This window comes from Methylobacterium sp. UNC300MFChir4.1, assembly GCF_900110155.1.
Taxonomy (GTDB): Bacteria; Pseudomonadota; Alphaproteobacteria; order Rhizobiales; family Beijerinckiaceae; genus Methylobacterium.
The window spans coordinates 55,683-112,253 of record NZ_FOCS01000011.1; the positions used below are offsets into that span (position 1 = coordinate 55,683).

Annotated in this window: 52 protein-coding genes and 2 tRNA genes (2 of these 54 running past the window's edge); 21 read left to right on the forward strand and 33 right to left on the reverse strand. The window is 71.2% G+C overall.

The window, feature by feature from the left end; all coding sequences use genetic code 11:
- Positions 1-2,781, reverse strand: the 5' portion of a protein-coding gene (gene dnaE / locus BMY19_RS16135) for a DNA polymerase III subunit alpha (RefSeq protein WP_100252280.1). 738 nt of this gene lie to the left of the window's left edge; only the first 2,781 of its 3,519 coding nucleotides appear in the window; it begins with the start codon at positions 2,779-2,781; the stop codon falls past the left edge of the window.
- 539 nt (positions 2,782-3,320) lie between these two features.
- On the opposite strand from dnaE, the gene BMY19_RS16140 reads away from it, so the two are divergent.
- Positions 3,321-4,589 (forward strand): glycosyltransferase, encoded by a 1,269-nt coding sequence (locus BMY19_RS16140; RefSeq protein ID WP_100252281.1) that lies wholly within the window; start codon positions 3,321-3,323, stop codon positions 4,587-4,589.
- A 174-nt stretch (positions 4,590-4,763) separates the two neighbouring features.
- On the opposite strand, the gene BMY19_RS16145 is transcribed toward BMY19_RS16140, so the two are convergent.
- The 22 genes from BMY19_RS16145 to BMY19_RS16250 all read right to left on the reverse strand — a co-directional run bounded on the left by BMY19_RS16145 (position 4,764) and on the right by BMY19_RS16250 (position 28,450).
- On the reverse strand, positions 4,764-5,024 hold the full coding sequence (locus BMY19_RS16145) for a hypothetical protein (RefSeq protein WP_020092251.1): 261 nt from the start codon (positions 5,022-5,024) through the stop codon (positions 4,764-4,766).
- A gap of 299 nt (positions 5,025-5,323) precedes the next feature.
- Positions 5,324-6,037 carry an ABC transporter ATP-binding protein gene (locus BMY19_RS16150; RefSeq protein ID WP_020092250.1) on the reverse strand — a complete coding sequence of 238 codons (714 nt, stop codon included), beginning with the start codon at positions 6,035-6,037 and terminating at the stop codon, positions 5,324-5,326.
- A 13-nt stretch (positions 6,038-6,050) separates the two neighbouring features.
- The gene (locus BMY19_RS16155) at positions 6,051-7,361 is read right to left on the reverse strand and encodes a lipoprotein-releasing ABC transporter permease subunit (RefSeq protein WP_091925833.1); all 1,311 of its coding nucleotides are present in this window, start codon (positions 7,359-7,361) and stop codon (positions 6,051-6,053) included.
- A gap of 9 nt (positions 7,362-7,370) precedes the next feature.
- Complete coding sequence (proS, locus tag BMY19_RS16160) at positions 7,371-8,696, reverse strand: proline--tRNA ligase (RefSeq protein WP_100252282.1); 1,326 nt, start codon at positions 8,694-8,696, stop codon at positions 7,371-7,373.
- Positions 8,697-9,204: 508 nt separating this feature from the next.
- Positions 9,205-9,531 (reverse strand): DUF1467 family protein, encoded by a 327-nt coding sequence (locus BMY19_RS16165; protein ID WP_020092247.1) that lies wholly within the window; start codon positions 9,529-9,531, stop codon positions 9,205-9,207.
- A 5-nt stretch (positions 9,532-9,536) separates the two neighbouring features.
- The gene (gene mce / locus BMY19_RS16170; RefSeq protein ID WP_020092246.1) at positions 9,537-9,941 is read right to left on the reverse strand and encodes a methylmalonyl-CoA epimerase; all 405 of its coding nucleotides are present in this window, start codon (positions 9,939-9,941) and stop codon (positions 9,537-9,539) included.
- Positions 9,942-10,213: 272 nt separating this feature from the next.
- A complete protein-coding gene (locus BMY19_RS16175) occupies positions 10,214-11,887 on the reverse strand; it encodes a ribonuclease J (RefSeq protein ID WP_012319023.1) in 1,674 nt (557 codons plus the stop codon).
- A gap of 16 nt (positions 11,888-11,903) precedes the next feature.
- Positions 11,904-12,707 (reverse strand): biotin--[acetyl-CoA-carboxylase] ligase, encoded by an 804-nt coding sequence (locus BMY19_RS16180; RefSeq protein ID WP_091680288.1) that lies wholly within the window; start codon positions 12,705-12,707, stop codon positions 11,904-11,906.
- A 7-nt stretch (positions 12,708-12,714) separates the two neighbouring features.
- A complete protein-coding gene (nuoN, locus tag BMY19_RS16185) occupies positions 12,715-14,160 on the reverse strand; it encodes an NADH-quinone oxidoreductase subunit NuoN (RefSeq protein ID WP_020092244.1) in 1,446 nt (481 codons plus the stop codon).
- A gap of 10 nt (positions 14,161-14,170) precedes the next feature.
- A complete protein-coding gene (locus BMY19_RS16190) occupies positions 14,171-15,691 on the reverse strand; it encodes an NADH-quinone oxidoreductase subunit M (protein WP_100252283.1) in 1,521 nt (506 codons plus the stop codon).
- A gap of 1 nt (position 15,692) precedes the next feature.
- Entirely contained in the window at positions 15,693-17,816 is a 2,124-nt protein-coding gene (gene nuoL, locus BMY19_RS16195) for an NADH-quinone oxidoreductase subunit L (protein ID WP_100252284.1), read from the reverse strand.
- 82 nt (positions 17,817-17,898) lie between these two features.
- Positions 17,899-18,204, reverse strand: coding sequence for an NADH-quinone oxidoreductase subunit NuoK (nuoK, locus tag BMY19_RS16200; RefSeq protein ID WP_010686008.1), 306 nt, complete (start codon positions 18,202-18,204; stop codon positions 17,899-17,901).
- 34 nt (positions 18,205-18,238) lie between these two features.
- On the reverse strand, positions 18,239-18,859 hold the full coding sequence (locus tag BMY19_RS16205) for an NADH-quinone oxidoreductase subunit J (RefSeq protein WP_091977239.1): 621 nt from the start codon (positions 18,857-18,859) through the stop codon (positions 18,239-18,241).
- Between the two features lie 222 nt (positions 18,860-19,081).
- Entirely contained in the window at positions 19,082-19,570 is a 489-nt protein-coding gene (gene nuoI, locus BMY19_RS16210) for an NADH-quinone oxidoreductase subunit NuoI (protein WP_007560744.1), read from the reverse strand.
- A gap of 27 nt (positions 19,571-19,597) precedes the next feature.
- Entirely contained in the window at positions 19,598-20,620 is a 1,023-nt protein-coding gene (gene nuoH, locus BMY19_RS16215; RefSeq protein ID WP_100252285.1) for an NADH-quinone oxidoreductase subunit NuoH, read from the reverse strand.
- A 13-nt stretch (positions 20,621-20,633) separates the two neighbouring features.
- On the reverse strand, positions 20,634-22,715 hold the full coding sequence (nuoG, locus tag BMY19_RS16220) for an NADH-quinone oxidoreductase subunit NuoG (RefSeq protein ID WP_100252286.1): 2,082 nt from the start codon (positions 22,713-22,715) through the stop codon (positions 20,634-20,636).
- Between the two features lie 192 nt (positions 22,716-22,907).
- Positions 22,908-24,209, reverse strand: coding sequence for an NADH-quinone oxidoreductase subunit NuoF (gene nuoF, locus BMY19_RS16225; protein WP_100252287.1), 1,302 nt, complete (start codon positions 24,207-24,209; stop codon positions 22,908-22,910).
- Positions 24,210-24,218: 9 nt separating this feature from the next.
- A complete protein-coding gene (gene nuoE, locus BMY19_RS16230) occupies positions 24,219-25,580 on the reverse strand; it encodes an NADH-quinone oxidoreductase subunit NuoE (protein WP_100252288.1) in 1,362 nt (453 codons plus the stop codon).
- 10 nt (positions 25,581-25,590) lie between these two features.
- On the reverse strand, positions 25,591-26,781 hold the full coding sequence (locus BMY19_RS16235; protein WP_020092237.1) for an NADH-quinone oxidoreductase subunit D: 1,191 nt from the start codon (positions 26,779-26,781) through the stop codon (positions 25,591-25,593).
- A gap of 16 nt (positions 26,782-26,797) precedes the next feature.
- Positions 26,798-27,445 carry an NADH-quinone oxidoreductase subunit C gene (locus BMY19_RS16240; RefSeq protein ID WP_056532537.1) on the reverse strand — a complete coding sequence of 216 codons (648 nt, stop codon included), beginning with the start codon at positions 27,443-27,445 and terminating at the stop codon, positions 26,798-26,800.
- A 9-nt stretch (positions 27,446-27,454) separates the two neighbouring features.
- Positions 27,455-28,042, reverse strand: coding sequence for a NuoB/complex I 20 kDa subunit family protein (locus BMY19_RS16245; RefSeq protein ID WP_010686017.1), 588 nt, complete (start codon positions 28,040-28,042; stop codon positions 27,455-27,457).
- Positions 28,043-28,084: 42 nt separating this feature from the next.
- Positions 28,085-28,450, reverse strand: a complete 366-nt coding sequence (locus BMY19_RS16250; RefSeq protein WP_007560754.1) for an NADH-quinone oxidoreductase subunit A — start codon at positions 28,448-28,450, stop codon at positions 28,085-28,087.
- A 371-nt stretch (positions 28,451-28,821) separates the two neighbouring features.
- On the opposite strand from BMY19_RS16250, the gene BMY19_RS16255 reads away from it, so the two are divergent.
- Positions 28,822-28,898, forward strand: a tRNA-Asp gene (locus tag BMY19_RS16255).
- A gap of 101 nt (positions 28,899-28,999) precedes the next feature.
- On the opposite strand, the gene BMY19_RS16260 is transcribed toward BMY19_RS16255, so the two are convergent.
- Together BMY19_RS16260 and BMY19_RS16265 are read right to left on the reverse strand one after the other, a co-directional pair.
- Positions 29,000-29,902 (reverse strand): EamA family transporter, encoded by a 903-nt coding sequence (locus tag BMY19_RS16260; protein WP_100252289.1) that lies wholly within the window; start codon positions 29,900-29,902, stop codon positions 29,000-29,002.
- Between the two features lie 40 nt (positions 29,903-29,942).
- Positions 29,943-30,266, reverse strand: coding sequence for a DUF1127 domain-containing protein (locus tag BMY19_RS16265; protein ID WP_020092233.1), 324 nt, complete (start codon positions 30,264-30,266; stop codon positions 29,943-29,945).
- Positions 30,267-30,380: 114 nt separating this feature from the next.
- On the opposite strand from BMY19_RS16265, the gene BMY19_RS16270 reads away from it, so the two are divergent.
- Positions 30,381-31,772 (forward strand): aminotransferase-like domain-containing protein, encoded by a 1,392-nt coding sequence (locus BMY19_RS16270; RefSeq protein WP_020092232.1) that lies wholly within the window; start codon positions 30,381-30,383, stop codon positions 31,770-31,772.
- A 9-nt stretch (positions 31,773-31,781) separates the two neighbouring features.
- On the opposite strand, the gene BMY19_RS16275 is transcribed toward BMY19_RS16270, so the two are convergent.
- A complete protein-coding gene (locus tag BMY19_RS16275; RefSeq protein WP_091680301.1) occupies positions 31,782-33,107 on the reverse strand; it encodes a sensor histidine kinase in 1,326 nt (441 codons plus the stop codon).
- On the reverse strand, positions 33,107-33,772 hold the full coding sequence (locus tag BMY19_RS16280) for a response regulator transcription factor (RefSeq protein ID WP_100252290.1): 666 nt from the start codon (positions 33,770-33,772) through the stop codon (positions 33,107-33,109). The genes BMY19_RS16275 and BMY19_RS16280 overlap by 1 nt, the downstream gene beginning before the upstream one ends.
- Before the next feature lie 291 nt (positions 33,773-34,063).
- On the opposite strand from BMY19_RS16280, the gene BMY19_RS16285 reads away from it, so the two are divergent.
- The 5 genes from BMY19_RS16285 to BMY19_RS16305 all read left to right on the forward strand — a co-directional run bounded on the left by BMY19_RS16285 (position 34,064) and on the right by BMY19_RS16305 (position 38,638).
- Positions 34,064-34,750 carry a DNA-binding protein gene (locus tag BMY19_RS16285; protein WP_100252291.1) on the forward strand — a complete coding sequence of 229 codons (687 nt, stop codon included), beginning with the start codon at positions 34,064-34,066 and terminating at the stop codon, positions 34,748-34,750.
- Between the two features lie 25 nt (positions 34,751-34,775).
- Entirely contained in the window at positions 34,776-35,144 is a 369-nt protein-coding gene (locus BMY19_RS16290; RefSeq protein WP_244534934.1) for a hypothetical protein, read from the forward strand.
- Positions 35,145-35,223: 79 nt separating this feature from the next.
- A complete protein-coding gene (locus BMY19_RS16295; RefSeq protein ID WP_100252292.1) occupies positions 35,224-36,975 on the forward strand; it encodes an ABC transporter ATP-binding protein in 1,752 nt (583 codons plus the stop codon).
- Positions 36,976-37,051: 76 nt separating this feature from the next.
- Positions 37,052-37,927: an aldose 1-epimerase family protein gene (locus tag BMY19_RS16300; RefSeq protein WP_100252293.1), complete on the forward strand. Its 876-nt coding sequence runs from the start codon at positions 37,052-37,054 to the stop codon at positions 37,925-37,927.
- A 3-nt stretch (positions 37,928-37,930) separates the two neighbouring features.
- Positions 37,931-38,638 (forward strand): uroporphyrinogen-III synthase, encoded by a 708-nt coding sequence (locus BMY19_RS16305; protein WP_100252294.1) that lies wholly within the window; start codon positions 37,931-37,933, stop codon positions 38,636-38,638.
- Here BMY19_RS16305 and BMY19_RS31350 read toward each other — a convergent pair.
- Positions 38,635-39,213, reverse strand: coding sequence for a hypothetical protein (locus BMY19_RS31350; protein WP_244534935.1), 579 nt, complete (start codon positions 39,211-39,213; stop codon positions 38,635-38,637). The two genes, BMY19_RS16305 and BMY19_RS31350, sit on opposite strands and share 4 nt — an antisense overlap.
- 13 nt (positions 39,214-39,226) lie before the next feature.
- Here BMY19_RS31350 and BMY19_RS16310 point away from each other — a divergent pair, with 13 nt between their 5' ends.
- The 7 genes from BMY19_RS16310 to BMY19_RS16340 all read left to right on the forward strand — a co-directional run bounded on the left by BMY19_RS16310 (position 39,227) and on the right by BMY19_RS16340 (position 45,660).
- Positions 39,227-40,942 (forward strand): translation initiation factor 2, encoded by a 1,716-nt coding sequence (locus BMY19_RS16310; RefSeq protein WP_244534936.1) that lies wholly within the window; start codon positions 39,227-39,229, stop codon positions 40,940-40,942.
- Between the two features lie 125 nt (positions 40,943-41,067).
- Entirely contained in the window at positions 41,068-42,732 is a 1,665-nt protein-coding gene (locus BMY19_RS16315; protein WP_100252296.1) for a heme biosynthesis protein HemY, read from the forward strand.
- Positions 42,733-42,958: 226 nt separating this feature from the next.
- Positions 42,959-43,393 (forward strand): NUDIX hydrolase, encoded by a 435-nt coding sequence (locus tag BMY19_RS16320; RefSeq protein ID WP_020092221.1) that lies wholly within the window; start codon positions 42,959-42,961, stop codon positions 43,391-43,393.
- 102 nt (positions 43,394-43,495) lie between these two features.
- Positions 43,496-43,570: transfer RNA gene (locus BMY19_RS16325), tRNA-Thr, on the forward strand.
- A 123-nt stretch (positions 43,571-43,693) separates the two neighbouring features.
- The gene (locus tag BMY19_RS16330) at positions 43,694-43,975 is read left to right on the forward strand and encodes a hypothetical protein (RefSeq protein ID WP_020092220.1); all 282 of its coding nucleotides are present in this window, start codon (positions 43,694-43,696) and stop codon (positions 43,973-43,975) included.
- Positions 43,976-44,396: 421 nt separating this feature from the next.
- A complete protein-coding gene (locus BMY19_RS16335) occupies positions 44,397-45,254 on the forward strand; it encodes a manganese catalase family protein (protein ID WP_020092219.1) in 858 nt (285 codons plus the stop codon).
- A gap of 88 nt (positions 45,255-45,342) precedes the next feature.
- Complete coding sequence (locus tag BMY19_RS16340; protein ID WP_026604783.1) at positions 45,343-45,660, forward strand: metal-sensitive transcriptional regulator; 318 nt, start codon at positions 45,343-45,345, stop codon at positions 45,658-45,660.
- 37 nt (positions 45,661-45,697) lie between these two features.
- Here the strand turns inward: BMY19_RS16340 and BMY19_RS16345 are convergent, their stop codons facing one another.
- Positions 45,698-45,943, reverse strand: coding sequence for a hypothetical protein (locus tag BMY19_RS16345; RefSeq protein ID WP_100252297.1), 246 nt, complete (start codon positions 45,941-45,943; stop codon positions 45,698-45,700).
- A gap of 299 nt (positions 45,944-46,242) precedes the next feature.
- Between BMY19_RS16345 and BMY19_RS16350 the strand changes: the two genes are divergently transcribed.
- Positions 46,243-46,992, forward strand: a complete 750-nt coding sequence (locus tag BMY19_RS16350) for a sigma-70 family RNA polymerase sigma factor (protein ID WP_100252298.1) — start codon at positions 46,243-46,245, stop codon at positions 46,990-46,992.
- 87 nt (positions 46,993-47,079) lie between these two features.
- Positions 47,080-47,475 (forward strand): energy transducer TonB, encoded by a 396-nt coding sequence (locus BMY19_RS16355; protein ID WP_100252299.1) that lies wholly within the window; start codon positions 47,080-47,082, stop codon positions 47,473-47,475.
- A 60-nt stretch (positions 47,476-47,535) separates the two neighbouring features.
- Here BMY19_RS16355 and BMY19_RS16360 read toward each other — a convergent pair whose 3' ends face one another.
- A complete protein-coding gene (locus BMY19_RS16360) occupies positions 47,536-47,703 on the reverse strand; it encodes a hypothetical protein (RefSeq protein WP_020092214.1) in 168 nt (55 codons plus the stop codon).
- A gap of 455 nt (positions 47,704-48,158) precedes the next feature.
- On the opposite strand from BMY19_RS16360, the gene BMY19_RS16365 reads away from it, so the two are divergent.
- Positions 48,159-48,380 carry a hypothetical protein gene (locus tag BMY19_RS16365; protein ID WP_020092213.1) on the forward strand — a complete coding sequence of 74 codons (222 nt, stop codon included), beginning with the start codon at positions 48,159-48,161 and terminating at the stop codon, positions 48,378-48,380.
- A gap of 88 nt (positions 48,381-48,468) precedes the next feature.
- Here the strand turns inward: BMY19_RS16365 and BMY19_RS16370 are convergent, their stop codons facing one another.
- A complete protein-coding gene (locus tag BMY19_RS16370) occupies positions 48,469-49,056 on the reverse strand; it encodes a TadE/TadG family type IV pilus assembly protein (RefSeq protein WP_100252300.1) in 588 nt (195 codons plus the stop codon).
- Positions 49,050-49,661 carry a TadE/TadG family type IV pilus assembly protein gene (locus BMY19_RS16375; protein ID WP_100252301.1) on the reverse strand — a complete coding sequence of 204 codons (612 nt, stop codon included), beginning with the start codon at positions 49,659-49,661 and terminating at the stop codon, positions 49,050-49,052. Before BMY19_RS16375 ends, BMY19_RS16370 begins: the two co-directional genes overlap by 7 nt.
- Positions 49,662-50,089: 428 nt before the next feature.
- On the opposite strand from BMY19_RS16375, the gene BMY19_RS16380 reads away from it, so the two are divergent.
- From BMY19_RS16380 to BMY19_RS16390, 3 genes are all read left to right on the forward strand, one after another.
- Positions 50,090-51,481 (forward strand): TadE/TadG family type IV pilus assembly protein, encoded by a 1,392-nt coding sequence (locus BMY19_RS16380; RefSeq protein ID WP_100252302.1) that lies wholly within the window; start codon positions 50,090-50,092, stop codon positions 51,479-51,481.
- 53 nt (positions 51,482-51,534) lie between these two features.
- Positions 51,535-52,572: an HD-GYP domain-containing protein gene (locus BMY19_RS16385; protein ID WP_020092209.1), complete on the forward strand. Its 1,038-nt coding sequence runs from the start codon at positions 51,535-51,537 to the stop codon at positions 52,570-52,572.
- Between the two features lie 87 nt (positions 52,573-52,659).
- Positions 52,660-55,383, forward strand: coding sequence for a hybrid sensor histidine kinase/response regulator (locus tag BMY19_RS16390; protein WP_100252303.1), 2,724 nt, complete (start codon positions 52,660-52,662; stop codon positions 55,381-55,383).
- A gap of 261 nt (positions 55,384-55,644) precedes the next feature.
- On the opposite strand, the gene BMY19_RS16395 is transcribed toward BMY19_RS16390, so the two are convergent.
- Positions 55,645-56,571, reverse strand: partial view of a KpsE/RkpR family capsule polysaccharide export protein gene (locus BMY19_RS16395; protein ID WP_020092207.1) — the 3' portion only. Its footprint extends 318 nt past the window's final position; 927 of the gene's 1,245 nt are visible here — the last part of the coding sequence; the start codon falls outside the window, past its right edge — the gene reads right to left on this strand; the stop codon is at positions 55,645-55,647.

The following is a 56,571-nucleotide window of genomic DNA, read 5'->3' on the forward strand; positions in this document are numbered from 1 at the left end:
CATCGGCTCCACCGCCGCGAAGGCGCGCGCCCGGTCGGGCTCGATGCAGTCGAGCGCCCCGGCCTGGACGAGGCTCTCCAGGGTCCGCTTGTTGATCATCCGCGGGTTCAGCCGGCGGGCGAGGCAGGCGAGGTCCTTGAACGGCCGGTCGCCGCGGGCCTCCACCAGCGCCCGCACCGCCTCGCGGCCGACGCCCTTGATGGCGGCCAGCGCGTAGAAGATCTTGCCGTCGCGCACCGCGAACACCTCGCCGGAGGTGTTGATCGAGGGCGGCTCGACCGTGATCTTCAGGCGCTGCGCGTCCTGGCGGAATTCGGCCAGCTTGTCGGTGTTGTCGATGTCGAGGGTCATGGCGGCGGCCAGGAACTCGACCGGGAAGTTCGCCTTCAGGTAGGCGGTCTGGTAGGTCAGCAGCGCGTAGGCCGCCGCGTGGCTCTTGTTGAAGCCGTAATCGGCGAACTTGGCGAGCAGGTCGAAGATCTCGTTGGCCTTGGCCTTGGTCAGGCCGCGCTCGGTGCAGCCCTTGAGGAACCGGTCGCGCTGCGCGTCCATCTCGGCGCGGATCTTCTTGCCCATGGCGCGCCGGAGCATGTCGGCCTCGCCGAGCGAGTAGCCGGCGAGCACCTTGGCGATCTCCATCACCTGTTCCTGGTAGACGATGATGCCGAAGGTCTCCTTCAGCATCGGCTCCAGCTTCGGATCCGGGTACCAGGACGCCTCGTTGCCGGCGTCGCGGCCGAGCTTGCGCTCGCAGTAGACCGGGATGTTGGCCATCGGGCCCGGCCGGTAGAGCGCCACCAGGGCGATGATGTCCTCCAGCCGGTCGGCCTGCATCTCGCAGAGCGCCTTGCGCATGCCGGCCGATTCCACTTGGAACACGCCGACCGTCTCGCCCCGGCCCATCGGCCCGTAGGTGTTCGGGTCGTCGAGCGGCAGCGAGGCGAGGTCGATGTCGATGCCGCGCTGCTTCAGCAGATCGGTGCAGCACCGCAGCATCGTCAGGGTCTTGAGGCCCAGGAAGTCGAACTTCACCAGCCCCGCCTGCTCGACCCACTTCATGTTGAACTGGGTGACCCGCATGCCGGTCTTCGGGTCCCGGTAGAGCGGGACCAGCTCCTCGAGCGGCCGGTCGCCGATCACCACGCCGGCGGCGTGGGTCGAGGCGTGCCGGTGCAGGCCTTCGAGCTTCTTGGAGATGTCGATGAGGCGGCCGACGATCGGCTCCTCCTCCATGGCCTGCTGGAGCTTGGGCTCGCCCTCGATGGCCTGGGCGAGCGTCACCGGGTTGGCGGGGTTCTGCGGCACGAGCTTGGTCAGCTTGTCGACCTGCCCGTAGGGCATCTCCAGGACGCGGCCGACGTCGCGCAGCACGCCGCGGGCGAGCAGCGTGCCGAAGGTGATGATCTGCCCGACCTGCCCCTCGCCGTACCGCTGCTGCACGTAGCGGATCACCCGCTCGCGGCCTTCGACGCAGAAGTCGATGTCGAAATCCGGCATCGAGACGCGCTCGGGGTTGAGGAAGCGCTCGAACAGCAGGCCGAAGCGGAGCGGGTCGAGGTCGGTGATGAGCAGCGACCACGCCACCAGCGAGCCGGCGCCCGAGCCGCGGCCCGGACCGACCGGGATGTCGTGGTCCTTGGCCCACTTGATGAAGTCGGAGACGATCAGGAAGTAGCCCGGGAACTTCATCTTGACGATGACGTCGAGCTCGAACGCGAGGCGCTTGCGGTAATCCTCCTCGGAGAAGCCCGGCGCCGTGCCGTGCTGCTTCAGGCGCAGCTCCAGCCCGGCCTCGGCCTGCCGGCGCAGCTCGGTCGGCTCGTCGGCCGAGACCGCCCGCGCGCCCGCGTCGGACGCCTCCGCCAGGGCCTCCGCCATGGGCGGCGTCTCGCCGGCCGCCACGGCGCCGAAATTCGGCAGGATCGGCTTGCGGGTCCGCGCACGGACGGCGCAGCGCATGGCGATCTCGACCGTCGCCTGGAGCGCGTCCGGCAGGTCGCGGAACAGCTCGGCCATCTCGGCCCGAGTCTTGAAGGCGTGGCTCGGCGTCAGGCGGCGGCGGCGCTCGTCCGAGACGAGGCGGCCCTCCGCGATGGCGAGCAGCGCGTCGTGGGCGTCGTAGTCGTCGGGCTTGGCGAAGTAGGGCTCGTTCGTCGCCACGATCCCGAGCCCGTGGCGGCCGGCGAGGTCGAGGAGCGCGGTCTCGATCCGCGCCTCCTCGGACTGGCCGTGGCGCTGGAGCTCCACGTAGAGCCGGTCCTCGCCGAACGTCTCCTTCAGGCGCTTCAGGCGGTTGAGGGCAAGCTCCGGCCGGCCCGCCCGGAAGGCCGCGTCGAGGGGGCCCGCCATCCCGCCGGTGAGCGCGATCAGCCCCTCGGAGGCGCCCGCGAGCGCTCCGGCATCGAGGCGCGGCGCCTCGCCGAGGGCCGTGTCGAAATAGGCGCGGCTCGCCAGCCGCAGCAGGTTGGCGTAGCCGGTCTCGTCCTGGGCGAGGAGCACGATGCCGTGGCTGGTCGGCGCCTGACGCTGGTGCGGGTCCGCGGCCTCGAACGCCACCGAGAGCTGCACGCCGGCGATCGGCTGGACGCCCTCCCCGGCCGCCTTCTCGGAGAATTCCAGCGCGCCGAACAGGTTGTTGGTGTCGGTCAGGGCCAGGGCCGGCTGCCTGTCGGCGACCGCCGCCTTGATCAGGGAGCCGACCTTCAGCGCCCCTTCGAGCAGGGAATAGGACGAGTGGACGTGGAGGTGGACGAATCCGACCTCCTTGAGCTGGCGTGGCATGGCCGACCTTGTTCCGGGGTCGGGCAGCATCCCCGCTCGCCGGCCTCAAGTCGACGTGCGCCGCGCCGCCGGCGGACGATATCCACCGGTCGTGCCCCGGAAGCACCAGTTCGGCCCAGCCCTGTGGACAATCGACGCCTACGGGGCGATCGCCTGTGCATAACCCGTCCGCGGACGGAACCGGGCAGTCTTCGGAAAAATCCGGCTAACGAACCGGTGCCAAGGCTATCGCCCAGGCGCCCACCGCCGCGAACAGCATCCCGAACGCCATGAACTCGACCATTCCGGTCAGGATCACCCGCTTCAGCATCGACCTGCCTCCTGTGTTCCGGCCCTAGTATGTTCATGTTTTGTTCTATTGGAAGGGTCTGCGGGTCACAGGGCGGCCCCGTTTCTTCGACAGGGTAAAAAGTGTCTTGATGCGGATCGGGCGGGCTGGCATGCCCCCGCCTTCGAGACGAGCTCGTCACCGGCTGGGGAGTTCGAAGGAGCAAGCCATTCCCGAGCACCGGACGGTCGAACGGTTCGACGTCGCCCTCGTGGCCGTCGGCACACACGGCGATGTGCTTCCGTTCATCGCGCTGGGGCACGAGCTCCTGAAGCGCGGCCACGGCGTCTCGCTGGCGGCCCCGGCCCCGTTCGAGGCGATGGCCCGCCGGGCCGGCCTCGCCTTCCAGCCCCTGGGCACGGTCGCCGATTACGAGGCGGTGATCCGCCAGCCGGATCTGTGGCACCCGCAGCAGGGGTTCCGCCCGATGTTCGACTACGCCCTGCGGGTGGCCGAGCCGGCCTGCCTGTGGCTCGGCGCGACCCGCGCCCGGGGGATCGACCTGCGGGTGGTCGCCTCGCCGCTGGGCTGGGGGGCGCGGCTCGCGCAGGACCTCTACGATCTGCCGACCGCGACGCTGCACGTCATGCCGTTCCTGATCGAGAGCCGGTACGATCCGCCGCGCCTGCCGGGCCTGCCGCTGCCGCGCGTCCTGCCGGCCGCCCTGCGGGCCTACGTGAATCTCGGCGTCGACAAGGTGGCGGTCGGCCCGTTCACTCTCCCGCCGCTGAACGCCCTGCGGGCGCGTCTCGGCCTCGATCCGGTCTACCGGCTGCGGCACTGGTGGAACAGCCCGACCGGCATGCTCCTGATGTTCCCCGACTGGTACGCGGAGCCGCAGGCCGACTGGCCGGGCCAGGCGGTGCAGCTCGGCTTCCCGCTGGTCGACCGGTTCGGCGACGTGGCGTCCATGCCGCCGGAGCTGGAAGCGTTCCTCGAGGCGGGCGACCCGCCGATCGTGTTCACCTACGGCTCGGCCATGCGCCAGGGCGCCGGCTTCTTCGACACCGCGGTGCGGCTGTGCCGGCGCATGGGCCGGCGCGGCGTCCTGCTCGCCCCGCAGGGGGGGCAGATCCCGAAGCCGCTGCCGGCCGGGATCATCCACCTGCCCTACGCCCCCCTGAGCGCCCTGCTGCCGCGCAGCGCGGCGCTGGTCCACCACGGCGGCGTCGGCACGGTGGCGCAGGCGCTGGCCGCGGGCGTCCCGCAGCTGGTGGTGCCCGTGGCCTTCGACCATTTCGACGAGGGGCGGCGGCTGAAGGATCGGGATCTCGGCGCCACCCTGAGCCGCCGCGCCTTCCGGCCCGCGCGGGCGGCGCGGGTCCTCGGCCGGCTGCTCGCCGACCCCGCGGTGACGCGGGCCTGCGCGGCGGCCCGGGCGCGGATGGCCAATGGCCGCGACGCCGTCCTCGACGCCTGCGACTACGTCGAGCGGCTGACGGCCGCCGAGTCCGGTCCCGGCCCGTCCCGCGCGTCCTGACCCGCCGGCTGCCCGAACGCGGGGGGGCGCCCCCTCCGACGGAAGCGGCGCCCTTTCGATTACTGCCCGAGCAGCGCGGTGGCCGAACCGACGAACGTCATGAGCAGGCCGCTCACGAAGGCGCCGATCATGACGTAGGAGAGAGCCTTGAGCTTCATCCGTCCTCGCGTCGGCTCAGCAGCGGTAGCCGCCGGAGGTCTGGCCGTACTGCTTCACCGGCCGGGTCTGCTGGTCGGCGTTGCCCTCGGCGGCCGAGCTCAGCGGGCAGCCGACGTAGTTGGGATTGTCGTGGACCCCCAGTCCGAGCGAGCCCGTGGTCTCGACCTCGTAGGGAGCGAGGCCCGTCCAGCGGGCGCCGTTCGCCGCCAGAGCGGACGAGATCGGGGCAACGCCAAGGACAAGTGCGGTGACGGCTGCGGCGATACGGGTCTTCATGGTCAGGCTCCAGAGATAACGCAGTACAGGCCGGTTGTTCGGCTCTGTTTTGTCTTGCGTGATCACAAGATAGGGGCCCGGTGTCTTCCGCGACGTGACGCGTCGCACGCGGCGCGACGGATTAAAGAGCGCGTGCACTTGCGGGGCCCGGAGGTCTGCGGGCCGGCTGGCGTCGCGGGCCGGGAGCGATGCGCCCTGTGGTTGATCGAAGCTGCCGCGGCGCGGCGTGTAAGGGGCGCGCCGCCGCGCGTGCCGTCGCCGCGCCGGCACACGGGAGATCTACTCAGCGGGTGGCCCGCTCAGTCGAGCTGCGTGATCAGCCCGTCCCGGATAGTGACCCGCCGATCCATGCGGGCGGCCAATTCCAGGTTGTGGGTCGCGACCAGGGCGGCGAGCCCCGAGGCGCGGACCAGGGCCATCAGGATCGAGAAGACGTGGCCCGCCGTCCCGGGATCGAGGTTGCCGGTCGGCTCGTCGGCGAGCAGCAGCCGCGGGCCGTTGGCCACCGCCCGGGCGATGGCGACGCGCTGCTGCTCACCTCCCGACAGCTCCGCCGGACGGTGCGGCAGCCGCTCCTTGAGGCCGAGGAAGCTCAGGAGTTCCGTGGCGCGGGCCTTCGCCTCCGGGGCCTTCAGGCCGCGGATGAGCTGGGGCATCACCACGTTCTCCAGCGCCGAGAACTCCGGCAGGAGGTGGTGGAACTGGTAGACGAAACCCATCTCCTCGCGCCGCAGGCGCGTGCGCTCGGAATCCGCCATCGCGGCCGTGGGCTGACCGCCGATATAGATCTCGCCCCCGTCCGGCCGCTCCAAGAGGCCGGCGAGGTGCAGCAGGGTCGACTTGCCGGCTCCCGACGGCGCCACCAGCGCGACCAACTCCCCCGGCCAGATCGCGAGGTCGGCCCCGCGCAGGATCTCGAGGGCACCCTCGGCCTGGGCGTAGCGCCGCTCGACGCGGGAGAAGAACAGCGCCGGCACCGGCTGGTCGCCGGCGGTCTGGCTCGAATCGCTCATCGGATGCGGCCCGTCAGCCGTAGCGGAGGGCCTGCACCGGATCGAGCCGGGCGGCGCGCCAGGAGGGATACAGCGTCGCCGCGAGCGACAGCAGCAGGGAGGTGATCACCACGGCGGTGATCTCCTTCGGGTTCATCTGCGCCGGGATCTCGGCGAGGAAGCGCACGGTCGGGTCCCAGGCGCCCGGAAACAGCACGTGCTGGATCGGCTTGATGTTGAGGGTGATCAGGATGCCGAGGCCGAGCCCGCTGAGCGTCCCGACGACGCCGATCAGCGCGCCGTTGATCAGGAACACCCGCATGATCGTGCCCGGCGTCGCCCCCATGGTGCGCAGGATCGCGATGTCGCTCGACTTGTCGCGCACCAGCAGGATCAGGCCGGAGACGATGTTGAGGGTCGCCACCACGACGATCAGGCTGAGGATCAGGAACATGACGTTCCGCTCGACCTCCAGGGCCCCGAAGAAGGTCCGGTTGCGCTGGCGCCAGTCGGTGAGCAGGATCGGGCGTTCGGCCGCCATCTCCAGGGGCTCGCGCATGTCGCCGACATGGTCGGGATCGTCGACGTAGATCTCGATCATGCTCACGTCGCCGTCCTTGTTGAAGAACGCCTGGGCCTCCGCCAGCGGCATGAACACGAAGGTCTGGTCGAACTCGGTCATCCCGACCTCGAACACCGCCTTGACCGTGTAGCTCTTGGTGCGCGGCGCCGTCCCGAAGGGCGTCGACGAGCCCTTGGGCGTGACCAGCGTGATCGTGTCGCCGGCCTGCAGGCCCAGCGTGTCGGCGAGCCGCCGCCCGATCAGCACGCCGGTGCCGTCGTCGAAACCTTCGAGGGTGCCGCCGCGGATCGCCGAGGACACGGCCGCCAGCGCGTCGAGGTCGGCCGCCCGCACGCCGCGGATGATGACCCCCGAGCCGCCGTACTGCGACGAGGCGAAGGCCTGGCCCTCAACCAGCGGCACCGCGGCGCGCACGCCCGCCACCTTCGACAGCCGGTCCGACAGGTCGGTCCAGTCGTTGAATGGCCGGTCGATGGGCGTCGCGAACAGGTGGCCGTTGATGCCGACGATCTTCGACAGCAGTTCCGCGCGGAAGCCGTTCATCACCGACAGGACGATGATCAGCGTGGCGACGCCGAGCGCGATGCCGAGCACCGAGAAGAACGCCACCACCGAGACGCCGCCGCCCCGGCGCCGGGCGCGCAGGTAGCGGCCGGCGAGGATCCACTCGAACGGCGCGAAGGGCGCGGTGCCCTGGCGGAACGAGGCCGCGAACGAGGCCGCGAAGGTCCGAACCCGGTCCAGCTTCGCTGAGGCGGCCATCGGCACGCCTCAGACGCGCCGGATGCGTGCCAGCAGATCGACGGTCGCGAGGCTCTCGCGCTCGCCGCCGGCACGCCGCTTCAGCTCGACCTTGCCCTCCGCCAGGCCCTTGGGCCCGACGATCACCTGCCAGGGCAGGCCGATCAGGTCGGCGGTGGCGAACTTCGCGCCGGGGCGCTCGTCGCGGTCGTCGTAGAGCACCGACAGGCCGGCGGTCTCGAGGTCGGACTGGATCTGCGCGCAGGCGGCGTCGGTGGCCGCGTCCCCGACCTTGAGGTTGATCAGCGCGACGTCGAACGGCGCCACCGAGTCCGGCCAGATGATCCCGGCCTCGTCGTGGCTGGCCTCGACGATGGCGGCGACCAGCCGGCTCGGCCCGATGCCGTAGGAGCCCATATGGACCGGCCGCTCGATCCCGTCCGGACCGGCGACCTTGGCGTCCATCGGCTCGGAATACTTGGTGCCGAAGTAGAAGATGTGCCCGACCTCGATGCCGCGGGCCGCCATGCGGTTGTCCTCCGGGACCTCCGCGAAGGCCGCCGGCTCGTGCATCTCCTCGGTGGCCGCGTAGTGCGAGGTCCAGGCATCGACGATGCCCTGGAGGGCGGCGACGTCGTCGAAATCGACGGTCGCCGGCGGGATGTCGAAGTCGAGATAGGCCTTGTCGCAGAAGACCTCGCTCTCGCCGGTCTTGGCCAGGATGATGAACTCGTGGGACAGGTCACCGCCGATCGGGCCGGTGTCGGCGCGCATCGGGATCGCCTTCAGGCCGAGGCCCGCGAAGGTCCGCAGGTACGCCACGAACATCCGGTTGTAGGCGTGGCGCGCCCCGGCCTGGTCGAAGTCGAACGAGTAGGCGTCCTTCATCAGGAACTCGCGGGAGCGCATCGTGCCGAAGCGCGGCCGCACCTCGTCGCGGAACTTCCACGAGATCTGGTAGAGATTCTTGGGCAGGTCCTTGTAGGAGCGCACGCTCGCCCGGAAGATCTCGGTGACCATCTCCTCGGCGGTGGGGCCGTAGAGCATCTCGCGGTCGTGCCGGTCCTTCAGGCGCAGCATCTCCTTGCCGTAGGCGTCGTAGCGGCCGGATTCCCGCCACAGCTCGGCGGACTGCACCGTCGGCATCAGGATCTCGACGGCGCCGGACCGGTCCTGCTCCCGCCGGATCACCGCGCAGACGCGCTCCAGAACCCGCAGGCCCAGCGGCAACCAGGCGTAGATGCCGGCGGCCTCCTGGCGGACTAGGCCGGCGCGCAGCATCAGCCGGTGCGAGACAATCTCGGCTTCCTTGGGCGTCTCGCGCAAGGTCGGCATGAAATAGCGGGAGAGACGCATGTCGTCAGAGTCTTGGAAGAGGATCGGCCGGGAGGAGCCGCGGCGCGCCGGCACACAACACGCCGGAGACGCAAATTACAAGCACTGCGCGACCACGGCGGGGCGTAATCGCGGCGAACCGGAGGCGGCGACCCGGCCGCGCTGAGGCCGCTGCCTAGGCGGAAAGCGGTATGCCCATTTGCCGGCAAGAAAGCGCAGATTTTTCTCGCAGACCCGGTGACAACACGAATTGTTGTTCCTATAAGCGTCCGGCGATGTTTGCGACGCCCGGAAGAGGTGGCGCAAGGTCCGAGTCTCGGGAGGAAAAGCGACCGCCCCGCAGCCAATGCGAGGGATATTTCTAGGTCGAGCCAGTGAAGCTTGAAAGCAAGGCCTCGGGCCTTGCTTTTTTTATTCTTGGGTCCAGTCGGCGCGGCCGTGTCGGACCACCGGGAGGGCCCGCGCCCATCTGGTTTCCCGGGCCGTGACCCGACGCGGGGCGTCTCCCGGATCGCCGCTCAGAGCCGTCCTACAGTCCAGTCAGCGGGAACACCGCCAGGGCGATCAGGAAGGCGGCGCCCGCGACCAGCGTCGTCCAGATCGCCTTCTCGCGCAGTCGCGGCGCCGCCGGCGCGCCGGGATCCTGGCCCGGAACTACGTGGCTGGGCCGCGTCTCCGGCTGGTTCCGCAGGGGCAGGACCGCGAAGAGCAGCGTCCACCAGACCACGAAATAGAGGGCGATCGCCCCGCCCACCGTCAGCTTGAACAGGCTCACCGCCGCCGCCACGAAGGCGGCGATCAGGACGGTGATCGCCGCCAGGGTCACCGGCGTCGAGCGGGCCAGCGCGTTCATCATCCGGCTCACACCTGCTCCAGCTCGACCAGGGTGCCGAGGAAGTCCTTGGGGTGAAGGAACAGGACCGGCTTGCCGTGCGCGCCGATCCGCGGCTCGCCGGTGCCGAGCACCCGGGCGCCCTGCGCCTTGAGCTGGTCACGCGCGGCCAGGATGTCGTCGACCTCGTAGCAGACGTGGTGGATGCCGCCGCCCGGATTGCGGGCCACGAAGGACTCGATCGGCGAGCCCTCGCCCAGGGGGGACATCAGCTCGATCTTGCTGTTCGGCAGCTCGACGAACACGACGGTGACGCCGTGCTCGGGCTGCGGCAGGGGCGCGGTGATCGTCGCGCCCAGCGTGTCGCGGTAGACCGCGCAGGCGGCGTCGAGATCCTGCACGGCGATGGCCACGTGGTTGAGACGGCCGATCATGATGTTTCCTCCCCGGCGTTCTGGCCCCCTGTCCGGGAGCTTCGTTCGTTCGCGGGGAAGGCTCCGCCCGTACGCGCGGACGCGACCGGCCCCCTCTCCCGTGCGGCAGAGGGTTGGGGTGAGGGACGAGCCCTCTCCGGCAGAACCTGTCCCCCTCACCCTGTCCCTCTCCCGTGCGCGAGAGGGAACCCGGGCCCTGTCCGGCAGCCGATCGGATGATCGGCTGCTTCGGCTCCGTCTAGATTACAGCCAACCGCTATCGGCAGCCAGCTTCACACCTCCACCACCTGCACGTGGCAGGCCGGCTTCTTGCCCCACACCTCGTTGACCGCGGTGCGCACCGCCCGGTCGACCGTCTTCTCGACGCTCTCCGAGTCCTTGAGCTTGCCCCGCGACATCCCCGACAGGGTGCGGGAGACCGCGTCCACCACGGTCTCGATCAGCGGCTCGCCGGACCGGCCGCGGTTCGGCAGGCCGATGATGTCCACCGCCGGCTCGCCGAGCACGACGCCGTCCTCGTCGATAGCGATCGCCACCGAGACCAGGCCGGCCTGCATCAGCTTGCGCCGCTCCGGGATCGCCCGGTCCTTCTCGTCGATCAGGACGTCGCCGTCCTTGAACAGGCGGCCGGCCTTCACGTGGTCGATCACCTCGGGCTTGCCGGGGCTCAGGCGGATCAGGCTGCCGTTGCGGGCCTTGACCACGTTCTGCACGCCCTGCGCCCGCGCGAAGCGGGCGTGCTCGTCGAGGTGCAGGGCCTCGCCGTGGACCGGGATCGCGGTGCCCGGGCGGGTCCACCGGTACATCTCGACCATCTCGTCCCGGCGCGGGTGGCCGGAGACGTGGACGAGGTCGGTGCGGTCGGTGATCACCTCGACGCCCTGCTCGATCAGGTCGTTGATGATCGAGCCGACATCGCGCTCGTTGCCCGGGATGGCGCGCGAGGAGAAGATCACCTGGTCACCGGCGGTGAGGCTGATATCCGGGTGGTCGCGGCGGGAGACGCGGGCGAGCGCCGCCCGCGGCTCGCCCTGTGAGCCGGTGAGCAGCGCGACGACGCGCTCCCGCGGCAGGCTCTTCCACGAATCGGAGCGGCGGAACTCGGGCAGGCCGTCGAGGTAGCCGCACTCGCGGGCCACGTCGATCACCCGGTCCATGGCGCGGCCGACCGCGATGACCTCACGCCCGCAGGCGGCGGCGGCCTCGGCGACCGCGCGGATGCGCGCCACGTTGGACGCGAAGGTCGTCACGGCGACCCGGTGCGGCGCGTCCGCGATCAGCGTCTTCAGCGTCTCGGCGACGGTCTTCTCGCTCGGCGAGAAGCCCTCGCGCACGACGTTGGTCGAGTCGCAGACGATGGCGAGGACGCCCTCGTCCCCGAGCGCCGTGAACGCCTCCGGCGACGTCACCGAGCCGGCCACCGGGGTCGGGTCGATCTTCCAGTCGCCGGTGTGGAGGACGAGGCCCGCCGCGGTGCGGATGGCGATGGCGTTCGATTCCGGGATGGAGTGCGAGACCGGCACGTACTCGAGCTCGAACGGCCCGACGGTCACGCGCCGCCCGGGCTTCACCTCCCGCAGCTCGACCTTCGGGGCGCCGGGCTCGGACAGGCGCCGGGTCTCCAGCAGGTTCTTGGCGAAGCGGGTCGCGTAGACCGGCGCCTTCAGCCGGGGCCACAGCTCGGAGATTGCCCCGATATGGTCCTCGTGCGCGTGGGTGATGAAGATCCCCAGCAGGTCCTTGCGCCGCTCCTCGATGAAGGAGAGGTCGGGGAACATCAGGTCGACGCCCGGCATCTGCTCCTCGCCGGCGAAGCCCATGCCGCAATCGACCATGATCCACTTCCGGCCCTTCTCCGGGCCGAACCCGTAGAGCGCCGCGTTCATCCCGATCTCGCCCACGCCGCCGAGCGGCAGGAAGACCAGCTCCTCCTGTCCCTTTACCATCTGTCGTCGTCCAAACTCAGGCCGCCGTCGCGGCCGATCCGAAATGCACCTCGCCCGCCGTCACGGTATGCCGGTTCCCGTCGGGGGCGAGGATCACGAGCCGCCCCCCCTCGTCGATCGTCTCGAACACGCCCCGCAGGATGTGACCGCCGCTGTGCACCGCGATCTCCGATCCGAGACCCGCGGCCCGCGCGAGCCAGGCCGCGCGCAGGTCAGCGAAATTCCGTCCCCGGTCCCAGGCGCGCGCCCGCGCGGCCACCCGGTCCGAGAGATGTTCCAGTAGCGCCTCGGCGCCGCACGCGTAACCCGCCGCCGCCAGGCTCGCGGCCCCGAGACCCTCCGGCGCCGCCGCGACGTTCACGCCGAAGCCGATGACCGCGGCGCGCCGCCCGCCCGGGAGCGTCTCCGCCTCCAGGAGCAGGCCGGCGAGCTTCGCCCCGCCGAGCAGCACGTCGTTCGGCCATTTGAGCTGAAAAGATCGGGCCCCGGCGCCGGATCCGGTATCCGGCAGGGTGCCGCAGGCCGCCTCCAGCGCCTCGATCAGGGCGAGGCCGGCCACGAAGCCCAACTCGGCGAGGTGGTCCGGCGCGACCCCGGCGACTGGCCAGAGCACGCTCGCCGCGAGGTTGCCGGGGAGCGAGGACCAGCTGTTGCCCCGCCGACCGCGGCCCGCCTCCTGGCGGTGCGTCACCACCCAGAGCGGGCCTGTCTCGCCGGCGCGCGCGCGCGCCACGGCCTCCGTGTTGGTGGAGCCGAGGGTGTCGTGGACGTGCAGGCGGTGGCCCTCGGCGCGCGCCGAGGGCCCGAGTCGGTAGGTCAAGGCCGTCCTAGAACAGCGACTTCGCGGCCCGGCCGGCGGCGCCGACCAGCGGCCCGGGCAGCAGGAAGAACAGCACCACCACGACGCTCGACAGGGCGAGCACGATGCGCAGGCCCGGGGCCATCGCCTCGTACGGCTCCTTCGGCTCGTCGAAGTACATGATCCGCACGACGCGCAGGTAGTAGTAGGCGCCCACCACGCTGGTCACCACGCCGATCACCGCCAGCGTCACGAGACCCGCCTTGATGGCGGCGGCGAAGACGTAGAACTTCGCGAAGAACCCGGCGAGCGGCGGGATGCCGGCCAGCGAGAACATCATCGCGGCGAGGCAGAAGGCGAGCCACGGATGGGTCCGCGACAGGCCCGACAGGTCCTCGATCTTCTCGAACATCACGTCCCGGCGCCGGAGCGACAGGATGATCGCGAAGGTGCCGAGCGTCATCGCGAGGTAGATGATCATGTAGGTGACGAGCCCGCTGATCCCCTCCTCCGAGCCGGAGGCCAGGCCGATCAGCGCGTAGCCGATATTGCCGATCGACGAGTAGGCCATCAGGCGCTTGATCGAGGTCTGCCCGATCGCCGCGAACGAGCCGAGCGCCATCGACGCGATCGAGACGAAGATGAAGATCTGCTGCCAGATCGCCGTCACGTCCGGCATCGCGCCGATGAAGACCCGCACGGTCATCGCCACGGCGGCCATCTTGGGCGCCGAGGCGAAGAAGGCCGTCACCGGGGTCGGCGAGCCCTCGTAGACGTCGGGCGTCCACATGTGGAACGGCACGGCCGCCAGCTTGAAGCACACGCCGGCCGCCAGGAACACGATGCCCAGCACGATGCCGAACCCGGCATTCTCGTTGAGCGCCGAGACGATGCCGGGGAACGAGACGGTGCCGGTGAAGCCGTAGACCAGCGAGGCGCCGTAGAGCAGCATGCCGGAGGAGAGCGCGCCGAGCACGAAGTACTTGAGGCCGGCCTCGGTGGACTTCACGTCGTCGCGGTGGAAGGCGGCGATCACGTAGGCGGCGAGCGACTGCAGCTCCAGGCCCAGGTAGAGCGCGATCAGGTCGTTGGCCGAGACCATGACCATCATGCCGATGGTGCAGAGCACGATCAGCACCGGGAACTCGAACCGGTCGATGCGCTCGCGCTTGAAGAAGTCGTGCGCCAGCAGGATCGTCGCCGCGGATCCGAGCAGCACCAGCGACTTCATCACCTTGGCGAAGGAATCGGACACGAACGCGCCCGACAGGGTCGTGACCCGGCCGTGCACCGGCTGCGAGATCACCACCGACAGGGCGACGAGGAGCAGGGCGAGGGCGCCGATGCTCACGGTCTCGGCGGAGCGGTCGCCGCGCCACGCGCCGTAGAGGATCAGGCCCATGACGCCGACGCCGAGGATCAGCTCGGGCATGAGCGGCGCCAGCGAGGGCAGGACGGAGTGGACGGTTGTCATGGTGTCCGCCTCAGCGCGGGATCGGCAGCGCCGCGGCGGCCGTCTGGGTGTTCGAGAGCGCGGTCTTGATGCTCGCCATCAGCGCGTCGGTCGAGGGCGCGAACACGTCGAGCACGGGGGCCGGGTGAACGCCGTAGTAGATCGTCAGGACGACTAGCGGCGCCAGGATGATCTTCTCGCGGGTGTCTAGATCCAGGATGCCCTGGAGATTCGGCTTCTCCAGCTTCCCGTAGATCACCCGGGCGTAGAGCCACAGGGCGTAGGCCGCCGACAGGATGATGCCGAAGGTCGAGAAGAACGCCACGTTCGGGTTCGCCTTGAAGGCGCCGAGCATGGCCAGGAACTCGCCGACGAAGCCCGAGGTGCCCGGCAGGCCGACATTGGCCATCGTGAACACCATCATGGCCACGGCGTAGAGCGGCATCCGCTTCACGAGGCCGCCATAGGCCGCGATCTCGCGGGTGTGCATCCGGTCGTAGACGACGCCGACGCAGAGGAAGAGCGCCCCCGACACGATGCCGTGGGAGATCATCAGGAACAGCGCGCCCTGGATGCCCTGCTCGTTCAGGGTGAACAGGCCCAGCGTCACGAAGCCCATATGGGCCACCGACGAGTAGGCGATCAGCTTCTTGATGTCGGTCTGCATCATGGCGGTGAGCGACGTGAAGATGATCGCGATCACCGACAGCGCGAACACGAAGGGCGCGAAGTCGTGGCTCGCCACCGGCAGCATCGGCAGCGAGATCCGGATGAAGCCGTAGCCGCCCATCTTCAGGAGGATGCCCGCCAGGATCACCGAGCCGGCGGTGGGCGCCTCCACGTGGGCGTCGGGCAGCCAGGTGTGGACCGGCCACATCGGCATCTTCACCGCGAAGGAGGCGAAGAAGGCGAGCCACAGCCAGGTCTGCATCTGCACCGGGAAGCGGTACTGCAGCAGCGTCGGGATGTCGGTGGTGCCGGCCTGCCAGTACATCGCCATCACGGCGAGCAGCATCAGCACCGAGCCGAGCAGGGTGTAGAGGAAGAACTTGAAGCTGGCGTAGACCCGGCGCGCGCCGCCCCAGATGCCGATGATCAGGAACATCGGGATCAGGCCGGCCTCGAAGAACAGGTAGAACAGCACCAGATCGAGGGCGGCGAAGACACCGATCATCGTCGTCTCGAGGACGAGGAAGGCGACGAAGTACTCCTTCACCCGGAAGTGGATCGAGTGCCACGAGGCGCCGATGCAGAACGGCATCAGGAACGTGGTCAGCAGGATCAGCGGCATCGAGAAGCCGTCGACGCCGAGCTTGAACCGGATCGTCTCGGTGAGCCACGCGTGACTCTCCACGAGCTGGAAGCTCGACGAGGCGGTGTCGTAGCGGCTCCACGCCACCAGGGAGAGCAGGAAGGTGACGATCGTGGTGGCGAGCGCGGCCCAGCGGCTGTTGCGCGCGACCGATTCCTCGTCGCCGTTCAGCGTCAGGATGAAGGCCGCGCCGCAGAGCGGCACGATCAGCAGGCCGGAGAGGATGCCGAGGCCGAGCATGTCAGTGTGCACCCTTGGGCAGGCCGGACATCAGGTACCAGCTGATCAGGCCGGCGACGCCGATGAGCATGACGAAGGCGTAGTGGTAGACGTAGCCGGTCTGGAGACGGACCACCCCGCGGGTCACGTCCACGACGCGCGCCGCGATCCCGTTCGGCCCGAGGCCGTCGATAATCCGGCCGTCGCCCTGCTTCCAGAGGAACAGGCCGAAATCCTTGGCCGGGCGGACGAAGATCCGGTCGTAGATCTCGTCGAAGTACCACTTGTTGAGCAGGAACCGGTACAGCGACGGCTGCTGCGCGGCGAGCGCGCCCGGCAGTTCCGGCCGGCGGATGTACATCCAGTAGGCCACGACGAAGCCGAGGATCAGCATGATCAGCGGCGCGTACGAGACCAGCGCCGGGACGTCGTGGATCTCGTGCATGATGTGGTTGTTCGGGCCGTGGGCAAGGGCGTGACCCCAGAACGCCTCCATCCCCGCGCCGATGAAGCGGTTGTGGAAGATGATCCCGGCGAACAGCGCGCCGAAGGCGAGCACCGCGAGCGGGATCGTCATCACCAGCGGGCTCTCGTGGGGCGTGTGGTCGCCGTGGTGGCCGTGCCCGTGGTGGTCGTCGGCGACGAGGTCGCTCTTGTGGGCCGGCTCGATGTCGTGGCCCTTGTCGTCGTGGGCGACGCCCTCGGTGTGCCCGGGCGCGCCGTCGGCCTCGTGGGCCATGGTCGCGTGGGCCGTAGTCGCGTGGGCGACCGCGGGCGCGTGGTGCTGATCGTGGGCGGCGTGGGCGCCCCAGCGGGCCGGGCCCTCGAAGGTCATGAAGAACAGGCGCCAGGAGTAGAACGAGGTGAAGAACGCCGCCACCACGGTGCACAGGAAGGCGAGTGTGTGCCCGGGGCGGGTCGAGGCGTAGGCCGCCTCGATGATCGCGTCCTTCGAGTAGTAGCCGGCCGTGTAGGGGAAGCCGATCAGCGCGAGCGAACCGATCGCCATCATGGCGCTGGTGTAGGGGATGTAGCGGCGCAGGCCGCCCATGTTCCGCATGTCCTGCTCGTGGTGCATCGCGTGGATGACCGAGCCGGCGCCGAGGAACAGCAGCGCCTTGAAGAAGGCGTGGGTGAACAGGTGGAACACGCCGGCCGCGTAGGCGCCGACGCCGAGCGCCACGAACATGTAGCCGAGCTGCGAGCAGGTCGAGTAGGCGATCACCCGCTTGATGTCGTTCTGCACGAGGCCGATCGTGGCCGCGAACAGGGACGTGATGCCGCCGATCACCGTCACGACGATCAGCGCGTTCGGCGCCTCCTCGAAGAGCGGCGACAGGCGGGCGACCATGAACACGCCGGCGGTGACCATCGTGGCGGCGTGGATCAGCGCCGAGACCGGGGTCGGGCCCTCCATGGCGTCGGGCAGCCACGTGTGCAGCAGGAACTGCGCCGACTTGCCCATGGCGCCCATGAACAGCAGCAGGCAGGCCAGTGTCAGGGCGTTCCAGTCGTAGCCGAGGAGGTGGAAGCTCAGCGTCTTGATCGCATCGACCTTGCCGAAGACGGCGTCGAACGCCACCGAGCCGGTCAGCACGAAGACCAGGAAGATGCCGAGCGAGAAGCCGAAATCGCCGACGCGGTTGACGATGAACGCCTTCATGGCGGCGGCGTTGGCCGAGGGCTTCTCGTACCAGAAGCCGATCAGCAGGTACGAGGCGAGGCCCACGCCCTCCCAGCCGAAGAACATCTGGACGAGGTTGTCGGCGGTCACCAGCATCAGCATGGCGAAGGTGAACAGCGACAGGTAGGCGAAGAAGCGCGGCCGGTGCGGATCCTCCTCCATGTAGCCCACGGAGTAGAGGTGCACGAGAGTCGAGACGGTGGTCACGACGACCAGCATCACCCGGGTCAGGGTGTCGACCTTGAAGGCCCAGTCGACCTGGAGGTCGCCGGCCGCGAACCAGGACGCCACCTGCACGCGCTCGGCCGGCCCGCCGTCGATGAACACGCCCCAGGCGATCAGCGCCGTGAAGGCGAGGAAGGACGTGGTGATGTACTCACAGGCCCGCGCCCCAATGTACCGGCCGAACAGGCCGGCGATCAGGAAGCCGATGAGCGGGAAGAAGACGATCGCGTGATACATCGCTCTCTTGCAGTCCGTCCTCCGGGCCGGCCGCGAAGCGGCGGCGTCCGGATGTCACTCGGGGCGCGCGAAGGGGAAGGCCCTAGCCCTTCATCATGCTGACGTCTTCCACCGCGATCGAGCCGCGGTTGCGGAAGAACACCACCAGGATGGCGAGGCCGATCGCCGATTCGGCGGCCGCGACGGTCAGCACGAACAGGGCGAAGACCTGTCCGGTGATGTCGTTCAGCTGCGTCGAGAAGGCGACGAGGTTGATGTTGACCGAGAGCAGGATCAGCTCGACCGACATCAGGATGACGATGATGTTCTTGCGGTTGATGAAGATGCCGAGCACGCCGAGTGTGAACAGGATCGCCGCGACGGTGAGGTAGTGGCTCAGGCCGATCATCGTTCGATTCCTCCGGCTCTCATCAGCGCGCGCATCAGACCTCGACACCTTGGCGCGAGGGGACCTTGCGGGTCTCGACCGCCATGGCCTGGGTGCGGGCGTTCTGGACCGCGATGTTCTGGCGCTTGACGCCCGGCCGGTCGCGCAGCGTCAGCACGATGGCGCCGATCATGGCGACCAGCAGGATCAGGCCGGCGAGCTGGAAGAAGTAGGCGTAGTCCGTGTAGATCACGCGGCCCAGCGCCTGCGCGTTGGTGAGGTTCTCGGCCGAGGCGACGTTGCCGAGCGGGGCCTGGACGAGGCCCGGATCGATGCTCCACGAGCCGACGACCAGCAGGATCTCGACCAGGAAGACCGCGCCGATCAGGGCGCCGATCGGAAGATACTGCTGGAAGCCCTGGCGCAGCTCGGCGAAATCGACGTCGAGCATCATCACCACGAATAGGAACAGCACCGCGACCGCGCCGACGTAGACGACCACGAGGATCATCGCGAGGAACTCGGCGCCCATCAGGACGAACAGTCCGGCGGCGTTCACGAAGGCGAGGATCAGGAACAGCACCGAGGCGACGGGATTGCGCGAGGCGATCACCATGAAGCCCGACGCGACCGTGATGCTCGCGAACAGATAGAAGAAGGCGGCTGCTGCGGTCATGCGCTGATCGGGATCGGCCGCCGGAGCGGCCCCTTCTGCCGTGCGTGGAGACGGTCCGCGGCGGGCGGCCCGTCTATAGAACCCGGTCGACGGGGGCACAACAGCGCCCCCGGCATGGCTCTAGAGCATCCCACCGGAACCGGGAACCGGTGCGACGCTCTAGGGCCTTGTTTTCGCGTCATCTTCTGCCGGGCACCGGCGACCGGTGCCCGGGACGACGGCTCAGCGATACGGCGCGTCCATCGCGATGTTGCGGGCGATCTCGCGCTCCCAGCGGTCACCGTTCAGCAGGAGCTTCTGCTTGTCGTAGAGAAGCTCCTCGCGGGTCTCCACCGAGAACTCGAAGTTCGGCCCTTCCACGATGGCGTCCACCGGGCAGGCCTCCTGGCACATGCCGCAGTAGATGCACTTCACCATGTCGATGTCGTAGCGCGTCGTGCGGCGGGTGCCGTCGTTGCGCCGGGGGCCCGCCTCGATGGTGATCGCCTGCGCCGGGCAGATCGCCTCGCAGAGCTTGCAGGCGATGCAGCGCTCCTCGCCGTTGGGATAGCGCCGCAGCGCGTGCTCGCCCCGGAAGCGCGGCCCGCGATGGCCCATCTCGAAGGGGTAGTTGATCGTGGCCTTCGGCTTGAAGAAGTAGCGCATGCCGAGGATCATCCCGGACACGAACTCCTTCAGGAGGAGGCTCTTGGCGACCTGATCGAGCTTCATGCCCGGATCTCCGATGCGAAGGGGGGCTCAGGCGCCCGGCGCGAGGCCGGTCAGCTTGAGCACGAAGGCGACGACGACGACCGAGATCAGGGAGATCGGCAGGAAGACCTTCCAGCCGAGACGCATGAGCTGGTCGTAGCGGTAGCGGGGCACGATGGACTTCACCATCGCGAACAGGAAGAACAGGAAGCTGGCCTTCAGGGTGAACCAGATCACGCCCGGCACCCAGGTGAAGGGCGCGAACGGGATCGGGGACAGCCAGCCGCCCAGGAACAGAATGGTCCCGAGGGCGCACATGCTCATGATGGCGACGTACTCGCCGAGCATGAACAGCAGGTACGGCGTCGAGGAGTATTCGACCATGTAGCCGGCCACGAGCTCCGATTCGGCCTCCGGCAGGTCGAAGGGCGGGCGGTTGGTCTCGGCGAGCGCCGAGACGAAGAACACCACGAACATCGGGAACAGCCACAGCCAGTACCAGCCGAACAGGCCGAGGCTGGTGTCCTGCGCCATCACGATGCGCGAGAGGTTGAGCGAGCCGGCGCAGAGCAGCACGCAGATGATCACGAAGCCGAGCGAGACCTCGTAGGAGATCATCTGGGCCGCCGAGCGCAGGGCGCCGAGGAAGGCGTATTTCGAGTTCGACGCCCAGCCGCCCATGATGACGCCGTACACGCCGAGCGACGAGATCGCGAAGATGTAGGTGATGCCGACGTTGATGTCGGCGATCGCCCAGCCGTCCGCGAGCGGGATCACCGCCCAGCTCGACAGGGCGAGCATCGCGAAGACCAGCGGCGCCAGCAGGTAGATCGCCTTGTTGGCGCCCGCCGGGATCACCGGCTCCTTGATCACGAACTTGATCAGGTCGGCGAAGGACTGGAACAGGCCGAACGGCCCGACCACGTTCGGGCCGCGCCGGAGCTGCACGGCAGCCCAGATCTTCCGGTCGGCGAGCAGCGCGTAGGCGATGAAGACGAGGAGCGCGGCGAGGAGCACGAAGCTCTTCAGCACGATCAGGAGCACGGTCCCGAGGATTTCGAGCGGCGTCATCGGTCTTGAGCTCCTACTCGGCCGCCGCGAGGGGCCGCGCCTCGGCGGCGCGCTCCCGGGCGAGGCGCGAGCACTCCGCGAGGATCCGCGAGGCGCGGGCGATCGGGTTGGTGAGGTAGAAGTCGGTCACGGGCGACGCGAAGGCCGGACCGGTCGCGGTGCCGCCGAGGCCGGCGAGCCGGTCGACCGCCTCGGTCACGTTGCCCGGCTCGACGGCGCCGACCGCCGCCAGATGCGGGTGGGCGGCGTAGAGCGCGCGGCGCAGCGCGGTCAGCGAGTCGAACGGCAGGCGCTTGCCCAGCACGTCCGAGAGCGCGCGCAGGATCGCCCAGTCCTCGCGGGCGTCGCCCGGCGGGAAGGCGGCGCGGTTGCCCATCTGGACCCGGCCCTCGGTGTTCACCCAGGTCGCCGACTTCTCGCTGTAGGCGGCCCCCGGCAGGATCACGTCGGCGCGGGCGGCGCCGCGGTCGCCATGGCTGCCCTGGTAGACCACGAAGGCGCCCGGGGCGACGTCACGCTCGTCGGCGCCGAGGTTGAACAGGACGTCGAGCGCGCCCGGCTCCAGCATCTGCGCGAAGGTCAGGCCGCCCTCCCCCGGCACGAAGCCGAGATCGAGCGCGCCGACCCGGGCCGCGGCCGTGTGCAGCACGCCGAAGCCGTTCCCCTCGGCCGAGACCGCGCCGATCTCCTTCGCGAGGGAGGCGGCAGCGGCCAGGATGCCCGGCGCCGCATCGGCGCCGACGATGACGAGCGGCGCCTTCGCCTCCTTGAGGATCTCGAGGAAGCTGTGCTCGCCGCGGGCGAGCGCCGCGAGTGAGTCGGGGCCGGCGCCGATGTAGTGGCTCGGGTAGGTCAGGTCGACCGGCTCGCCGATCACGCCCACCGCCAGCGGGGCCATGCGCCAGCGCTTGCGGATACGGACGTTCAGCAGCGAGGCCTCGGTGCGCGGGTTGGCGCCGACGATCAGGATCGCGTCCGCCGCCTCGATGCCCGGGATGGTCGGGTTGAAGATGTAGGAGGCGCGGCCGAGCGCCGGGTCGAGGCCGGCGTCGGTCTGGCGGCAGTCGAGGTTCGGCGAGCCGAGGCTCCTGACCAGCTCGCGGAGTGCGAAGATCTCCTCGACGCCCGCGAGGTCGCCGACGACCGCGCCGACGCGCTTCGGATCCGTGCCCTTCACCTTCGCGGCGATGGCCTGGAACGCCTCACCCCAGGAGGCGGGCCGCAACCGGCCGTTCTCGCGCAGGTACGGCCGGTCGAGGCGCTGCATGCGCAGCCCATCGATGTGGTAGCGCGTCTTGTCGGAGATCCACTCCTCGTTGATCTCCTCGCTGATCCGCGGCTCGATCTGCATGACCTCGCGGCCGCGTGTGTCGATGCGGATCGACGAGCCGACCGCGTCCATCACGTCGACCGACTCGGTCTTGTTCAGCTCCCACGGGCGGACGTTGTAGCTCTGCGGCCGGTGCACGAGGGCGCCCACCGGGCAGAGGTCGGCGACGTTGCCCTGGAGCTCCGAGGCCATCGACTGCTCGAGGTAGCTGGTGATCTCCATGTCCTCGCCGCGGCCGATGGCGCCGAGGTCGGGCACGCCCGCCACCTCGGCGAGGAAGCGCACGCAGCGGGTGCAGTGGATGCAGCGGTTCATCGCGGTCCGCACCAGCGGGCCGATATGCTTCTCCTCGACCGCGCGCTTGTTCTCCGTGTAGCGGGTCGAATCGACTCCGTAGGCCATGGCCTGGTCCTGCAGGTCGCAGTGGCCGCCCTGGTCGCAGATCGGGCAGTCGAGCGGGTGGTTGATGAGGAGGAACTCCATCACCCCCTCGCGGGCCTTCTTGGTGCCCTGCGAGCGCGTCAGCACCTCAGGCGGCTCGCCGTTCGGGCCGGGGCGGCAATCCTTCACCGCGTAGGCGCAAGAGGCCACCGGCTTCGGCGCGCCCTTCAGCTCGACGAGGCACATGCGGCAATTACCGGCGATCGACAGGCGCTCGTGGAAGCAGAAGCGCGGGATCTCGGCCCCCGCGGCCTCGCAGGCCTGGAGCAGCGTGTAATCGGCGGGGACGTCGACCTCGGTGCCGTCGACGAGGATTTTTGTCATCGGATCGTCTCGTAAACTGGCCCAAACGCGCGAGGCCGGATCCCACCCACGCCCTCATCCTGAGGTGCGAGGCGCAGCCGAGCCTCGAAGGAGATGTCCAGCCCGCCTCGCGACCTCTGGAGGACTCCTTCGAGGCCCGCTGACGCAGGCACCTCAGGATGAGGCTGTGGGTTGGACACCGGCATAGCGCCCTTACTCGGCGGCCATCGGCACAGGCTCGCCGTGCGGGTTGGCGGTGTAGCGGTCGATGCGCTTCTCGATCTCGGGGCGGAAGTGCCGGATCAGGCCCTGGATCGGCCAGGCCGCGGCGTCGCCCAGCGCGCAGATCGTGTGCCCCTCGATCTGCTTGGTGACCTCGAACAGCATGTCGATCTCGCGCTTCTGCGCGCGGCCCTCGGTCATGCGCTGCATGACGCGCCACATCCAGCCGGTGCCCTCGCGGCAGGGCGTGCACTGGCCGCAGGATTCGTGCTTGTAGAAGTACGAGATCCGGGTGATCGCCGCGACGATGTCGGTGGACTTGTCGAGCACGATCACCGCCGCGGTGCCGAGGCCGGAGCCCAGGTTGCGCAGGGTATCGAAGTCCATCTTGGCGTCGACGATCTGCTCGGCCGGCACCAGCGGCACCGACGAGCCGCCCGGGATCGAGCACAGCAGGTTGTCCCAGCCGCCGCGCATGCCGCCGCAATGGCGGTCGATGAGCTCGCGGAAGGTGATGCCGAGCTCCTCCTCGACGTTGCACGGCTTGTTGACGTGCCCGGAGACGCAGAAGAGCTTGGTGCCGGTGTTGTTCTTGCCGCCGAGGCCGGCGAACCACGCGCCGCCCCGGCGCAGGATCGTGCCGGCGACCGCGATCGACTCGACGTTGTTCACGGTCGTGGGGCAGCCGTAGAGGCCCATATTGGCCGGGAACGGCGGCTTCAGCCGCGGCATGCCCTTCTTGCCCTCGAGGCTCTCGATGAGCGCCGTCTCCTCGCCGCAGATATAGGCGCCGGCGCCGTGGTGGACGTAGATGTCGAACGGGTAGTCGTGGACGTTCGACTGGCCGACGAGGCGGGCCGCGTAGGCCTCGTCCACGGCCTTCTGGAGGGCGTGCTTCTCGGCGACGTACTCACCGCGGATGTAGATGTAGCAGGCATGCGCGTTCATCGCGAAGCAGGCCAGCATGCAGCCCTCGATCAGGAGATGCGGGTCGTGCCGCATGATCTCCCGGTCCTTGCAGGTGCCCGGCTCCGACTCGTCCGCGTTGACCACGAGGTAGTGCGGGCGCCCGTCTGACTTCTTGGGCATGAACGACCATTTGAGGCCGGTGGGGAAGCCCGCGCCGCCGCGGCCGCGCAGGCCGGAGGCTTTCATCTCCTCGATGATCCAGTCGCGGCCCTGCTCCAGCAGGAACTTGGTCCCGTCCCACGCGCCGCGCTTCTTGGCGGCCTCCAGCCCCGGCGAGTGCAGGCCGTAGAGGTTGGTGAAGATGCGATCCTGATCCGACAGCATGTCAGGTCCTCACTGAGCCGGCGCCGACAGGGCCTTGGCCTGCCCCACCCAGTTCTCCCGGTCGATGCGACCCGGGAACGCGAGGTAGGTGCCGACCCAGGCGATCTCGTCGCGGGACCAGGCGGCGATCTGGTCGAAATGGTAGATGCCGAGCCCGTTCAGGCGCTGGCTGTTGCCCGGGCCGATGCCCTTGATGCGCGTCAGCTCGTCCGGCTTGCCGGCGCGGGCGGCCTCCAGCCCCGGCGGTCGCTTGCCCACGGCGTCGGCCTTCTGCTCGGGGCTCGCGTCCTTCGGCAGGGCCGCGAGCGCGCCGGCGATGCGCGCCTCCTCGGTCTCGGCCGCCACCTCGCCCTCGCTGGCGCCGGAGGCCTCCGGCTGCTGCGGGACGGCGTCGCGGTTCGGCACCGCCTGGTGGCCCTGCTCGCCGGCGGCGGGCTCGCCCTCGGCGACGCGCTTGGCCGGCGTGTCGAGCACGTCCGCGTCGCCCGGCCGGGCGGCGCCGTGCTTGGCGGTGGAGCGGCCGCGCTCGGCCGCGTCGGCGCGATCCTCGGGCTTCACCGGGCTCTCGCCGTTGGCGGCGCGCTGGGCCGGGGCGTCGCTCACGGGACGCTCGACCGGGCGGCCGGCGTCGGGCCGGGCCGGCTTCGGGTTCTCGGCGGCCTGCTGCGTGCTGGACGCGGCTTCACCGGTCTTGGCGGCCGGTTCCTCCGCCTTGCCGGCCTCCTCGAAGCGCTTGCGCCACGCGCCGACCCGCGAGCCGTCGAACAGCGTCGGGTCGGTGAGGGTGTTCACGGCGTCCTGGGGCTCGGACGAGACGCGCCCGGTCTGGGAGCCGACCTTCACGGGCCGGCCGGCGGCGAGGTCGTCCATCAGCTGGCCGAGGGACTCGGGCGTCAGGTCCTCGTAGTAATCCTGGTTGATCTGCACCATCGGCGCGTTGCAGCAGGCGCCGAGGCACTCGACCTCGAGCCACGAGAAATTGCCGTCGGCCGAGACGTGGCCGGCCGGGCCCAGACGGGCCTGGAGCATCTCCTTGAGGCCCCGCGCGCCGCAGGAATCGCACGGGACCGTGCCGCAGACCTGGATCCAGAAGCGGCCCACGGGCTCGAGGGCGAACATCGTGTAGAAGGTCGCGACCTCCAGCACGCGGATGTTCGGCATGCCGAGCTCGGCCGCCACCGCCTCGATGGCCGCCCGCGGCAGCCAGCCGCCGTTCTGCTCCTGCGCCCGCCACAGGAGCGAGATCACCGCCGAGGCCTGGCGGCCTTCCGGGTACTTGGCGATCTGGGTCTTGGCCCACTCGGCATTCTCGGGGGAGAACGCGAAGCTCTCGGGCTGCTCCGAGGCCGGGGCGAGTCTGCGGTTTGCCATCGCTTCTGTCTTACCGATCCACTTCGCCGAACACGATGTCGAGCGTGCCGAGCACGCAGGACACGTCGGCTAAGAGGTGCCCGCGGCACATCCAGTCCATCGCCTGCAGGTGCGCGAAGCCCGGCGCGCGGATCTTGCAGCGATACGGCTTGTTGGTCCCGTCGGACACCAGGTACACGCCGAACTCGCCCTTCGGCGCCTCGACCGCGGCGTAGACCTCACCCTCGGGCACGTGGAAGCCCTCGGTGTAGAGCTTGAAGTGGTGGATGAGCGCCTCCATCGAGCGCTTCATCTCCCGGCGCGGCGGCGGCGCGAACTTGCCGTCGACGGAGGCGATCGGCCCCTGGCCGGCGGGCTCGCGCAGCTTGGCGACGCACTGCTTCATGATGCGCACGGATTCGCGCATCTCCTCCATGCGGATCACCTGGCGATCGTAGGTGTCGCCGTTCTTCCCGACGGGGATGTCGAACTCCATCTCCTCGTAGCACTCGTAGGGCTGCGCCTTGCGCAGGTCCCACGGGATGCCGGAGCCGCGCACCATCACGCCCGAGAAGCCCCACTCCATCGCCTCGTCGACCGACACGATGCCGATATCGACGTTGCGCTGCTTGAAGATGCGGTTGGCCATGACGAGGTCGTCGAGGTCCTGGACGACCTGCAGGAACGGGTCGCAGAACGCGTCGATGTCGTCGATGAGCTTCGGCGGCAGGTCCTGGTGGACGCCGCCCGGCCGGAAGTAGTTGGCGTGGAGCCGGGCGCCGGAGGCCCGCTCGTAGAAGATCATCAGCTTCTCGCGCTCCTCGAAGCCCCAGAGCGGGGGCGTGAGGGCGCCGACGTCCATCGCCTGCGTGGTGACGTTGAGCAGATGCGACAGCAGGCGGCCGATCTCGCAGAACAGCACGCGGATCAGCTGCGCGCGGCGCGGCACCTCGATACCGGCGAGCTTCTCGATCGCCAGGCAGAAGGCGTGCTCCTGGTTCATCGGCGACACGTAGTCGAGCCGGTCGAAATAGGGCGTCGCCTGCAGGTAGGTCTTGTACTCGATCAGCTTCTCGGTGCCGCGGTGGAGCAGCCCGATATGCGGGTCGACCCGCTCGACCACCTCGCCGTCGAGTTCCAGCACGAGGCGCAGCACGCCGTGCGCCGCCGGGTGCTGCGGGCCGAAGTTGATCGCGAAGTTGCGGATGTTGTGTTCGGTCACGGACGCTCTCCGCGGCTCAAGCCGACGTCTTCTCGTCGCCGGGGAGCACGTAGTCGGTGCCTTCCCACGGGGACAAGAAGTCGAAGTTCCGGAATTCCTGCGTCAGCTGCACCGGCTCGTAGACGACCCGCGCCTGGTCCTGGTCGTAGCGGACCTCGACGAAGCCGGTGAGCGGGAAGTCCTTGCGCAGGGGGTGCCCCTCGAAGCCGTAATCGGTGAGCAGGCGGCGCAGGTCGGGATGGCCCGAGAACAGGATCCCGTAGAGGTCGTAGGTCTCGCGCTCGTACCAGTTGGCCGCCGGGAAGACCTCGATCACCGAGGGGACCGGCGTCACCTCGTCGGTCTGCACCTTCACCCGGATGCGCAGGTTATGGCGCAGGGAGAGCAGGTGATAGACCACGTCGAAGCGCTTCTCGCGCTGCGGATAGTCCACGCCGCATATGTCGATGAAGTTGCGGAACGCGCAGGCCGGATCGTCGCGCAGGTAGGTCAGCGCGTAGACGATGTCGGAGGCCTGCACCACCAGCGTCAGCTCGCCGAACGCGACGGTGTGGGACACGACCGCCGGGCCGAGGGCGCCGAGGACGCGCTCGGCCAGGGCCGAGACGGCGTCGTCGCCGTAGGCCGGCTGGGTGTGGGGCAGGATCGAGATGCCGTTCGTCATGGCCGCTCCTCAGCGCTCGATCGTGCCGGTCCGGCGGATCTTCTTCTGCAGCAGCAGCACGCCGTAGAGCAGCGCCTCGGCGGTGGGCGGGCAGCCGGGCACGTAGATGTCCACCGGCACCACCCGGTCGCAGCCGCGCACAACCGAGTAGGAATAGTGGTAGTAGCCGCCGCCGTTGGCGCAGGAGCCCATGGAGATGACGTAGCGCGGCTCCGGCATCTGGTCGTAGACCTTGCGCAGAGCCGGGGCCATCTTGTTGGTGAGCGTGCCGGCGACGATCATCACGTCGGACTGGCGCGGCGAGCCGCGGGGGGCGAAGCCGAATCGCTCGCAATCGTAGCGCGGCATCGACATCTGCATCATCTCGACCGCGCAGCAGGCGAGACCGAAGGTCATCCACATCAGCGAGCCCGTGCGGGCCCAGTTGATCAGCTCGTCCGTGGTGGTGAGCAGGAAGCCCCGGTCGGCCAGCTCGTCGCTGATCGACAGGAAGGTCGGGTCGTCCGCGCCGATCGGGCGGCCTGTGTTGGGATCGATGATCCCCTTCGGCTGGGGCGCGATCGCGGGGGCGCGGTTGGTGTCGGTGATCAGGGCCATCGGCGACTCAAGAATTCGGTGCGGGCGGCGAGCGGCGGGAGATCAATCCCATTCGAGGGCGCCCTTGCGCCACTCGTAGACGAAACCGACGGTCAGCACGCCCAGGAAGACGATCATCGACCAGAAGCCGAACCAGCCCAGATCCCCGAAGGTGATCGCCCAGGGGAAGAGGAACGCGACCTCGAGGTCGAAGATGATGAACAGGATGGCGACGAGGTAGAAGCGCACGTCGAACTTCATGCGGGCGTCGTCGAACGCGTTGAAGCCGCACTCGTAGGCCGAGAGCTTCTCGGGATCGGGGCTCTTGAAGGCCACCAGGAAGGGGACGACCAGCAGCGCCGTGGCGATGAACAGCGCCACGCCGATGAACACGATGAGCGGCAGGTAATCCGCCAACAATCCGGTCATGCCAGGGCCTCGCGAGACGAGTGAAACCGCGGTGCGACGCCGACCCGGATCCGCCCGTGGAATTGTTCTTATGCCAGGATGCGCGCGGCCGGAGGCTTAGTCGAGCCGCCGGCCCGTGACAATGGCTTGTCGCGTCGCACAAAGCGCGCTGTCGGTCGTCCTGTCGGTCATGTCCGAGATGGGCTCGCGCGGCGCCGGCGCAACACGACGGAAGCGCGCAGGCCCGAGTCGGGGGGCTGGTATGCCTGCGGCGGCGGTCGCGGATCGAGGCGGATGCGAATCCGTGCGGGACGCGCTTGACAGGGCACCGGGCGCCCCATAAACCCCGCCCCGTCGCCGGGCAAAACGCCCCTTCGAAGCGACCACGCCGTGCGGGCGTAGCTCAGTTGGTTAGAGTGCCGGCCTGTCACGCCGGAGGTCGCGGGTTCGAGCCCCGTCGCCCGCGCCACGTCCCCCCCGATATCACCATCAGAATTCGTCTCGCGGTGCACCGTGCCGACGCGCAGTCGCGCGCGCCCGAGCGGGACGGGTGATGGCTCGACCGTGCGGTCAGGCCACCTTCGACGATTCGGGGGAAGAGCTCGGCGGAGCGACCGCGCCCGGCCGCGTCCCGCGCAGGCTGAGGGCGATTCCCGTCAGGATCAGGCCTCCCCCGGCCAGGATGTCGGCGCTCAGCGGTTCGCCCAGGACGAGATGCGTGCTCAGGATGCCGGCCACCGGCACCAGCAGGGCGAAGGGGGTTACGGCGGCCGCCGGGTAGCGGGTCAGGAGCCCGTTCCAGAGGCCGAAGGCGAGGAGCGTCGTCGGGTAGGCCTGGAACGCGACCGATCCGATCGCCCCCCAGCTCGGATGCGCCAGCGCCGTGAGCGCCCCGGGCCCCTCGACGATCAGCGATAGGATGAGCAGGGGCGGCGTGGTGGCGAGGCTGCTCCAGACCATCAGCGCCAGGCGGTCGACCCGGCCGATCCGCTTCGCGACGACGTTCGCGCTGGCCCAGGACAGGGCCGCGCCGACGACGAGGATCAGCGGGCCGAGCGGGGCGCCTCCGCCCCGCCCGAGCGCCACCGCGGCGACGCCGAGGAGCGCGATGCTGCCGCCCAGGATCTGTCGTCGGCGCGGGCGCTCCCCCTGCAGCGCCCAGGCGAGCGCCACGGTGAACGGGACCTGGACCTGGATCAGGAGCGACGACAGCCCGGCCGGCATGCCGAGGCGGATCGCCGTCATGAGCAGCCCGAACTGGCCGACCCCGAGGGCGAGGCCGAACCCCGCCACCAGGGCGACGGGGGCCCGGGGCGGCCGGATCACCAGCGCCGCCGGCAGCGCCGCGAAGCCGAAGCGCAGGGCGCACAGCATCAGCGGCGGCACCGTCTCCAGGCCGACCTTGATGGCCACGAAGGCCAGCCCGAGGATCGTGACCACCAGGATTGCGGCGAGCCCGTCGCGCAGCGTCATGCGCGCACCCTACGCCGCACGCCGCCGCGTCACCACCGCATCACCAAGGCCGCACGGCCGCCCGAGCGTGGCGTCGCTCGTCGCGCCGGCCGACCAGCAGGTGGATCGCGTCGACCGTGCCGGGCACGCAGGCATCGGCCACGTCCTGCCGCGTCAGGCCGATATCCTTCAGTTCCCGGTCCGACAGGGTCGACAGGCGCTGGAGCACGCGGCGGTTCATCGCCGCCCGCGTCAGGCCCGCGCGCACCTCGGCGGCGACCGTCAGCACGGGCCCGGCCATCCGGGCGAGCCATCCGCCGCGCGATCTGATCCGGGATCCGATCCGGGTTTCCAGGGCGGCGGTCTCTGTCAGGCACTGAGTCATGGATCCCCTCCTCCATCGTTCCGGGGCGTCGCGATCCTGGCGGGCGGGGGCTGGCGGCGACAGGAACACTTCGGTACGGTTCGGAAGAATTGTCCGGACGAATGAGCAGTACGGATGACGGTCGAAGTCAGAAGCCCAGGGACGCGCGTCGAGGCCGTGGTCGGCGAGATCCGCGAGCGGATCGCGGCGCGGCGGCTGGTCCCGGGCGTGCGGATCCCCTCGGTCCGGGCCTTCGCGGAGACGATGGGCGTCTCGAAATCCACCGTCGTGGAGGCCTACGAGCGCCTCGCCGCCGAGGGCGCCGTGGTGCCGCGGCCGGGCTCGGGCTTCTACGTCGCCGGCAAGACCCGGCCGCTCTCGCTCCAGGCGATGGGGCCGCGGCTCGACCGGATCGTCGACCCGCTCTGGATCACCCGTCAGGCGCAGCAGGCCGGCTCCGACCAGCTGAAGCCCGGGGCCGGCTGGCTGCCCGATTCCTGGATGCCCCACGAGGCGATCCGCCGGGGCCTGCGCCGGGTGGCCCGGGCCGACCTCGCCGAGATGACCAACTATGACCGGCCGCTCGGCTACGAGCCCCTGCGCCACCAGATCGCCCGCAAGGTCGGCGAGAAGGGCGTCGGCGCCGAGCCCGACCAGATCGTGCTGGTCGAATCGGCTACGCAGGCGCTGGACCTCGTCTGCCGGTTCCTGCTCCAGCCCGGCGACACCGTGCTGGTCGACGATCCCTGCTACTTCAACTTCCTGGCGCTGCTGCGCGCGCAGCGCGTGGCGGTGGTCGGCGTGCCGATCACGCCGGAGGGGCCGGACCTGCAGGCGCTCGCGACCCTGCTGGAGCAGCACCGGCCGCGCTTCTACCTGACCAACGCCGCCCTCCAGAACCCGACCGGGGCGAGCCTCGCGCCGACCGTTGCGCACCGGCTCCTCAAGCTGTGCGAGGCGCACGACACGCTCATCGTCGAGGACGAGATCTTCGGCGACCTCGAGCCCGAGGCCGCCCCGCGGCTCGCCGGCTTCGACGGACTGGAGCGCGTGATCCAGATCGGCAGCTTCTCCAAGACCCTGTCGGCGGCCGCGCGCTGCGGCTGGATCGCGCTCCGGGCCGACTGGGTCGAGCCGCTGGTCGATCTCAAGCTCGCCCTCAGCCTCGGCAACGGCCACATCACGGCCGCGCTGGTGCACGCGCTGATCACCGAGGGCGCCTACCGGCGGCACCTCGCCGAGACCCGCCGCCGGCTCGCCGGCGCGATGGTGCAGGCCTCCGCGGAGCTGCGCGCCTGCGGCCTCGAGACCTGGGCGCAGCCCCGGGGCGGCTTCTTCCTGTGGATGCGGCTGCCCGACGGGCGCGACGGGGCCGACGTCGCCCGCCGGGCGCTGGCACGCGGCATGGTGCTGGCGCCCGGGACCTCGTTCAGCCTGTCGGATGCGTGGAACGGCTACATGCGCTTCAACGTGGCCCACTGCGCCGATCCGCGGATCCGGCCGATCCTCCGGGAGGCGCTGGGCTGAGGGGCACGGTCAGGCCGGCAGCCGCAGCTCCGCCCGCAGGCCGCCGAGATCCGACCGCCCGAGGCTCAGGCCGCCGCCGTACAGCTCGGCGAGCTCCAGGGTGATCGGCAGCCCGAAGCCGTGGCCCGGCACGCCCTCGTCGAGGCGCCGGCCGCGGGCCATGACGGCGGAGGCCGCCGCCGGGTCGAGGCCGGGTCCGTCATCCTCCACGACTACGGCCACCGCGCCGTCGCGCGCCGCCGCCGAGACCCGCACGCGGCCGCGGCACCAGCGGCAGGCATTGTCCACGAGGTTGCCGAGCATCTCGTCGAGATCCTGGCCCTCGCAGGAGACCGACAGGGTCTCCGGGACGTCGAGGTCGATCGCCGCGCCCTTCTCGGCGTGGATCCGCGTCAGCGCCGCGCGCAGGTCCGACAGGCGGGGCGCCAGGGCGGTGCGGCCCCGGGCCGAGCCCGCCAGGGCCGCGGCCCGGGCGCGCCGGAGGTGGTGGCGCACCCGCCGGTCCATGTCGTCCACCTGCCGGCGCAGGGCGCCGTCCGGGTCGCGGGCCGGCTCCGCGAGGGCCATCGACAGGGTGGCGAGCGGCGTCTTGAGGGCGTGGGCGAGGTTGGCGACGTGGCCGCGGGCGCGTTCCAGGTTCTGCGCGTTCTGGTCGAGGAGCGCGTTGAGTTCCGCCACCATCGGCGCGATCTCGGCCGGCTGGTCCGCCGGCACGCGCTCGTGCCGCCCTGCCCGGACCGACGCGAGGTCCGCGCGCAGGCGCGTCAGCGGCGCGAGGCCCAGGCGCACCTGGAAGGCCAGGCCCGCGAGCAGGCACAGGCCGAGGATGCCGAGCGCCAGGGCGAGGCTCGTCAGCGCCTCGCGCAGCGGCCCGCGCAGCTCCCCCTCCGGCGCCGCCACCACGATCGTCGCCGGCTCGGGCCCGGGCACGGCCAGCACGCGGGCGACGAGGGGCTCGCCGCGCGGCCCCGTGCCCGAGGCCGGGTGCGGCCGGCCCGGATCGTCGTCCGGTCCGGGATCGGACAGGCGGATGTCCCCGCCCCGCAGGGAGCCGGATCGGATCGTCTCGGCGCCACGGCGCACCTCCCAGGCCCAGCCGGGGCCGGGCCGGTCGAAGGGCGGCGCGTCGAGCCCCTGCGGGAGGATCCCGGCCTCGAGCCCGGCCCGCAGGGCGACGATCTGCGCGTCGAGCCGGCCGTCGAGCTGCCCGCGCACGAAGCGGTGCAGGATCACCCCGATGGCGAGGCCCGCCACCACCAGGGCCGCTAGCACCAGCACCAGGGCCGACGCGAGCAGCCGTGTGCGGAGCGAGCGGCGCCGCGCCGTCGCCGCCATCAGGCGGGCTCCGCGTGCAGGCGGTAGCCGTGGCCGCGCACGCTGTCGATCCGCGCCGGCGCGATCTTCCGGCGCAGGCGCGTGATGATCACCTCGACGGAGTTCGAATCGACGTCGGCGTCACCCTCGTAGACGCGCTCGATCAGGTGCGGGCGCGGCACCACGGTCTCGCGGTTCAGCATCAGGCAGGACAGGACCCGCCATTCCAGGCCGGTGAGCTTGAGCGGCAGGCCCTCGTGCTCGAAGGCGCCGAGACCTGGATCGAAGCTGAGGGGACCGCAGGTGATCCGGCTCGCGCCCCCGCCCTGGGACCGGCGCACGAGGGCGCGCAGGCGGATCACCAGCTCCTCGACGCGCACCGGCTTCACGAGATAGTCGTCCGCCCCGGCCTTGAAGGCCGCGACCTTGTCGCTCCAGCCGTCCCGGGCGGTGAGCACCAGCACCGGCAGGGTCCGGCCGGCCCCGCGCCAGGCCCGCAGCACCGACACCCCGTCGCCCTTCGGCAGGCCGAGATCCAGCACGACGGCGTCGTAGCCCTCGGTCTCGCCGAGATGCTGGGCGTCCTCGCCGGTGGCGGCGTGGTCGAGCACGAAGTTCTCGGCGCGCAGGACCTTGGCGACCTCCGCCGCGAGGGCGGCGTCGTCCTCCACCAGCAGGATCTTCACCGGTCTCACCTCCCCGTCTGGACCGCGGCGGCCGGCCGGTTTCGCCCGCCCCCGCCGGCACTTAGGGCCGTGGTCTCACCTGGGCTCCCGGGACGGCCGCGCGGGGGCTGACCTGTCGGCCCGCATCAACGCCCGCTGCCAAGCCTCTGAACCCGCACGGGTTCCACACGGAGCGCTCTAGGGCGGCGCGTTTAACCGGGCCTGAACCGCGCGGTTCAGACCGGATTGCCGGCGCCTCCCTAGGAAGGGGCATCGGATCGAGCCGATCCGGACCCTTCAGAGGATGAGATCATGAGCGACGACAAGACCATCGACGTGACCGCGCGGGAAGTCCGCGAGACCGAGGCCGCCAAGCCGGCGTCGCGGGCGGTGCCGCGGCGGACCTGGGTGGTGGGCGCGGTGGCGCTGCCGCTGGCCCTGGGCGCCGTCGGCCTGTCCCTGGCGCAGGGAACGCCGTTCCAGCCGACGCCGGTCGCGCCGGTAACGATCCAGGCCCTGGCCCCCTCCGGCGCGACCGCCATCAAGGGTGAGGTCGCGGAGATCTTCGGCAACAAGTTCGTGGTGCAGGACGGGACCGGGCGGGCCCTCGTGGAGACGGGCCGCGAGGGCGAGGGCGGCGGCCTCGTCGCCAAGGGCGAGACCGTGACGGTGCAGGGCCGCTTCGAGACCGGCTTCCTGCACGCCCGGGTCCTGACCCACGGGGACGGGCGCACGCTGCTGCTCGGGCCGGCCGGCGGCCCTCCGACCGGCAGCCTGGACTGGGCCAAGGACCGGCTCGGTCTCGGGCCGAAGCCCGACATGGCCGCCCTGACCGCCTCGCTCCAGGCGGCGGGCTACGGCGACGTGCGGGTCACGGGCCGCGGGCCGCGCCATTTTGAGGTGGCCGCGAAGGACCGGGACGGCCGCGAGCACCAGCTCCATGTCGGCTTCGATGGCCAGGTGCGGGAGCGCCCGGCGCCGGGGCTGCCGCCGCTCTGAGCCGGGCCCGGGCGGGCGGGCCCGCGTGCAACCCTTCCGCGCCTGCCGCGTCCTCCTGTCTCTCGCCGGACAGGAGGTGCGCGCCGTGGAGCCGATGAAGCCGATGGAACCCATGAAGCCCATGGAGCCGATGAAACCGATGAAGGGCGCGGAGCCCTGGTGGCCGAAGGATCTCGGCGAGCCCGCGACCAGCGGCGCGCAGAACGGGATGAGGTACGCGTTCTTCCCGGACAAGCGCCGCCTCCTCGTCGACCGCGACGGGCAGGTCTCGACCTACGACAGCGGCGACCACCGGATCGGCGGCGTCGCGCAGGCGGACGGGGCGGCCAAGACCCTGACCTTCACCGGCCAGGACGGCGAGGTCGACCTGGGCTCCCTGAAGAAGCTCGACTGAGCCCGGCGTGGACAGGCCGGGACGGCGCGCTTAAGCCCGGCCCGACCATGCGAGCCGTCCCGCCAGACCCCGCGATGCCATGCGCGCGCTGATCGACCTCGTCCGCGCCATGCGGTCGGCCGACCGGCGCCGGCTCGCCCTCATCGCCCTCGGCCTCGCGGCGGCGGCGCTGCTCGAGGTGGTGGGCGTCGCCTCGGTGATCCCGTTCCTGACGCTGGTCGGGGACCCGTCGGCGGCGACCCGGATCCCCTACCTGGCCCAGGCCCGGAGCGCCCTCGGCCTGACCGACGAGCGCGGCTTCCTGCTGGTGACCGGCGGGGCCGCGCTCGCGGCGATCCTCGTCACCGCGCTGGTGAATGCCGGGCTGACCTACGCGCAGCTCCGGTTCACGCACCTGGCCGGCTACAGCCTCAGCCGGCGGCTGCTGTTCCGCTACCTCGACCGGGAGCGGCTGTTCTTCGCGAAAGCCAACAGCGCCGAGCTCGCCAAGAACGTGCTGTCCGAGACCGACCGGCTGGTGATCGGCGCGCTGACCCCCGCCACGGTGCTCGCCTCGCGGGCGAGCTCGGCGCTCGCGGTGATCGCGTTCCTGCTGGCCTACGCGCCGCAGCTCGCGCTGATCCTGGGGGGCGGCTTCGGCGGCCTCTATGTCGGGATCTACCTCGTGATGCGCGCCCGGCTGGCGCGGCTGGGTGGCCGCACCGTCGCCGACAACGAGGCCCGCTTCCGGATCGTGCAGGAGACCTTCGGGGCGCTCACCGAGCTGAAGCTCTACGGGCGCGCGGAGGCGTTCGCGTCGCGGTTCGACGCCCCGGCCCGGGCCTACGCCCTCGCCACCGCGGCGAGCCAGCTCACCGGCCAGATGCCGCGCTTCGTCATCGAGGCCCTGGCCTTCGGCGGGGTGATCGTGGTGGTGCTGTTCGCGCTCGCCCAGGGGCTCGACGTCGCCGGGATCCTGCCGCTGCTCGGCCTGTTCGCCTTCGCGGGCTACCGCATGCTGCCGGCCTTCCAGAACATCTTCACCTCGGTCGCGCTGATGCGCTTCACCCTGCCGGCGGTGCGGGTGATCGTCGACGAGCTCGCCGACGAGCGCGAGCCCCGGCCCCGCACCGCGGAGCGGCTGCCCTTCGCGCGGGCGATCCGGCTCGAGGGCCTCGGCTTCGACTACGGCACCGGCCGTCCGGCCCTCGCCGGGATCGACCTGACGATCCCGGTCAACGCCACGGTCGGCCTCGCCGGGCGCACCGGCTCGGGCAAGTCGACGCTCGCGGGCCTGATCCTCGGCGTCCTGAGCCCGACCGCCGGGCGGATCACCGTGGACGGCCGGGCCCTCGATGCCGGCACCCTGCCCGCCTGGCAGAACCGGATCGGCTACGTCCCGCAGGAGGTGTTCCTGGTGGACGGGACCGTGGCGGAGAACATCGCGCTGGGCCTCGACGCGCCGGACCTCGCCGCCGTCGAGCGGGCGGCGCGGCTCGCCGGCGCCCACGACTTCGTCGCCGCCCTGCCGCACGGCTACGCCGAGCGGGTCGGCGAGCGCGGGGCGCGGCTCTCCGGCGGCCAGCGCCAGCGCGTCGGCATCGCCCGCGCGCTCTACCACGACCCGGACGTCATCGTGTTCGACGAGGCGACCTCGGCCCTCGACGACGAGACGCAGGCGGCCGTGATGCGGGCGCTGCGCGCCCTCTCGGGCCGGCGGACGCTGATCCTGATCGCCCACCGCCTCTCGACCCTGGAGGGCGCCGACGCGGTCCACGTCCTGGAGGCCGGCCGGATCGTCGCTTCCGGGCCGCCCGAGACGGTCCTGCCGGGGCTCGGAACGGCGGCCTGAGCAACCGAGCGCCGGGGCCTTGCGTCCGGCCCCGCCTCCGTTACCTCGGCTCAGCGAGGCAGACCGGGAGAGCACCGTGACCACGCGCATCGAGCTGACCGCACCGGACGGCACCACCGCGACGCTCGCGACTGACGGGGCCGAGCCGGTCTCGTGGCGGGTCGGCGGGACCGAGTATCTCTGGAGCGGCGATCCCGAGCACTGGAACCGCCACGCGCCCTGGCTCTTCCCGGTGGTCGGCGCCTCGGCGGGCGGGCACGTGACGGTCGGGTCCGAGCGCTACCCGATGGCCCAGCACGGCTTCGCCCGGGACCTGCCCTTCGCGGTGGTCGATCGGAGCGCCGACGCGGTGACCCTGCGCCTGACCGACGGGCCCGAGACGCGGGCGCACTACCCGTTCGCGTTCCGGCTCGACATCGCCGCGCGGGTCCGCCCGGCGGGGCTCGACCTCGACGTGACCGTCGCCAATCCCGGCGCCGCCCCCCTGCCCTACGCCCTCGGCTTCCACCCGGCCTTCCCGTGGCCCTTCGCGGGCGGCACCCGCGCCCGCGACGGCGGCTACGCGGTCGCCTTCGAGAAGGCGGAGCGGCCCTTCGCCCCGCAGGTCGGCCCGGGCGGCCTGCTGCTGCGCGACGAGCAGCCGATCCCCCTCGCCGGGGACACGCTGCCCCTCGATCCGGCGCTCTTCACCGAGGCCTTCGTGTTCCGGAACGCCCGCAGCCGCTGGATGCGCTTCACCGGCCCCGGACGATCGATCCGCATGGAGATGGCGGATTTCCCCCACCTGGCGGTCTGGACCAAGCCGACCGCACCCTTCCTGTCGCTCGAGTGCTGGACCGGCTACGCCGACTGGTCGGACTTCGCGGGCGACCTCGCCGCGCGCGATTCGCAGCGCCTGCTCGCCCCGGGCGACGCGGCGCGCCACGGCGTCCGCCTGACGCTGGAGACCTAGCCCTTGCGGATCTGGGTGGCGCGGCCCGAGCCGGGAGCGACGCGGACCGGGGCGGCCCTGGCCGAACTCGGCCATGCGCCGCTGGTGGCGCCCGTCCTGGCCCTGCGGCCGACCGCGGCGGCCCCGCCCATGGGACCCTTCGCCGCGCTGCTGCTGACCAGCGCCAACGCGGTTCCGGCGATCCGCGACGCGCCGGCCCTGCACGGCCTCCCGGTCTTCGCCGTCGGCGCTCGGACGGCCGCCCTGGCCCGCGCGGCCGGTCTCGGCCCCGTCCGGGAGGGGCCGGGCGACGCCGCGGGCCTCGCCGGCTTGGTGGCGGCGACGCTGCCGCCCGGCCAGCCGCTCCTCCACGCGACGGGAGCCGAGCGCAAGCCGGAACCGGCGGCGACGCTCACGGCCGCCGGATTCCGGGTCACGGCCTTCGTGGCGTACCGGGCCGAACCGCTGGACCGCCTGCCGCCGGCGGTCGGCCGTGAACTCGCCGAGAACCGCCTCGAGGCAGCCCTTCACTATTCCCGGCGCAGCGCTGCCGTCGCCCTTGCCCTCGCGGATGGATCGGAGCACGGCGGAGCTTTCCGCCGGCTGAGGCATTACTGCCTATCGCCGGATGTTGCGGCACCCCTGGAAGCGGCCGGTGTTCCGGTCCATTTCGTCGCGGCACGCCCGCGCGAAGCGGACCTGCTCGGCGCCCTGACAGGGCGACCGGGCTAACCGCGCGGTGACAGGGAGGCCGGGCCGCCGTATCTCGCCCTCGCGCCCGGCGCCGCCGCGGTGTTAGGGGGGCGCGGCGACGCCGAAGAGTTGGAGGACTTGCCCGTGACGCCACCACCCAGCGACGCCGACAAGCCCGGCCCCGGCGGCCGGAAGCCGGACGCCGCGCCCGGCAAGCCCGGGCAGTCCAGCCCGCCCGGTGGCGCGTCCCGACCGGCCGCGACGTCGGCGTCCACAGCCTCCACGTCGGCCCCGACGTCCGCTTCCACGTCGGCCTCGATGTCGGCCTCCACCTCTTCCACCGCCGCCGGCGGCGTGCGGGGGCCGCAGGGATCCGCGTCCGGAACGCCGCCCAGGCCGGCGACCGACCCGGTCGTGACCGCCAAGCCCGGCACGACCGATCCGAAGGCCGACGCCGGCAAGCCGGTCTCCGGGACCGACGGCCTGAAGCCGTCGACCGGCCCGGCCGCCCAGTCGGCCGGTGCGAAGCCCGATCCCGTGACGGCGGGCGCCGCGTCCTCGGCCTCCGACGGCAGGACCGGAGCGTCCGCCTCGTCGTCGTCGACGGCCTCCACCGCCGCGTCCGGGATGTCCGGCGCGAAGATCGATCCGAAGGCCGCGCAGCCCGGAACCGGAACGCAGGGCGGTCCTCGTCCGGGGGGACCCGCACCCGGCGCCGCGGGCCCGGCGGCGGCGAGCGCGGTGACGGCCGGCCCGATCATCGACCTGAAGGCCAAGCGGATCCCGGATCCGGCGACAGCCGGCAAGGAGCCGGGCAAGGACGCTTCCAAGGACGCTTCCAGGGATACTTCCAAGGACGCCTCCAGGGACGGCAAGGAGCCGCCGAAGGGCCCGATCCCCGCGGTGGCCGCCGTCGATCCCAGCAGGAGCGCCGCCGCGCCCGCCGGCCGGGCCCGGGCCGGGTTCGGCTCGCTCGCGGCCGCGGGGCTGCTCGGCGGCGTGATCGGCGCCGGCCTGCTGTTCGGCGCCGAGAAGGCCGGGATCGGTCCCGACCCGCGCCTGAGCGCCCTGGACCAGAGGCTCTCCGGCCAGCTCGCGTCCCTCGACAAGCGTCTCGACGGGCTGGCTCCGCGCGATGCCGTGACGGCGCTCGACAAGCGCGTCGCCGCCGCCGAGGCGAGCGCCAAGCAGGCCCTGGACAAGTCTGGTGCGGCGCCCGCGTCCACCGCCGACGGGCAAGCGGCCGGTCAGGCCTCCGGTCAGGCCCCCGCCGTGCCGCCGGATCTCGTCGCCCGCCTCGACAGCCTCGACCAGCGCGTCGCGGCCCTGCAGGAGGAGCCGGGTCAGGAGCCCGGTCGCGACCAGCCGGCCGATTCGAAGCTCGGCGTGGTCCAGGACAACGCGAAGCAGATCGCCGACCTCGAGACCCGCCTGAAGGCGGTGGAGGATGGCGGCGCCAACAAGGGCGCGGCCGAGGAGGCCGCCCGGAAGGTCGCGGCGCTGCAGAGCGAGGTGGAGCAGAAGACCAAGGCGAACGCCGAGGCCGACGCGGCCCTGGGGCATCGCCTCGACGCGCTGCAGCAGGCCGTCGACGCGCGGGTGAAGGCCGCGACCGAGGCGATCCAGGCGGCGACCCAGGCGAGCCGCACCGCCGCCGAGGCCGGACAGGCCCAGGCCGCGGAGGCCGCGAAGGCGGTCGACCGGCGGCTGCAGGAGCAGGCCGACCAGATCGCCGCCCTGGACAAGAGCGTCGCGCAGCGCGCCGAGGCCAGCACCGTCCAGGCGGCGCTCCGGGTCGTCGTCGCCGACCGCGTGGCGGCCGCCCTGGAATCCGGGACGAGCTACGCCGAGCCGCTCGCGACCCTGCGCAAGCTCGATCCGGGGACCGACGCGCAGGCCAAGGCCCTGGCGCCCTTCGCCGACGGCGGTGCTCCCTCGGCTGGGGATCTTGCCGACACGTTCCGGCCGATCGCCGAGCGGATCGCGGCCAAGCGGCAGGCGCAGCGGGCCAAGAGCGCGGCCGAGACCGGCGATTTCCGCACCAAGCTCCTCAGCATGGCCGACGGTCTCGTGCAGATCCGCAAGGCCGACGCACCCGCTCCCGAGGCCGCGGACGATCCGGAGAGCAAGGTCCAGGCGGCCCTCGACCGCGGCGACCTGCCGGCGGCCTCGGCGGCCTTCGCGGCGCTCCCGGCCGAGGCCCGGGAGCAGGCCGGGGATTTCGGCGCCAAGCTCAAGGCCCGGGCCGAGGCCGAGCAGGCCGTGCGCGCGCTGCTCGACGGCGCCTTCAAGGCCCTGCCGGTCGGCGCCGCCCAGCCGGCCCAGGCCGCCCCCGGGCGCTAGGCCGGTGAGGGCCCCGATCCGCGCGTTGCGCGGCCGCACCATCTCCGAGCGGGCGCGCAGGCGCCCCGCTCCTCCCGCACCCCGCGACGGCCGCCAGCCGGCCGCCGACAGGAGATACTGACCCCATGTGGCGCGCCCTCGCCTTCCTGGCCCTGCTCGCACTCGCCGCCTTCGGGGCGGTCTGGATCGCCGACAGGCCCGGCACCGTCACCGTCGTCTGGAACGGCTACCAGATCGGCACCAGCCTCGCGGTCGCCCTCGTCGGCGTGATCGCGGCGGCGATCGTCCTGGGCGTCCTCTGGGCGATCGTGCGCGGTGTCATCGGCCTGCCCGAGGCCCTGGTCCGCGGCTCGGCCGAGCGGCGCCGGGCCAAGGGCCTCTCGGCCCTCTCCCGCGGCATGGTGGCGGTGGGCTCGGGCGATCCCCTGGCGGCCCGCCGCTTCGCGGGCGACGCCGAGCGGCTCCTCGGCACCGAGCCGCTGACCCTGCTGCTGAAGGCGCAGGCGGCGCAGATCTCCGGCGACCGGGACGCGGCCGAGAGCGCCTTCCAGCGCATGGTCGACGATCCCGAGACCCGGGTCCTGGGCCTGCGCGGCCTGTTCGTCGAGGCCCGGCGCCGCGAGGACGAGACGGCCGCCCGCGCCTACGCCACCGAGGCCGCCCGCCTCGCCCCGAGCGTGACCTGGGCCAACGAGGCACTTCTGGAGGCGCAGAGCGCCGACGGCGACTGGGCGGCCGCCCTGGAGACGATCGAGCGCCGCTCGTCCCTCGGACTGATCGACAAGGCCGCGGCCCGACGCCAGCGGGCGGTGCTCCTCACCGCCATCGCTGGCGAGCGCGAGGCCGGCGAGCCGGAGATCGCCACGGAGCGGGCCCTGCAGGCGGTCAAGCTCGCCCCCGACCTCGTGCCGGCGGCCTGCATCGCCGGCCGCCTCCTCGCCCGTCGCGGCGACGTCAAGAAGGCCGCCCGGATCGTCGAGGCGGCCTGGAAGGCCAATCCCCATCCCGACCTCGCGAAGGTCTATCTGGGCCTGCGTCCCGGCGATTCGGTCCGCGACCGCCTCGCCCGCGCCGAAGTCCTGGCGAAGCTGTCGGTCTGGGACCCCGAATCCCGCCTCGCCCTGGGCCAGGCCGCCCTCGACGCGCGGGACTACAAGCGGGCCCGCGAGGCCGTGAAGCCCCTGCTCTCCGACCGTCCGACCGCCCGGGCCTGCCTGATGATGGCGGCCATCGAGGAGGCCGAGCACGGGGCCGCTTCCGGTCAGGCCCGCGAGTGGCTGGCCCGGGCCGCCCGCGCCCCGCGCGACCGCGTGTGGATCGCCGACGGCATCGCCACCGATACCTGGGCGCCGGTCTCGCCGGTGACCGGGCGCCTCGACGCCTTCGCGTGGCGCGAGCCCCCGAACACGCTCGGTGCCGCGCCCGCGATGGAGCCGGAGGCGGACGCCGCCGGCACGGCCCTCGTGCCGGCGGCCCCGAACGCCGCGGCGCCGGGCGCCAGACCGCTCGCCTCATCGGTCCCCGTGTCGCCTCCGACCGTGTCCCCCGCCGCCGCGACTGCTCCGGTCCCGTCGCCGACACCCGCGTCGACCTCCGCGTCGGCCCAGGCCGCGTCCTCGGCCTCGGTCGCGTCCGCGGCGTCGACCTCCACCGGCCCGATCCCGACCGTCCTTCCGGCGAAGGCGAGCGCCTCGAAGGCGGCCGGTGCCGACCCGGTCTCGGCCGGGATGGCGTCCGCGGCGCTGCCGCCTTCCGGCTCGGGTGAGCGGCCGGTTCGTCGGATCGGGTGACCGGTTTCACGGCGCGCCGGCCGTCCGAGCGCGAGATGACAGGAGCGCCGCGGGGTCACGGACACGCCGGGGCGTTCGACTATTGCAAGTTGAATGAGCCGGCGCGCCGTGTAGCTTGTCGTGAGCTGCCGACCGAGGATCCGATCATCCCCCAGCCCGCTCACAGCCCGCGCGCGCCGTCGATCCGGTCGGATCGGAGGGGCGTCCCGCGTCGCCGGGTGCGCCCGTGACCGTCCTCGAGGAGGACGGCGAGCCGCGGCGGCAGGTCGGGGCCCTGCCGTTCCGGCACGGGCGGGACGGCAAGACCAAGATCCTGCTGGTGACCTCCCGGGAGAGCCGCCGCTGGGTCATCCCCAAGGGATGGCCGATGAAGGGTCGCAAGCCGTTCGAGGCGGCCGCGCGGGAGGCCTACGAGGAGGCCGGCCTGCGCGGTGCGGTCGGCAAGCGGCCGATCGGGCTGTACCTCTACCAGAAGCGTTTGAGGAACCTCGACACCGTCCTGTGCCAGGTGAAGGTGTTTCCGCTGGAGGTGCGCAAGCAGCTCAAGCATTTCCCGGAGGCGCGCCAGCGGGAACTCCGATGGTTCACCCCGTCGGACGCCGCCGAGGCCGTGTCCGAGCCCGGGCTCGCCGCCCTGATCCGGGCCGCATCGCGCACCTAAAACGGCGCGGAAGCGCAACACGGCGTTGCCAACCCGGCGGCGATCCGTTATGGCCCCACTCGGCCGGACGGAGACGCCCTCGCGGGAGCGCCCCGGTCACCTGCTGCGGTAGCTCAGTGGTAGAGCACTTCATTGGTAATGAAGAGGTCGAGAGTTCAATCCTCTCTCGCAGCACCAGAAACCTTCCCGATCTCGCAATCAGTTCGGACGATGCTAACGGTTCCCTAGCGGAACCCGTCGCAGACTGAGGATCGCGTCGGCTGCCCGGCCGACACCATCCGCTGAAGGGGACGCGCGGACGTGAACTCGACAGCCCTGTTCACCATGCTGGGCCTCGTCATCGGATGGGCGGTCCTGGCCGGCGCGGCCCTGATCACCGGGCGGGTCGCCACCTTCGCGTTCCTGATCCTGACGCTGATCGCCCTCTACCTCTACGTGCCGTGGGTGCGGCTGCGGGCGAGCGGGATCGACGGGTCCAGCCGGCCGGTCCGGTTCTGGACCAACGTCGCCATGCTGGCCGTCAGCCTCGCCGCCTGCCTCGCCTTCGGGATCATGCTCGCCCGGCGCACCGGGCTCCTGTAGGCGCTCGTAGAGCGGCGCGTTCCGCGGCCGCGCCGCGCGCGCCCGGCGATCCCGAGAGAACTGTCCCCTGTCCGACCACCGAGCGCCCTCACGCGGCGCATCGCGGGCAGAGAAAGCGGCCGCTGATCCGGTCATTCGCGGCGCCCCTTAACATGGGTGAAGCGCCCTTAACTTACATTGTGTAATTCTGGCCGGTTAGGCGCGGCCCTGATCGTGGATTTTCACGACAATACCCTGGCGCGGCGCGGGAAAATGCGTTCGGTCAAATATTGATCGTTATAAAATTCGCGAAAGATCGAACCGTGGTCCCGAGGCGGGGTTGGACAGGGTGCGAGGCGCGATGCTCCCACGGAGTACCGGGCCGACGGCCGATCGTGCGGTGGGCTTGAGCACGCCGTGCCTCTCGCGAGGGACAGACATCATGTACTATCACGACAAGCGGCTTCAGTACCCGGTCAAGGTCGACAGCCCCGACCCGATCTACGCCCGCATGCTCCAGCAGGCGATTGGCGGCATCGAGGGCGAGATCCGGGTCGCCTTCCAGTACTTCTTCCAGGCCTGGGGGAACCGCGCCCCAACGACCAAGTACCGCGACATGCTGCTCAATACGGCCACCGAGGAGATCGGCCATATCGAGATGCTCGCGACTGCGGTGGCGCTGAACCTCGAGAACGCCCCTACCAAGGTCCAGGAGGCCGGGGCGGCCGACGCGATCGTCGGTGCCGTGATGGGCGGCGAGAACCCGCGCCACATCGCCGAGGGCATGCTGCACAAGACGCTGCTGTCGACCGGCATGGCCGCCTTCCCGGGTAATTCCGACGGCCAGTCCTTCGACATGAGCCACATCTACGCCAGCGGCAACATCGCGGCCGACATGTACTGCAACGTCGCCGCCGAGAGCACCGGGCGCGTCCTGGCGGTGCGGCTCTACAACGCCACCAACGATGCGGGCATGCGCGACATGTGGAGCTTCCTCATCGCCCGGGACACGATGCACCAGCAGCAATGGCTGGCGGTGATCGAGGAACTCGGCGGCCACGCCGGAACGCTGCCGATCCCGAACTCCTTCCCGCAGGAGAAGGAGAACCAGAAGTTCAACTACAACTTCTTCTCGACGTCGGCGGACGGTTCGCCGCCGCCGGCCGGGCGCTGGACCCAGGGCCCGTCGCTCGACGGCAAGGGCGAGTTCAGCGTCGTCCAGAACCAGCCGATGGGCGAGGAGCCGGTGCTCGGCCCGGCTCGGCCCGACAGCGGTGCCGAGAGCCAGCAGATCGGCTGATCCGCCGGCCGGGACGGCTCACCCGAGGTCGCGGCGCTCCGGTGCGCCGCGACCCGCGCGCGGACGGGAACAGGTGGCTCGCAGGACGGTGACACGCGGCACGCTCGTCGACGGTCGTGTCTGCCTCGCCCGGACCGACGCGGAGCGCGCCCCGCTGGTCCGGCGACTGGCGCGGATCGAGGGTCAGGTTCGAGGATTGCGGGCGATGGTCGAGGCCGACAGGCACTGCCTCGACGAGATCCAGCAGATCCGGGCCGCCACTGCGGCATTGCGCGAGGTCGGCCTCCTGATCATCGACCAGCACGTCGCCGCGGGGCTCCGCCTCGCGGCGCGCGATCCGGACCGGGAGGCGGTGATGGCGGACCTCCTTCGGGTTCTGCGGGCGGCCATGGCGGAGGCCGGATAGGCGCGGGCGGCCGGCCCGCACCCCCCGGCGCCCACGCTCAGTGCTTGGTCAGCATCTCGACGACGGTGCCTGGCCCGATGCGCGCCGAGAAACGGGCCAGCCGGCTGCGGCTGGGCTCCTCGAGACCGCCGGCATGCGCGAAGGTCGTCAGGGCGATGCCGACGAGGAACCGGGCCTCCTCGACGGTCACGGCCCGGCCGCTCAGGGTGCTGGCCGCGCCCCGAACGGCGAGGACGGCCTCCTGGAAGGCGGGATCGTCCTCGAGATCCGAGAGCCGGGTCATGGGCACGATCCCGCGGTCGAGAGCGTCCTGCGGCCGCCCCGCTCGGGGCGGGCATTCGCAGCAGCGAGATCTTCGCGTGCGCTGCCGCAGATACGGCCGTGCGGCGAACAGTTTTCCGGTACGTATGACGTCATCGAACTCCCTCATTCCGTCGACATCTCTGTCGCGATTGTCGCGGAGGCCAGCATATATTGATCCGAAGATGTGCCCATCCGCTGATCTATGTTGCGGCGGATGCGGCGTATTCAGCGATTAATGGCGCCACGCGATTTTTCGTACCCTTCAGGTGATCGGCTATCATGCTCGAACTCTCGCTCGACGCTGATACAATCGACGCGCAGGGCCCCCGGCTCCCCGACAGCGTGCAGTATCACCTCGGCCATCTGCTCGCGGCGACCTACGCGCAGGACAACGCCGAGCCGACCATCGCGGATCGCTTCGCCGAACTGCTGAGGCTGCTCGACGGCGCCTTCGGCCGGGCGCAGGACGGGCGCGAGAAGGCGTTCCAGGCCTCGCTCCTCGCCCTGGTGCCGAACCTGCAGCGCTTCGCCCGCTCGCTCCTGCGCAGCCATGTCGGTGCCGACGACCTCCTGCAGAACACGCTCCTCCGGGCCTGGCGCTCGCGCGCGAGCTTCGCGCCGGGCACGAACCTTGAAGCGTGGCTGTTCACCATCATGCGCAACCAGTTCTACAACGAGCACCGCAAGCGTGGGCGCGAGGTGCAGGACGAGGACGGCGCGCAGGCGGAGCGGATGGTCTCGCTGCCCGAGCAGGGTGGCCATCTCGACCTGAGCGACGTCCAGGCCGCCCTCGACCGCCTGGCGCCGCCGATGCGGCAGGCGCTGGTGCTCGTGGCGATCGAGAACCTCACCTACGAGGAGACCGCCGCCGTCATGCAGTGCCGCATCGGCACGGTGAAGAGCCGGGTCTGGCGGGCCCGGACGCAGCTCGCCGAGATGCTGGGCTACACCGGCCTCGAGGTCGGCAGCGACGACATCATGCTGGCCGCCGCGGGACCGAAGGGCCGGAAATCCACCGCTGTCTCGTGACGGCGACCGGCGGACGGGGTCGCTAGGGACCCGCCTCTGCGCGTAGGGTCGATCCCCGATCCCGGGCTCGAGGAGCCGCCGTTCCCCATGTCGCCGCTCCCCATGCTGCCGCGCGCCGTGATCGCCGCTGCCGTCGTGTTCGGCCTCGCCCTTTCGTCGGCGGCGGTGGCGGCGCGGACCGCACCGGGACCCGCAGCGCGGGCCTGGCTCTCCGACCTCGTCACGCGGATCGATGCCGCGGACCGCGCCGGGACGCGGCCGGGACCGGGCCGTGGCCGCGGAACCGTGGTCGTCCACGTGCAGATCGCCGCGGACGGTGTGGTTCAGGGCGCGGAGATCGAGGAGAGCTCGGGCTCGGCGAAGCTCGATCAGCGGGCGCTCCGCGCCGTGCAGGGCATCAGTCCGGCGCCCGCGCCGCCCGCCGCACTCCTGGGTGTGGACGGGATCGTCGATCTCAGCATCCCGGTCGCGCTCGGCCACTGAGCCCGCGCCGAGTATGCATCTGCCGGCCGGACCCCAATCCCGGCGGCGTCGCTGGACCGGTCAGCGGCTCGGGCCGGTATCGGTGCTGATATAGGCCCCGACGAGATAGCCGGCCTGGAGAGCGGTGAGGTAGGCGAAGAGCAGCAGCACCTTCTCGGCGTCGAACTGGGCCCAGACGAAGATCGAGAGGGCCAGCCACCCGAGGGTGACCAGCATCGAGCTGGCCATCAGAACCGATGCCCGATACCGCCAGCCCTCCCATATGCCCACCGCGAAAAGCAGGGCCGCAACCAGCAACAGGCCGTCTCCTTCCGCGCGAACAGATAAAATTTTACGCGCTAAACCTCTGGTATCTCGAAGATTTTCGACCGCGCGCCCGACATTCGGGGGGGAGTTTTAATTTTGCATTAACTCGGCCCGTCCGCTGGGGCCGTCCGTCATAGGACGACCCGGTCACGGTCCGAGTCCAGCAACGCCTCCACTCCGCGCCGGCCGCTCGGCGGGCCGGGGATGCAGAATGCGAGCCAAGCAGACGGCGGCGCCGACCGGCAGTTTCACCGGCGATCCATCATTGATAAGGTCGATAATAGAAATCGATTGCATCTGTTTGGATCATGTTGCTCTGCAGCGTAGATATCCCCTCGAAGCCGGGCACGCCCCGGACAACGAGAGGACTTCAGATCATGACCGTTCGCACCATCGTTCTCGCCGCCCTCGCTGCCGTTCCGATGATCGGGGCCGCCCGCGCCGACGAGAGCATCGCGCTGACCCCGCCGCTCTATCGCGAGCAGGCCCGTCCCACGGCCGCCGTGCGGCCGGCCTCCGAGCTGGCCACGACGCCGCGTCTCGTCCCGGCGAGCCCGGCCTCGCGCCGGGTCGTCGCCACCGCGGTCCCGGCCCGCTGAGGCGGGGCGTGTCCGCGATCCGGCGTCACCGGGTCATCCGGTGGCGCCGGCCGCAAAGCCGGGCCGGTACGAAGCGTCAGCCTAGCCGTCAGGCCGGGCAGGGTTTTCCCCCCGGCAGAACCACCTCGCTCTGCCCGTTGTAGATCTCGCCGCCGCGCACCGGCCAGATCTTCTTGTACCGGAAGGTCCACCGCGTCAGGTTCGAGAGGACCGGGAAGATCGGGTGGTAGGTCATCGTGACTTCTGACACGACGAAGCGGTCGCCGTTCCGGGTCATCCCGGCGGGCGGTGCGCCGAGCGAGGAGCCCGCCGTGCGGGCCTGTCCGTTGGACTCGGCGCTCGAGCAGACCTTGGTCGCCGCCGAGCTGCCGTCGCTGTAGGTGCCCGCCGCCGTGAGCACGATGCTCGCCCGGCTCACGTCGTAGGGGTTGGAGATCGCGCTCGTCGCGGCGAAGACCGGCTTGAGGTCGGCGTAGCTGCCGCGCGAGATCAGGTCCGCCATCGTGGCCGCCGCGTTGTCGAGCCGCTTCCCGATCATGTAGGCGCGGGGCAGCTCGATCGACCCCATCAGGATCAGCAGCAGGATCGGGGCGATCACGCTGAACTCGATCGCGCTCACGCCCTCCCGGTCGCCGATCAGGCGGATCAGGCGGGCGCGCAGGCGACTGCTCAGCACGGCTTGGGCTCGTAATCCTCGGCCCGGAAGATCTCGGTCGTGACCAGCAGCTGAGTCTTGTCGGCCATGATCCGGCCGGTGAAATCCAGCATCTGGAACAGCCGCATCACCGGCACGGCGACCCGGACCGTGACGGTGTCGCCGCCCTGCGGGCACTCGAACCGCTGGCCGAAGCCCGGCGTCCAGGTCTTCGTGGCCTTGTCGAACGGCTCCGCCGGCTGCGAGGTCGAGAACGAGGGCGTCCGGGAGACGTCGAGGCGCAGGTCGGCGCAGGGGAACAGCGCCGAGGGGCCACTGCAGACGATCTTGCGGAGGCGCTCACTCGGATCGCCGCCGTCGGAGCCGTCCTGGAAGGTGCCGGTTCGCAGCTGCCGGACACTCCGGTCGACCGCGATATCCAGCGTCTGCTGCTCGATCGCGATGACGCCGGATTCCGCCACGACGCCCAGGAGGGCCAGGAACGGCGCGGCCAGGAGCGCGAACTCCACCGCGGAGGCGCCGGTCCGGTGGCCGGCGAACCGTCGGACGCGTCCGGCCGTGCCGGCGCGGCCCTCGGTCCCGCCCGGACGGCGGACGGTCGCGACGCGCCGAAAGATGCCCATCATGCCAAACGAACTCTGCAGGTTCGTGCCTGCGGCCGTCCGGCCGTAGAGGCGCGGACGAAAATAACCCTATGATGAGGCCGTTTAAAAACGGTTCAAATCTGGGTAGAAATTGCGGGTTCAGCAAGATTTTGCGGCCGCGACATGTGATGAGGACGCGAATTCACCCTGAGGTTGTGTGCTGTTGTGTTCATTCGGCGGCCGGCCGGTGAGGCGATCAGTCGTCGAGACTGTGCCGGGCATTGTGCGGCCGCATATAGAAGTTGTTCACAGCTAAAGGCGGCTCTATCGCGTGGCGATAGCTTCGCGGTGCTCGGACGCCACGGATTTTTAGGAGCTGTGCCTTAGGCCAACGGTCCGGTGGCCGGTGCCGCCGCAGCCGCCGATCCGGTCCCGCCCTGGGAGACGCGTCCATTTCCCTGTTCTGGAGAGTGCTCCGCGCCGGCCCGCGGGCCCTGACGGACCGGTCGGGCTCGGTCGCCCTGACCTTCGGCCTGAGCGCCGTGGTGCTGCTCGGCCTGACCGGGGGCGGCATCGATTACGCCCGCCTCGCCTCGCGGCGCAGCCAGCTCCAGAACGCGGCCGATGCCGGAGTCCTCGCGGCCGGCAACTACCTCAAGCTCGCCGTCTCGACCTCGGCGGCGGCCAAGAGCATCGTGGTCGACACAGTCCACGCCCAGGCGGCGCCGCGGCCCGAGAGTCCCTACGCCCTCCGGGTCGACGTGGCGGACGACAAGACCAGCGTCGCCACGACGGTCGACGAGACCGTCAAGCTCGCTTTCGGCGGCTTCGTCGGGGTGCCCACCGTCAAGGTCTCGGTCCGCTCGACGGTCCGCGTCGTCGGCAAGATGCGCCTGTGCCTCCTGACGCTGGACCCCCTCGCCGCCGGCGCGTTCGAGCTGGAGAAGAGCGCCGAGGTGACCGCCCAGGATTGCTCGCTCTACAGCAACTCGCAGAGCCCGCGCGGCATGGTCGGCAAGGACAGCGCCTATGCCCGGGCGCAGACGATCTGCACGGCGGGCGGCTTCGACGGCGCCCGCGCGAATTTCGCGCCGCCGCCGCAGACGGGTTGCCCGCCGATCCAGGACCCCCTGAAGGACCGGGCAGCGCCGCCGGTCGGCGCGTGCACGGCGATCCCGTCCTCGGCGAACAGCAAGCGCGACACCTCCGGCAACCTCGTCGACCAGAGCGCCACCCTCGATCCGGGCACCTATTGCGGCGGCCTGTACATCACCAAGAACGCCTCCGTGACGCTGCGCGCCGGCATCTACGTGATGAAGGACGGCCCGCTCATCGTCGACAAGAATGCCGCCATGACGGGGACCGACGTCGCCTTCTACTTCACCGGCAACAAGGGCGGTCTGCTCTTCGACAAGAAGACCACGATCAGCCTGTCGGCGCCGACCACCGGCCCCATGGCCGGCCTGCTGATGATGGAAGAGCGCACGGTCAGCGATCCCGTCGACCCCGCGGCGATCCTCGCCGGCCTGGTGGACCAGACCGTCACGCCGCTGCTGCCTGCGCCGCCGCCACCGCCGCCGACCCCGCCGCCGCTGGCCGCGACCAAGCCCATGCGGACCTACCGCATCATCAGCGACAACGCGCGGACCATGCTGGGGACGCTCTACCTGCCGGCCGGCCGCGTGGTGATCGACGCCGACAAGCCCGTCGCCGACCAGTCGGCCTACACGGTGATCGTGGCCCAGCAGGTCAACCTGTACCAGGGCCCGAACCTCTATCTGAACGCGAATTACGACGGGACCAGCGTGCCGGTGCCGAAGGGGGTCGGACCCCTCTCGGGCAAGCTGCTGCTGTCCCAGTAGGGAGGACGCGATGCGGATCCTGCGTCGACTACTCGTCGCCTGGGAGTGACACGGTGCTCGCGCTGATCCTCGACGATTCCGAGATGAACAACCTGCTGATCATGCAGGCGCTCAAGCCGGTGGCCGACTGCGAGCCGGTCGCCTTCACGTGCCCCGTGACGGCGCTCGACTTCCTGCGGGCGCATGTCGACCGGATCGGGGTCGTCGTCACCGACTACGACATGCCCGGCCTGACGGGCCTCGAGGTGATCGCGGCGGCGCGGGCGGTCCCGGGCTTCGCGCACGTGCCGATCGTGATGGTGACGAGCCTCGACCAGCGCAGCCTGCGCCACGAGGCTCTGCGTGCCGGCGCCACCGACTTCCTCGGCAAGCCCTGCGATCCCGTGGAGATCCAGGCGCGCATCACCAACCTGATGAAGATCAGCGCGGCCCACCGGCAGGAGCAGGACCGGGCCGCGTGGCTCGCCCGCGAGGTCGCGGCGGCGGTCGCCGTCATCGAGGCGCGGGAGCGCGAGATCATCGCCCTGCTGATGCGGGCCGCCGAGCACCGCGACACCGATACCGGCGACCACATCGCCCGGGTGGCCGGCTACGTGGGCGTCATCGCCCGGAACCTCGGCTTCGGCCCGGAGGAGATCCGGATCCTGAAGCTCGCCTCCACGATGCACGACGTCGGCAAGATCGGCGTGCCCGACGCGATCCTGCTCAAGCCCGGACCGCTCTCCGCCGAGGAGCGCGCCGAGATGGAGAAGCACGCCGAGCGCGGCCGGCGGATCCTGGAGGGCAGCACCTCCGACGTCGTGCGGCTCGCCGCCGAGATCGCCGAGAGCCACCACGAGCGCTGGGACGGCACCGGCTACCCGAAGGGCCTGCGCGGCGAGGGGATCCCGCTCTCGGGCCGCATCGTGGCTGTGGCGGACGTGTTCGACGCCCTGGTGACCGAGCGGCCCTACAAGGCGGCCTGGCCGCTCGAGCGGGCGCGGGCCTTCGTGGCGGACCAAGCCGGCCGCCACTTCGACCCGCGCTGCGTCGAGGCGTTCCTCGCGGGCTGGGACGCGGTGGCGCGGACCTGCCTGCGCGCCGCCGCCTGATCCGCTCCCCGGTACCGTCGCCCTACCGCCCCTCCCCGTCCCCCCCCCCGCGATCGGGCCCGACCGGGCCACCTGAAGGAGCCGAGCGTGCATCTCGCGTGGCTGAGGCCGAGGCGCTCCCTGGCGGGCCGGCTGGCTCTGGCGGTGACCGGCGCCGTCACGGCGGCGCTCGTCCTGGCGGCGGCCCTGTCGGTCTGGCGCGAGGTCGCCCGCTACGCCGCCGACAAGCAGGCGGCGCTGGAGGCCGTCGCGCAGGTCTTCGCGCATGGGGGCGCCCGGGCCACCGCGGCGGGCGACGCCGACGGGGCGGACGCGTCGCTGCGGGCGATCGGCAAGGTGCCGTCCATCGTCTACGGGGCGATCGAGCGGCCGGACGGGTCCGTGCTCGCCGAGCAGGGGATCGGCCTGCGCCTGACCCGGGACGCCGCCCAGGACGGCGCGGACCTGTCGCTCCTGCACCTGCTCGCCACCCGCAGCCTCCAGGCGACCGCGCCGATCGTGGAGAACGGGGTCCCGGTCGGTCGGGTCGTGCTGATCGGCGAGACCGACGACATCCTCGGCCATCTCTGGGCCGCCGCGCAGAACGCCGCGCTGGCGGCGCTGCTCGCCGTCGCGATCGGCGTCGGCGTGTCGCTCTACCTGCAGCGCAGCGTCACGCGCCCGCTCGCCGCCCTCGCCCGCACCATGGAGGCGGTCCGCCTGCGCCACGACTACGCGCAGCGCGCGCCCGTGGGCGGCGACGACGAGGTCGGCGCGCTGGCGCGGACCTTCAACGACCTGCTCTCAGCGGTGAACGAGCGCGATCACCGCCTCGCCGCCCACAGCGCCCACCTCGAGGCGGAGGTCAGCGCCCGGACGGCCGACCTGAGCGAGGCCAAGCAGGCCGCCGACGCCGCCAACGCCGCCAAGTCGGCCTTCCTGGCCACGATGAGCCACGAGATCCGGACCCCGATGAACGGCGTCCTGGTCATGGCCGAGCTGCTGGCGGGGTCCGACCTGCCGGCGCGCCAGCGCCGCTACGCCGAGGTCATCGCCCGGTCCGGCCGGTCGCTCCTGGCGATCATCAACGACATCCTCGACTTCGCGAAGGTCGAGGCGGGCAAGCTCGAGCTCGAGCGCGTGCCCGTGAGCCCCGCCGAACTCGCCGACACCGCGGTGACGCTCTTCGCCGAGCGGGCCCGGACGGCCGGGCTCGACCTCGCGGCCGAGGTCGGGCCGGAGGTGCCGCGGGCGATCCTCGGCGACCCGGTCCGCCTCGGACAGGTGCTGAGCAACTTCGTGTCGAACGCGCTGAAGTTTACCGAGGCCGGCCACGTCGCCGTCCGGATGACGGTCGATGCCGCCGACGGGTGCCTCGTGATCGCCGTCTCCGACACCGGGATCGGCATCCCGCAGGACAAGCTGGCGACGATCTTCTCGGCCTTCTCGCAGGCCGACCAGTCGACGACCCGCCGGTTCGGCGGCACCGGCCTCGGGCTCTCGATCGCCCAGCAGATCGTCGCCGCGATGGGCGGCACCGTGGCGGTGACGAGCCGCGTCGGCGCCGGCTCGACCTTCTCGGCGCGCATCCCCGTCACGGTCGCCGAGCCGGCCTGCCCGGTCCGGCGCCGCGACGCGGTGCCGGCCGCGATCGCGCTCGACATGGCCGGCCCCGCCACCCGCGCCGCCCTCGCGGCCGGCCTGCGCGCGGCCGGCTTCGTGCCGGTCGCGCCGGGGAGCGCCGCCGACCACTGGATCGGCGACGCGGCCGCCCTCGTGGCGGCGGGCCGCCGGCCGGACCGGGCCGTGCGGGTGCTCGCGGTCGCGGGACCGGGCGACGGCGCGGCCGACGCGGCGCTCCGCGCCGGTCTCGCCGACGCGGTGCTGCGCTGGCCGGTGACCCAGGCGGAGTGGCAGCCCGTCCTGGCGGCGCTGGCCGCGGGCGACGCCCTCGCCGCGGCCGACTCCCCGGCCTCGCCCGCCGGCACGGAGGAGGCGCTCCCGCGATTCCCGGCCGCGCGGGTGCTCGTCGCCGACGACAGCGCGGTCAACCGCGAGGTGGCCCTCGAGGCGCTGGCCCGCTGCGGCGTGACCGATGTCGTGACCGTCGAGGACGGGGCCGCGGCGGTGGCGGCCGCCGAGACGCAACGCTTCGACCTGATCCTGATGGATGGCAGCATGCCGGTCCTGGACGGCTTCGCGGCCGCGCGGCGGATCCGGCAGCGCGAGGCGGCCACCGGCGGGCGCGTCCCGATCGTCGCCCTCACCGCGCACGTCCTCGGCGAGGCCGCCGACGCCGCGGCGGCGGCCGGCATGGACGGGACGCTCCTGAAGCCCTTCACGCTGCGGCAACTCGCCGACCTGCTGCAGGCGCAGGTCCCGGCGCTCCGCGTCGCGCCGGCTGCCGCCGCGGCGCATACCGTGACGCCGGCCCCGGTCGCTCCGCTCGCCGCGCCGGCCGTCGCGAACGCCGCCGACGACCTCATCGACGCCGAGGTGATCGACGGGCTGCTCGGCCTCGGGGACGGCGCCTTCCTCGACCGCGTCCTCGACTTGTATCGGGCGCAGGGGCCGGTGGCGCTCGCCGGTCTGAGAGCCGCCCTCGCCGCCTCCGACCAGCCGGCGATCGCCCGGGCCGCGCACAGCCTCAAGTCGATGAGCGCGAATGTCGGCGCGCGCGTCCTCGTGGCGCGGCTGCGCGTCATCGAGGAGGACGCGCGGAACGCGGCCTGCGTCGAGCGGGCGGACGCGTGCGACGCCCTGGACAGCCTGCTCGCCGCGACGATCCGCGGCCTCGAGGAGCGGACGCGGTCCCGGGCGGCGGCCGCCTAGGATCGTCGCGGGCGACCCCGGCGGCCGTCGGCCCGGCCCTTCGAACCGTTCAGGAAAAGTATTCCATCGGGAGACCGCCCGATTTCGCAGACCTGCCCTGCGATTCGGCATCTGGTATGCCAGCAGGGCCCGCCGTACGGTTGCGCTTCCTCCCAAGCACTCCCTCAGCCCGCCCGGTTCGCCGCGGCGGGCTTTTTCGTCGGCGCTGCCGGCGGGCCGCGGACCGTCCCGACCGCGTCCGCGCGCCGACCCGGCTCGGGATCAGGTGATGAGCATGCGGCGGGTGAACATCGCGGCCGCGAACAGCACGGCGGCGCCGGCGGTGATGATGCTCGTCATCAGGATGCGGCGCGGCTCGGTCGAGGATCCGGCCTTGATGGGCTCGACGATCGGCACCAGGGCCACGACCTGCTGCTGGGCCACGATGCGGGCCCGGTCATAAGCCAGCTGCACGTCGCGGTGATACTTCTCGGCATTCTCGCGCTCGTGCTCGAGATCCTCGAACCGCGTGAGCGCGTCCGAGAGGCGCCGCTTCTCGGTCGGCGCGGTGCCGGCCAGCTGCTGCTGGACCCGCGCGATGTTCGCGTCGAGATCGCCGATCTGCTGCTTCAGGTCGACGATGCTGCGGGATTGCGGGCCGAGGTCCCGCTGGAGCACCGCCAGCTGGACGGCGAGCTTCGTGCGCGTCTCCCGCAGTTCCGAGACCGACTTGATGGTGGCGGTGTTCGACTTGATGACGTCGAGCACGCCCTCGCGGTTGCGCAGCTCGTTCAGGGCGGCGTTGGCCTTGGCCTCGCGCTCCTCCGCGAGCTTCAGGACGCGCGTGCTCACGTCGAGGGCGTCCTTCCGGGACGGCAGGCTGAGGTCGTTCAGCATCCGCTCCGTATCCGTCATGACCGCCTTGGTGATGGCGAGCGACTCGTCGGGATCGAAGGCCTCGACGGTCAGCGACATGATGCCGGACGCCGATTCGACGTCGACGTCGACCCGGCGGCGCCAGTACCGCAGGAACTTCTCGACCGGCTTCTCCGGGTTGAAGCGGGAGAACATGTCGATGTCGTCCCGACCGAACCACGCGCGGATCGGGAGTTCCGCCGCGACCGCTTCGACCATGGGCCGGCTGTGGATGTATTCCTGCGCGATGAGCGTTTCCTGGGCGACGGTCGCCTTGATCACACCGGCATTCGT

Coding starts and splice junctions, on each gene's coding strand:
- BMY19_RS16145 (WP_020092251.1), bottom strand. CDS start 5,024: ATGAAGACCCGTATCGCCGCAGCCGTCACCGCACTTGTCCTTGGCGTT.
- BMY19_RS16150 (WP_020092250.1), bottom strand. CDS start 6,037: ATGAGCGATTCGAGCCAGACCGCCGGCGACCAGCCGGTGCCGGCGCTG.
- BMY19_RS16155 (WP_091925833.1), bottom strand. CDS start 7,361: ATGGCCGCCTCAGCGAAGCTGGACCGGGTTCGGACCTTCGCGGCCTCG.
- proS (WP_100252282.1), bottom strand. CDS start 8,696: ATGCGTCTCTCCCGCTATTTCATGCCGACCTTGCGCGAGACGCCCAAG.
- BMY19_RS16165 (WP_020092247.1), bottom strand. CDS start 9,531: ATGATGAACGCGCTGGCCCGCTCGACGCCGGTGACCCTGGCGGCGATC.
- mce (WP_020092246.1), bottom strand. CDS start 9,941: ATGATCGGCCGTCTCAACCACGTGGCCATCGCCGTGCAGGATCTCGAC.
- BMY19_RS16175 (WP_012319023.1), bottom strand. CDS start 11,887: ATGGTAAAGGGACAGGAGGAGCTGGTCTTCCTGCCGCTCGGCGGCGTG.
- nuoN (WP_020092244.1), bottom strand. CDS start 14,160: ATGACAACCGTCCACTCCGTCCTGCCCTCGCTGGCGCCGCTCATGCCC.
- BMY19_RS16190 (WP_100252283.1), bottom strand. CDS start 15,691: ATGCTCGGCCTCGGCATCCTCTCCGGCCTGCTGATCGTGCCGCTCTGC.
- nuoL (WP_100252284.1), bottom strand. CDS start 17,816: ATGTATCACGCGATCGTCTTCTTCCCGCTCATCGGCTTCCTGATCGCC.
- nuoK (WP_010686008.1), bottom strand. CDS start 18,204: ATGATCGGCCTGAGCCACTACCTCACCGTCGCGGCGATCCTGTTCACA.
- BMY19_RS16205 (WP_091977239.1), bottom strand. CDS start 18,859: ATGACCGCAGCAGCCGCCTTCTTCTATCTGTTCGCGAGCATCACGGTC.
- nuoI (WP_007560744.1), bottom strand. CDS start 19,570: ATGAAGCTCGATCAGGTCGCCAAGAGCCTCCTCCTGAAGGAGTTCGTG.
- nuoH (WP_100252285.1), bottom strand. CDS start 20,620: ATGACGCCGCTCGAAATCCTCGGGACCGTGCTCCTGATCGTGCTGAAG.
- nuoG (WP_100252286.1), bottom strand. CDS start 22,715: ATGACAAAAATCCTCGTCGACGGCACCGAGGTCGACGTCCCCGCCGAT.
- nuoF (WP_100252287.1), bottom strand. CDS start 24,209: ATGCTGTCGGATCAGGATCGCATCTTCACCAACCTCTACGGCCTGCAC.
- nuoE (WP_100252288.1), bottom strand. CDS start 25,580: ATGGCAAACCGCAGACTCGCCCCGGCCTCGGAGCAGCCCGAGAGCTTC.
- BMY19_RS16240 (WP_056532537.1), bottom strand. CDS start 27,445: ATGACGAACGGCATCTCGATCCTGCCCCACACCCAGCCGGCCTACGGC.
- BMY19_RS16245 (WP_010686017.1), bottom strand. CDS start 28,042: ATGGCCCTGATCACCGACACCAACCGCGCCCCCGCGATCGCGCCCCAG.
- BMY19_RS16250 (WP_007560754.1), bottom strand. CDS start 28,450: ATGACCGGATTGTTGGCGGATTACCTGCCGCTCATCGTGTTCATCGGC.
- BMY19_RS16260 (WP_100252289.1), bottom strand. CDS start 29,902: ATGACGCTGCGCGACGGGCTCGCCGCAATCCTGGTGGTCACGATCCTC.
- BMY19_RS16265 (WP_020092233.1), bottom strand. CDS start 30,266: ATGACTCAGTGCCTGACAGAGACCGCCGCCCTGGAAACCCGGATCGGA.
- BMY19_RS16270 (WP_020092232.1), top strand. CDS start 30,381: ATGACGGTCGAAGTCAGAAGCCCAGGGACGCGCGTCGAGGCCGTGGTC.
- BMY19_RS16275 (WP_091680301.1), bottom strand. CDS start 33,107: ATGGCGGCGACGGCGCGGCGCCGCTCGCTCCGCACACGGCTGCTCGCG.
- BMY19_RS16285 (WP_100252291.1), top strand. CDS start 34,064: ATGAGCGACGACAAGACCATCGACGTGACCGCGCGGGAAGTCCGCGAG.
- BMY19_RS16295 (WP_100252292.1), top strand. CDS start 35,224: ATGCGCGCGCTGATCGACCTCGTCCGCGCCATGCGGTCGGCCGACCGG.
- BMY19_RS16310 (WP_244534936.1), top strand. CDS start 39,227: ATGTCCGGCGCGAAGATCGATCCGAAGGCCGCGCAGCCCGGAACCGGA.
- BMY19_RS16315 (WP_100252296.1), top strand. CDS start 41,068: ATGTGGCGCGCCCTCGCCTTCCTGGCCCTGCTCGCACTCGCCGCCTTC.
- BMY19_RS16335 (WP_020092219.1), top strand. CDS start 44,397: ATGTACTATCACGACAAGCGGCTTCAGTACCCGGTCAAGGTCGACAGC.
- BMY19_RS16345 (WP_100252297.1), bottom strand. CDS start 45,943: ATGACCCGGCTCTCGGATCTCGAGGACGATCCCGCCTTCCAGGAGGCC.
- BMY19_RS16350 (WP_100252298.1), top strand. CDS start 46,243: ATGCTCGAACTCTCGCTCGACGCTGATACAATCGACGCGCAGGGCCCC.
- BMY19_RS16355 (WP_100252299.1), top strand. CDS start 47,080: ATGTCGCCGCTCCCCATGCTGCCGCGCGCCGTGATCGCCGCTGCCGTC.
- BMY19_RS16360 (WP_020092214.1), bottom strand. CDS start 47,703: ATGGCCAGCTCGATGCTGGTCACCCTCGGGTGGCTGGCCCTCTCGATC.
- BMY19_RS16365 (WP_020092213.1), top strand. CDS start 48,159: ATGACCGTTCGCACCATCGTTCTCGCCGCCCTCGCTGCCGTTCCGATG.
- BMY19_RS16375 (WP_100252301.1), bottom strand. CDS start 49,661: ATGATGGGCATCTTTCGGCGCGTCGCGACCGTCCGCCGTCCGGGCGGG.